The sequence below is a fragment of the Vibrio pomeroyi genome (genome assembly GCA_041879425.1).
Classification (GTDB): domain Bacteria; phylum Pseudomonadota; class Gammaproteobacteria; order Enterobacterales; family Vibrionaceae; genus Vibrio; species Vibrio pomeroyi_A.
This window is the reverse complement of the sequence record CP090854.1, coordinates 115,343-173,013: the sequence shown is the minus strand read 5'-3', so window position 1 is coordinate 173,013 and position 57,671 is coordinate 115,343. Positions and strand designations below refer to the sequence as shown.

Genomic DNA, 57,671 nt, shown 5'->3' with positions numbered 1-57,671 from the left:
GCATCCGTTGCCTTCCACCTAAACAATCAAATGAACGCCGGTGAAAATCCAAAACTATTTGCAGGCAGCGAAACCTTTAAACGTGATTTTGTTTATGTTGGTGATGTGGCAGCGGTAAACCTCTGGTTTTTAGAAAGTGGCGTTTCTGGCATTTTTAATCTAGGTACCGGTAATGCAGAGTCTTTTGAAGAAGTAGCAAAAGCCGTAGTCAAATTTCACGGCAAGGGAGAAATTGAAACCATCCCATTCCCAGAGCACCTAAAAGGCGCTTATCAAGAGTTCACTCAGGCTGACTTAACTAAACTACGTAATACAGGTTGTGATATTCAGTTTAAATCTGTCGCCGACGGTGTTGCTGAATACATGAAGCTTGTTAACGCATAATAAGTTATCAAATATTGGATTTAATGACGGAGTCTCTTGGTAGAACCGTCATTATAAAAATATGATCATTTCCTGAGTAACGAGCCCATAGTTCGCTCCCTTAATAAAACTGTAGTGTATTGATGACCACACAACGCAATGACTTTGACCCAAAAGCATACAACCCTGAGTTTGAATGGGGCTTTTTAGCACCGAAGTACTGGGGCACCTGGATCGCAGTACTGCTATCTTCGTTAGTTAGCTTTTTGCCTAATAGTATTCGTTTACTTATAGCTAAATTTATGGCTAGACAGGCCGTGAAAATCAAAAATAAAGCCAACCGTCGAGCGCGTGTAAACCTTGAGATGTGTTTCCCTGAGCAATCAATCGAAGAGCGTGAAGAAGTCCTTTATCAGTCATACGTTACATCTATCTCATTTTTGATGGGCTTTGCATCTCTCACACTCAAAAATAAAGATTGGTTAGAGAGCAATACTTCAATTAATGGCCTGAGCAACCTAACCGATATTACATACAGTGGCGACAATGTTATCTTGTTAGTACCACATACATGGGCTATCGACATCCCGGCAGTATTACTCGCGTCACGTAATCTACCAGTATCTGCAATGGCGAAAGCTCAGAAAAACAAGCTCAGTGACTGGCTGATGCATCGACAGCGCGTACAATACGGCGGTCGAGTTTATGACCGTAGCGGCGGTATAAAACCTTTCATCAAATCAGTGAGAGATGGCTACTTGGGTTATTACCTACCAGATGAAGATCTTGGCCGTGAACACAGTGTCTTCGTTGACTTTTTCGCGACTCAAAAAGCGACAATTTCTGGTCTCGGTCGACTATCTAAGCTCAGCAAGGCTAAAATTGTTCCACTATTCGCCCAATACGACAGTAATACTGGCCAGTATACTCTAGATTTCTACCCTGCCTTACCCTTCCCGACAGGAAGCGAAGAGCAAGATGCCCGCATGATGAATCAATGTATTGAAGATTATGTGAGTAAAAAACCTGAGCAATATATGTGGATCTTAAGACTGCTCAAGACTCGTCCTGAGAGCAATATAAATCCTTATAATAGTTAGCATACAAAGCGATGATAATTAAAAAAAATCATATATATACTGTTTTATTAGTATTACCATATTTTTTCTCTGTTACTGGTATGATGATATTAGGTGATGGTGATAAAAAATTAATCCCATTTATTTTGGTTAGTATTATAGTCAGTATTATTTTATTCAAAAAAACCATTATAGTACAAAATTTACGTCATCCTTTCATATGGATGTTGTGTACCTTATGTCTATATTCAATATTCAGCTATTATTATCATGGCGCAAGTTCTAGAGAACTTAGAGCATTAATTGGTATAACATTATTTCTATTATTTTTCCCTAACGAGTTACTGCAAAAGAAAACAATTCGTTGTATCCTTTTAACTGGTGGCTTGTTTATATGTGCCAATAGTCTTTATTTTAACGTATATGTCGGTATTGAACGTGATGCTGGGTACATTAACCCAATTCCTTATGCTACCGCTTCTGCTTTACTCTTTATCGCTGCTTTCTCTCTAGCAATAGAAAACTCAACATTTAAGAATAAGTTAATTAACACTTTCACAACGCTACTCTACCTGCCCCCTATTCTTTTGAGCGAAGCTCGAGGGGTTTGGCTAGCTTTATTGTTAAGCATTTCTCTCATAATATTTTTCAGGTGCGTGACAAACAAGCCATCTAAATATCAAGTTTTATTTTTCACAACTATAACTGCTATTTTACTTTCAGCTAGTTTGATTTTATTTAAGGACAAAATAAGCCAGAGATACAACCATACCGTTTATGAAATTAATAATATAAAATCTGGGAATTATGACACGTCTATTGGATGGAGGCTTCAGTTATGGAAGTTAGCACCAGAGTTTTATACGCAAAGCCCTATAATAGGCCAAGGTCATGGCGAAAGCTATAATAAAATATTAAAAGAGAAACTAGATAATAATACTATATCTCATTTTATTTATTATTATGCATCTAGCCATTATCATAATCAAATTATTGACAAGTTAGTTAAATCAGGAATAGTAGGACTATTGTTACTTAGCGGATTACTCGTTTTTCCACTACTAGCTTTAAATCATTTATTGATTTATGAAAAATTTATTGTTATTGGAGCAACATCTCTTTTCTTCTTTGCCGGTTTGACCGATGTTCCTTTTAACCACCCACAACCTTTAATACTGTATTTATTACTCTTAATCCCTATTTGCTCAAGATGTAAGAGAGTTACCAATGACTAAAATCTTTGTCATAAATTTAGAATCTTCCACAGAAAGAAAAGATAACATTAGTCGTCAACTAGATGAATTATCTCTTCCTTTTGAGCTTTTTTCTGCCGTAGATGGCAGAACATCTCCCCCTCACCCGTTGCTCAACCGTTATAATGATGATTTAAGCCAAACATACCGAGCAAAAACACTAAGCGCTGGTCAGTTAGGGTGTTATGCAAGCCATTATTTATTATGGCAAAAGTGCATTGAAATAAATCAGCCAATAATTGTAATCGAAGATGATGCACTTTTATTTAAAGAGAAGTTTCTTAATTTTATACAGGATATTCATGAAGTTCCTAAGCATATAGAATGTGTTCGGTTATTTAACAATAAGCGCCGTAAATTTAGTTCTTATTCTATCTTTGAGTGTAGCTCAACTAGCATACATAAGTTTACTAAAGGTCATATGAGTGCTACAGGTTATTTTCTAACGCCCTTAGGCGCAAAGAAACTACTTAATAATTCAAATGAATGGTATATGGCCGTCGATATTTACATGGATCGATTCTGGAAACATGGTGTTGAATGCTATGGAACTGAAGAGCCTTGTTTAACTAATGATCCTAAGTTCGACTCAGACATTGGCTATGCTAAGCGCACCACTACCCGAAGTTTTATTAAGAAGTGTAAGCGTGAATGGTTCAATTTAAGCGAAACTATTCAACGTCATTTTCATAACGTAAAGTTCAATTTTACGAGAAAAAAATCATGATACCTGTACATAAAGATATTTATGTCTGCTCAACGGTAAGACACTTATTACTTAGCCTGTATAAGGCGCAAGATGAGCCAAATCCGTCGACTATAATTTATTTCTACGATTTTCAAGGCGTTAATCCAAAAGAAATTGACATCACTCAATTACCAAGCAATATAAATTTAGTCTTGATGAATCGAGAGTCGCTAGTAAATCATATTAAAAATATCGGACATATTGGTAGATGTATATTATTTTTCTCTATGCGAGGGTGGGTAATACCTAGCTTCTTGAAAACCATATTGATAAACGCAATTTTAGAAAACAACAAAGATCTAGATTTAAGTGAGCCTATAAATAGACTTTTCTTATTCAATGACAATAATAAAATGTCTAGATTATTTAGACTACTAACAAATTCATACTCTATAATTGAAGATGGAATGGGAAATTATGTTGAGCATAAAATAGACAGCAAGGCAAAGAAAGCCGTTCGTTTCTTATCTAACCAAACACCTAACTTTCATGTGTTTGGTGAAAGAAAGCAATGTGAAAATATCTATGTCATCCATCCAGAAAGACTTCCAACTTCAGTTAAACACAAAGGAAAAAAATTACTTCTATCGAAAGATAAAGGAAACATATCATGTATTCAGCGATGCTTTAAGTTTGAAAGTACTCACAATTTAAACAAAAAGACACTGATCATCGCAACACAACCAATATTCAACAAATTAAGAGGCAAGCTTGCCGATAATAATTTCTTTTATAAAGTTTATGATTTAATAATATCCGAAAGTAGAGCTCAGGGGTTCGAACCAATATTAAAGCTTCACCCAAAAGAAGACCAACTAGACTACTCAATACTCAAAGAAGAAGGTGTAACCTTCTTATCAAACAAATTGCCATTGGAACTCTATTTACTATCTAGCATTGATAAGGTAAATATAATATCTATTAATTCATCTGCTGGCATTGGTATGGAAGATTATTGTTGTATCTATAAGTTAATCCCCGACAGTGACGTTCATAATTTCGTGAAAATATTAGTTGAATTGGAACATGATGAAAATAGCCTCAAAAAATTAATATCTTTAAGGCTATCTAACATCAATTGACGTATTTAAATTAGTAAATTCAAGGATAAGGGAGTTCCTGAATTTATCTTAATTAGAGCTTTTTTTCCTAGAACGTCTTCATAGTATTTTGGTGCCAAGCCAAAACCAGGTCTGATACTCCTAATGTTTTCAGGGGTCAACAATTCACCTTTCGCTATGTCTTTTACCACATATAAAGAGCGACGAAACTTAACATTACCTTTTTCAGCTTCTGTTCTTTCGTAGTTGACTTGTCCCATTGCTTGCCAAGCCGTTTTAGTATCTTTACAAAGCTCAGCAAGCTCATGAGGTTCAAGAGAAAAACTATCATCGGCACCACCACCATTTCGATCCATCGTGACATGCTTTTCTATCAAACACGCACCTAGAGTCACTGAGGCAACCGCAGTAGCATTGTCAATCGTGTGATCAGAAAGGCCTGACAAGACTTCGAATCGTTGTGATATATCGGCAATAGTTTTTAAATTGTATTGTTCAGCTGGTGCTGGATATCCACTTACACAGTGCAGTACAACTAATTCAGTACACCCATTGTCTCTTGCTGTTTTTACTGCTTCTGCAATCTCTTCCTCGTTGGCCATTCCGGTTGAAATAATCATCGGCTTACCGGTTTGAGCTACACGCTTAATCAAGGGTAAATCAACCACTTCAAAAGACGCAATTTTGTAAGCAGGTGCGTCAAGTTCCTCTAATAGGTCTACAGCTGTGAAGTCAAAAGGTGAGCTAAAGATTGTAACACCTAATTCTTTTGCTTTTTCAAACAAAGGCTTATGCCATTCCCAAGGCATATGCGCTTCTTTATACAACTCATACAGAGTTTGCCCATCCCATAAGCCGCCATGAATTTGAAACTCTTCCGAGTCACTATCCATAGTGATAGTTTCATGGGTATAGGTTTGAAGTTTAATCGCATCAGCACCTGCTTTTTTTGCTTCTTCCATAATCTGAAAAGCACGATTTATATCGCCATTATGGTTAGCAGAAAGTTCAGCAATAATATATGGAGGACAATTAGGACCAATTTCTCGATTATCGATGTATATGTTTTTATTCATTCTCTTCGTATACTCTCAATTTATCTTTCATAAGGTTTCTAATACCTTTCCACTCATCTGAAAAGATACCCAAATGTACTACATCGTGATATTCAGTCCCATTGAAGAAAGCATCTCGATGAGTACCTTCAACTTTAAAGCCAAATTTGGAGTGTAATTTCACCACTGGTTGATTAAAGCCTAAAACCTCACAGCGTAATTTGTGCAAATCTAATTCAGTAAATGCATGCTCTAGAGCTCGATATTCCATTAAAGATCCTGTACCTCTTACAGCATTGGGCGACGCATAAAATGCCCAAGAAGCGATTCCAGGGATTCGGTTTATATCAGTAAACCCAACAACACCTGATGGCTCTCCATTTAACTCTGCTAGAAAATATTCTTTTGAACTATCCTTGCACATGCTAGAAAACCATGACTTATGCTCATCCATAGTGATTTCATGAGAGGTGTACATATTTTTTCTAACATCTGGAGAGTTTCTCCAAGCAAGAATTTCTTCTAAATCATTTTCTTCAACTAGCCTAAATTTAATCACTCTTTGTTTCACGACAAAAGCTCTCCATTGTTTGAGCGACCTTATTCGCACCGAAGCCATCAACTTCAAAATCACTAAAAGGTTTGATGTAATCCCACCTTTCACATAAACGCGCTAGCTCAAGTGCATAAGTATCGGTACTCGTCGTTATACCTTCACCTAAGTATTCAACAAACCCTAAATCTGACAAGTGATTTGAAAGTATGACTTGATTCTCTGCTACGGAAACTATCGAGGCAGGAACTCTAAGACAAAACCGCTCCCAGTTACTTACTCCTGATGCGCCAATTGCATATTTGCTATTACTTAAAGATAAATCAAAACTTTCTAAATTTTTGTATATAGAAACATTGCTCTTTTGATTAAGCTTCATCAAAGCATCAAAACGAGGGTTGATTCTCCCCGTGATCAAAATAGTATTAAACGGGAGCCTCTTAAACTCATTTGCTGCAAGAATAAACTTCTCGCACTCATTTGTAGGATCTGTTCCACCAAAAAAGACTAAGAGTTGATTAGATATTGAATCTCGGGGCGAATCCCGCAATGTTGAAAAGCTCTCTCTTAAAAGAGCATATTCAGGACCAAGGAGCTTGGTAGCAGAACAATTCGAATATCTTTTTGAAATGTTCGGCCATAGGTTTTGGTCGAGAATGATATCACTACAGTGTTCACGGTTAAGGTCATCAATCGATAAAATAGCGCATGACAGCTTACCAATAACGATACTTTCCCATTCATGGTCCAGCGCATAGTGATCCACAATCACCCACTCGGAATAATCAACTTTAGATAGAAAGTCATTTGCATCTTCTTCAACGCTACGTTGAAGCCAAGCTTTATAATCAGCGCTATGGGAGGGAGTCATTTGTAGGCAAGAGGGAGTCAACTCTAATACGTCAAAACCTCTATCACGGATATATGTAATCATGTCCCCTGGTTGAGGTAGACATGCAAAATAGATTGAATAGCCCTGTCTTTTTAATGCATCCGCAAGAACTAAACAGCGCATGACGTGACCACTACTAATATGCAGTGAAGCATCCACTCTTATAACAACTTTCATTACCAAGCCGTCCAACCACCATCGGCAGCGATATCGGCTCCATTCACGAATGAACTAGCAGAGCTCGCTAAAAACACAACTGGGCCTTTCAACTCTGAAGCCATACCTACTCTTTGTAGAGGAACCTTATCAGCTAAAGACTGAACAAAATCAGGGTCGTTATTGTTCAGGTTAGGAAAAGGACCTGGTGATATTGAGTTAAAACGAATGCCCTCTTTGCCGAATTCACAAGCTCCATATTTAGTCCATTGAATCAAAGCCGCTTTTGCCACTCCATAAAATGGCGGATTTGAACCTTCGGGCGCACTGTAAAGACTTAAGTTTGGACTCACTTTACCGTACATCGATGCGATGTTAATAACAGATGCGTCACCGCACTCTTTAACAGCAGACCTTAAACAAGGTAACGCTCTCTGAAATAAATGATGCGCCGATTCGATGGTAATGGCGTAGGCCGATGTGTACTGCTCACTTGTCGAGGTCTCAATGGTTCCTCCAGTTCCAGCATACGCATTATTGATGATAACGTGCAACGGTCCTGAGTATCTCTCAAAGAAGGCATCGACTTGTTTGTGAACGGTAACGTCAAATACAGCAGCTTCAGCACTGAATCCTTTTAACGTTAACTGATTCACGAGCTCTTGCGCTTTTACCTCTGAACGAGAGTTGACTAAAACATGAGCGCCAGATTCAGCCAAACCAAAGCATATTTCTTTTCCTAAGTAACCCACTGCACCTGTAATCAACACAGACTTGCCTTCAAGGCTAAATAAACTATCTTTCATCTGTTCAACTCCACATAGCTGGATTTAGTGTTTTCTGCTCAAGTTTAAACGGTACTTTTAACGAAGCGTCAAATGCCACAGAGGGAGCATCAAAGCTGATCGCTGTGATGTTGTTTTCTAATTGCTCTCGACTTTCACACCCAAGAACAAGTGCATCAATCCAACTTTGGGAACAAGCATGCCTTATACATAACTCATAGATAGATGAGCAGTTATGTTGCGCAGCAGTATCAGTAAGCCACTGAATCACTTCTTGGTAATTTTCGACATGAGCATTGAGCCAACTGGTGGGGTTATCCGACAATAACAACCCTTGTAAAAAAACACTTCTTACGTGAATAGTTAAGTTACGCTTTGTCTTTTCAGCTAAGATTTTGTCTATCGAGGACTTCCACCTTTCATCCAATATATTAAATGGGAGTTGGATAAAAGATATTGAAGTGTTAGCGAGCGCGGCCTCTAACTCCATTGGATTCTGAACCGAAACACCTATCTCTTGAACTGTACCGAGCGCTTGTTGATGTAACAATTCTTCCAGAATCATTCCATCCCACAATGTCATGTGTTCAGCTCGATGCAACATCAATACATCAAGAGTGTTAGTTCCTAAAGCATGGCAAGAGCTGATGATTGAGTTGCGCACGGAAAGCCGCACCAAATCCAAGTTTGAATCTTTATTTGATGAAGAAAGAGGATCTAACTTAGTAATCACTTTACAACGGCCAGACCACCCTTGCTTGAGCCACTCTCCAATGACTTTTTCACTGACACCATAAGCTCTAGCGGTATCTATATAATAAACACCCGAACGAACGGCTTGCGATAACAGACTATGGGCATCTTCGGTGGTAGGTTGCCCAATACTATTGTTCACACCGTAATTGAGCCCTAATTGCGCCCCCCCTAATACAAGTTTGGCGACTCTTGAGTCCGCCCTCGCCTTAGGGCTTAGCTTCATACATAGCTCTAAAGCTGGTATCGCAACTGGGTCAACTATATTTTCAAAGACTTTAGCGACTTGCAGGTAATCATCCAAGCTATCTATAGTGCAGCGAAAACCCGTCAAATCCTCTTTAGTTCGAGGATTCATGTAATAGGCCCCCTCAAACTTTCGTCGAATATAAGGGGTCACATGTTCACAATCAAAATCAGAAGCCGTCGCTCTTAAAGCCTCTCTAAGGTACGCCAAGCGCGTAACTTCCGCTGCAAGTCCATAAGGTAAATTAGATTGTTCCCCATTTGCACATATGTAGTCGAGACCATTAGCAATAAACTGAGCAATAACATCTTCGATAAACTCGGCGTCTGGAAACACATTATCAGCCGTCAAGCGCACCACTATTGTATCTTCAGGATAACCTTGAAACGCCTCTACGAACCGACTTAACACATTATTTAAATCACCACGAAAACAATCTACGGAGTGTTGAGTAAGTACTGAAGCCAAGTAGTCATCCGTTGACTCGTTCGACGTTAAAACGCAAACATCAAAATTCTTATCGCGCCCAGCTCTTTTAGCAGCCAAGACAGAAATAGGCATACCACCAATTGGCAATAGTACTTTTCCAGGCAACCGACTAGAGTTAGTTCGGGCTTGAATAGCAACGACTATTCTCGCTTCGCTCATGACAGCAGAACCTTTTCTAAGACAATTTTCACTTGATCCTGCTGTTCAGTCGTCATCATATGAAACATTGGAAGCGAAATAGCCTCTCTATAATAGCTTTCAGACTCTGGATAATCACCTTCAGAAAAGCCCATAGATTGATAGTACGGCTGTGTATACACAGGAATATAATGCAGATTTACACCGATTCCATTTTCACGCAAAGCATCAAATACTTGCTTGTGGGTTAATGATATTTCATCGACTTTCAGGCGTATGACGAACAGATGAAGGCCAGAATAGGTATCTTCAAGCTGGTGAGGGAGCACAATAGGTAACGTCGATAGTATTTCATTGTAGCGTTTTGATAAAACATGACGGGCTGAAACAAAATCGTCAAGACGTTGCATCTGGCTCACGCCCAACGCCGCTTGCAGCTCTGTCATGCGATAATTGAAGCCAAGATCTACCTGTTGGTAATACCAACCACCATGAGACTCACCTCGCATCAACTCCGAATCTCGCGTAATACCATGACTACGCAATAGTGCCATCTTGTCAGCCAGCTCTTTACTGTTTGTAAGAGCGGCACCACCTTCGGCAGTTGTCACGATTTTTACTGGGTGGAAACTAAACACCGTAATGTCTGAATATTCGCAATTCCCTATCGGCTGACCTTTATAACGGCCACCAATCGCATGTGACGCATCTTCAATGACTTTAAAGCCATACTCTTTTGCCAGCTTACCAATGGCAGCCATATCACAAGGCTGTCCGCACAAATGCACTGGTACAACGACCTTTGGCAGCTTGCCTTCGGATTTTGCTTTAATTAGCTTCTCTTCAAGACGTTTAGGACACATGTTGTACGTATCTGAGTCAATGTCGACAAAGTCGACTTTTGCACCACAGTACAAACCACAGTTTGCAGATGCGACAAAAGTGACCGGAGATGTCCACAACCAGTCACCTTGCCCCAAACCTAACGCGAGACAAGCAATGTGCAATGCCGAAGTGGCACTGTTAACTGCCAATGCATGGCTCACGCCAGTATGTTCAACCAACGCACTCTCGAACGCAGGAACCTGAGGCCCCTGTGTTAGAAAATCTGACTTTAAAACGTCCAACACACCGTCAATATCTTGCTGATTGATATCTTGTTTACCGTAAGGAATCACTTTTCATCTCACACTGTAAAATTTGGATCAACGTGCTCTTTAATTAATTCACGTAAGCCTGCAATCGTTTCCCACTCTGTATTGGTGCCTGAGTTATACTTAAAACCAAATGGGACTTTTTCAGCTTTGTGATGATTCATATATTCATCTTCTGTATATGTAAAAGATACAGAAGGAAGGATCGCGTAATAACGACCTAGATCAATCGTATTAAGAGAATCGGTATCAGTGATCATTTCTTCATGAAGTTTTTCACCAGGGCGAATACCTACAACCTTAGTTGCCATACCTGGCGCAATAGCTTCAGCGATGTCTAGAATTTTATATGAAGGAATCTTAGGAATAAAGATCTCACCACCCAAATGATTTTCAAGCGCATACATAACCATATTGACACCATCTTGAAGAGAGATGTTAAAGCGGGTCATATCTTCATGAGTAATTGGCAGTACACCTTCTTCTTTCTTTTGCATGAAGAATGGAATAACAGAGCCACGAGATCCCATCACATTACCGTAACGAACTACACTAAAACGAATATCTTTCGAACCTTTAATATTATTCGCAGCAGCAAACAGCTTATCTGAAGCCAATTTTGTCGCCCCATATAGGTTAATTGGTGCGCACGCTTTATCGGTCGAAAGCGCCACAACATTATTCACACCACACTTTAAGGCTGCATTAATTACATTCTCTGCACCATCAATATTCGTTCTAATGCATTCTGTCGGATTATACTCAGCAGTATCGACCTGTTTAATTGCTGCTGCATGAATAATTACATCCACACCTTCACACGCCTGTATCATACGCTCACGATCACGAACATCACCGATAAAAAAACGTAATTGAGGAAAATCCTTATGTGGATATTGTTGCTTGATTTCAAACTGTTTTAGTTCATCACGAGAAAAGATAATGATCTTTTTTACATCTTGATATCGTTCAAGAATTGTTTTAATGAATTGCTTACCAAATGAACCAGTGCCACCGGTAATTAATATTGTTTTGTTATTTAGCATACTCAACTACTCTAATATATTTCTACTTCTCTAAGTTTTTAAACTTAGGTACTTGAATTCCAAATTGATATTTAGCTACTTTTAGCTGGCTAACAACTTCTCAAAAAATTCTAGATGCTTCTTCACTGTCACTCGAGAACTGAAGCTTTCATCTAAGCGCTTCTTAGCCGCTTCACTCATTGTTGTGCATTTGGCCTTGTCTTGCGCTAGTTTGTCCATCGCCTCACCTAACGCTTTAGCGTCACCAGTCGGGACAATATAACCAGTCTCACCATCTACAACGAGCTCAGGGGCTCCACCAGTAGTTGTCACCACAGAAGTTGTGCCATTAGCCATGGCTTCTACAATCGTACGCGGTAGCCCCTCTCCGCTGATCGATGGTTGAACTTGAAAGTCAGCCATACACATAATTGATGGGATGTCTGTACGGTGGCCAATATAATGAATTCTTTCACTCATTGGGCTCGATTTCATCTCATCAAAGTGAGGCTCATAGCCACTACCCGCTAAGATTAAATGGAAATTGGGTGCCGTAATGTATTTGGTCGCTTCAAGCAAAACGGAAATACCTTTACTTGGCCTTACGTGCGCTGCAGTAATCGCAACGACATCCTCTTCACTCAAACCAAATTCAGATCGCTCAGTTGGTGGTACCGTGTACCAATCCAATTCATGCCCTTTGTATATGGTAACAACGTTATCTTTGTTCTTCCAAACGCGCTTCACTACATCCTGTCGCACTGCTTCAGACACACACACAATGCCATCCACACGAGGATGAAGCTGAGTTAGGTAAGCGCTTGGGTCATGTCGATACAGCCCGCCAGTAGTTCCTCGATAAACAACCAACTTAACGTCAAAACCAATACACGCAAATGCTGCATTTGGGATGGTCTTAGAGTTAAAAGCATAGCAGATGTCGTAATTGTGCGTTCTTAACTCATGACGGATCTTTTTAATGGTATCAAAACAAATTTTACGTTTCGGATAGCCATCGACCACTCGGATGCCGTAATCTTCTAGCCTAGATACGTGCTCAGATTCTCCCTGAGTCATAATCGTCACTTGGTGCCCTTGACGAGCTAGCTCGATAAAAATCGCAGCTTCTGGACGCAAACTGTTCCATGCATGTAAGTAAGATGCACAAACTAAAATCTTCATCTATCGGTTCCTATTTAGCTTGGTCTGTTGAACGGTCTTCTGAGCGATTTTCAAGAATCCACAAACCGACATATTTATTGAAATTGACTTGAGCGTAAGTCATCGCCATGATGAAACCGACACTGCCATCCATAAAGCCACGACGGATTATATAAACTAAGAAGAACGTCCATATCGCTCTTAAGAGAGCGAGGAATAGGCCATGGGATCTCTTACCTTTACGGTGATATTTTTGAGAACCAAGCCAAGCGTATTGCGCCGCTTTATCTAAACCATGACCATAATCTCGGTGGGTATAATGGAGCAAGTAGCCTTTAAGGGTACCCGTCGTTCCTTGTTCCGGTACAACAGTTTCGTGCACTTCATCCAAGGTATATCTAGAGCCTTCTCTTTTGAAGAGCCTCAACACAGCACGAGCACTGCGGCCATGCTTAAGCGTTGTGCCATAGAGCGTTACTCCCCAAGGAAGTTTGTAAGCAGTATGTTTGATTTGATCTTGTTTTAATAATTCAACAAGAGCCTTGCTCATTTCAGGGTCTAAAGCTTCATCCGCATCGATTGATAAAACCCAATCACATGTCGCTTTGTCTAACGCTCGTTGTTTTTGCTTACCAAAGCCCGGCCAGTCTGTGATAGTCACGTTATCTGTGTATTTTTGGCATATCTCAACGGTTGCGTCCGTTGATCCGCTGTCTAACACAATTAGCTCATCGGCAATATCAACTACAGATTTAAGGCAAGTTTCAATACGGTCTTCTTCATTCTTGGTAATAACAATGACAGACAGGGTATGTTTTCTCATTATTCAGCCCTAGAATTTCCAATAGTTTAATGATTTACGGATTTTAAAGTTACGAATCCAGTTTTTTGGCTTTTTATCCTGCCAGCCGCTTTCTAGTACATCCGTAATCGCACTCAAAACTCTAGCTGAGGATTGACCGTCCAAATATGGCGTTATTGATGGACCATAGTTAATGATAGCTTTGTCTCTTACTTCATCCGGTAGCATCGCTTGTTGGATTGCTGATTCTAACTGCTCCGCTTGGGTAATATTGATGAAGCTCGCTTGAGGATCTCGGTTATTTACCGTAACAACAGGCTTATTGAGCAACAAAAACTCTTGAAATATCGATGAGTTGTCACACACCATCACATCAGCACGATGCTGCATTTCAATCACTCGATCATTGTCGAAGAACAGAAGGTTATCGCCTTCCAACGCCTGGTATTTTTCTCGTGTATCTTGCTTCATTTTAGGATGCAGTGTGACTAACCATTGCCACTGACTCAGTTTGCTTAGGCGTTTAAGCTCTTCATAAACCAATTCAGCACAAGATAAGCTTGGCGAAAAAGTGGAAGCGAATAGAATTTGAGGTCTATCAAAATGACTCTCACTAGCTTGGTAATTAAACAAGCTATCTAGCTTCAACCATCCGGTCTCTTTGACTTGAAAATAGCCACGCTGCTTAGCTAACGGTTCCAACGAGTTGGTTCTTTCATGACCTTCTGTGCAATACAAGTCAAATAGACCACGCTCAGGATATAAGTTCCCTCGTTTACTCTCATTCAAACCGTGAAACACTTGCACCTTCAGCCCTGGAATAAAAGCAGGAACGCGATCTCCGGGTACTAAAACAGCAGAAGGATTATAGGCAACAGCTTCCGCCAAAGACACATGCTGTTCTTGCTCTAATAAAAGATGTTCAGAAGCATCCTCACCAACGAGCAACCATTTTACGTCATGGCCAAGTTGCTTCGCGTAGTTATAAAATGGACGAAGGATAGCAAATGAGTAGTTTTGCTCAACATAGAGCAAGAAACGATAGGATTGAGCGGTTTGCATAAGCGATGAGATAGAGTTCACCATTTCCGTTTGAAAGTGCACTAAGCATTTAATTATAACGCTCTTTACTTTCGAGATTGAAGAAAATACTCTTCTGATTACTTATTTTACCCTCTGGTGTCACTGTTCTTATGCTTATACGACTTATATACACTCTTATATTGTCATTGGCCTCTCCACTACTCCTCTATGGGCTTTATAAGAGCAAACCCGGAAAGCCAAGTTTCGGTAAGCGCTGGAAAGAACATTTCGGTATCACGCCGCAAGTTCAAGGTAAAAGCCCTATCTGGATTCATGCGGTGTCGATGGGTGAATCTATTGCTGCGATCCCTATTATCAAACAGCTGAAGCAGCGAGATCCAAATCAAGCAATCATTGTTACCACAACGACCAGCACAGGTGCTGAGCAAATAGAAAAGCTTGGTGATTTGGTCGAGCATCGCTACATGCCGATTGATTTTTCTTGGTGTGTACGAGGCTTCTTGAAAACTGTTCAGCCTAAACAGATGCTAATCATGGAAACAGAATTATGGCCAAACACACTGCACTGCGTCGCGAAAGCTGGGATTCCTATTTCAGTACTCAACGCTCGCCTATCTGAGCGCTCGTGCCAGCGCTATGCTAAATTCCAATCCGTTTTTAACCTTCTAGCGAAAAACCTTTATCAAGTACTCTGCCAACACCCTAGTGATGCAAAACGCTTCGTAAGGCTAGGATTAGATAAAGCATCAGTGCATGTGACGGGCTCAATCAAGTTTGATATTGAAATCTCTTCTGAACAAGTAGAAAAAGGTAAAGCTTTGAGGGAGCAAGTCGGCTTTCATCGTGATGTCTGGATTGCTGCGAGCACTCACCAAGGTGAAGATGAAATTGTTTTAGATGCCCATAGGCAACTTCTTAAAGACAACCCTAGTGCGCTACTGATGATCGTGCCTCGCCACCCAGAGCGATTTAACCAAGTGTCTGAGCTAGCTCAACAGCACGACTTCAACACGATCACTCGAACGAGTCAGCAGCCAATAACGTCTGATGCTGAAGTCTATATAGCTGATACAATGGGAGAAATGTTAGTACTACTCGGCGGCGCTGATGTGTGCTTTATGGGAGGAAGCCTTGTGGGCGATAAGGTAGGTGGCCACAATCTTCTAGAACCTGCAGCACTACAGTTACCTTTACTCAATGGCCCTAGCTATTTTAACTTCAGCGAGATCACAGACAAACTACTTGAAGCTCAAGCCGTCACTATTTGTCAAAACAGTAATGAAATTGCAGGCCAGCTAAGAGAGCTATTCACTCAGCCTGACTTGCGTAAAAACAGAGGCTTAGCGGCTTATCAAGTGATTGAGCAAAACCGAGGTGCATTGCTCAATACACTCATAAAAATAGAAAGCTGTTAACTGTATATATCATTCAAAACTTGATACTTTTGTGAAAATCGACGTCTAATTATTTGTCGGTTTTCATCAGTAGCTTTAGGTTTATTCTCAAAGCTCAGTGGTATTTCAGCCAAAGTGTTGTAGCCGTTAACTGAGATTCCTTCGGACTCTGTCATCTCAATGAAATTAGGGGTTTCAACTTTCACATGGATTGCACCATTACCACCAGAAATAAAGCTCCTAGCCGTGCTCATGCTCCCTCTTCCTTGTAAGATAATATCGGAGCAAGACATGATCAATGCATTGTAATTAATATTGTTTGTTGGTGTTACATAGCTGATATCAACTACACATTTCATCTTAAACAAGGCCAAAAATGCATCGATAATGATCCTAGAAAACACTCTTTTAGGTTTAACGAAAACTAACAATTTATGTTGATTTAAAACTCCAGCTATACCTAAATGATAGATAATTGACAAAATTTCAAGCACAGAAAAAGTGTCAGCTTTTGCGCCTATTAATATCTTATTTTCTGGTCGAGTTTCTTCTATGTACTTAGATTGCATACATTCAAATTCATCCCACAGCTCACTGGGCATCGATTTAAAAGCATCCCTTGCGTCATAAAAATTGAGTTCTCTTCGCTTCAGAATTTTTTCAAGTGAGGGACGGAAGTAGGGTTCTGGCGCAATAAAGTTAATAACTTTGCTCAGGACAAATAAGCAGTCTTCATTAATCTGATTATTTCTCGTTTGAATTAAACTGCCTTTCTTTTCGATTGTTTTGAGCCAACGGGCTACTTCATCATCTGTCAGGTGAACATATAGTTTGTCGGTAAACTCATCTGAGCATTCCAGAAGGCTCTTCAAAAAAGGGGCATTACTTAACCCTAAGCTAATCGAGGTTACTGTTTTACAACTAGCAAGAGCAGCTAAGTCTACCGCTCGATAGTTTAATAACTTTACATTCGTACCTTTTAAATGAGTATCCTGAACATTTTCAGACAAAGATATTAGAATGATATCTTCTTCTCTAATCGAGCACTTTCTAACAAGTACATCAATATATAATTTAGTAAAAACATGATTTTCAAAACCAACGATGATGTTTTTATTTAAGAACATTTACATAACTCCCAACATGTATCCATCATTTAAGTATCCCCAAGCCGACTCTTGCCATTGAATCTGGCGCTTGTTCACTTCTTTTAGGAATGAGCGCTTTAAGCGATTCAAGTTGCCTTCTTTCCAATCATCACCCGCTTGCTGACCACACTTGTCAAAGTCAATAATCCACACCTTTTTTGAATCATCAAGCAGGATATTATGAATGTTGAGATCAGTGTGATTAACCCCAGCATCGTGCATTTTACGTATTTCTTGGCCAATTTTTTGATAGGTATCCGCACCTATCGGGTTAGCAACCAATACATCAACCAGATCTTTCGCATTGGGAATTCGTTCCGACATCAGATCTGCACGATAAAATAGTCCGCTTTTCATCGCCCGAGCCGCAATAGGCCTAGGTACATTAACGCCAGCATTAGCTAATAGATTAAGAACATTAAGTTCCATCGCGCAACGCGTACTTTCCCAATCTGAAAATCGGTACTGGTCTTCAATGAGTTTGCCAAATAGCCCACCACGGCGATAGTGACGCAACGCAGCTTGCAGTCCATCAAGCTGAATAAACCAGGTGGTACCGCGCCCCTGTGCACTCCCTGAAATAGCCTCACGTTGCTGCCAGTATTCTGCCTCAAAGATCTGAACCATCTCACCCTCCGGCACTTGCGCCAGAAGCTCAGAGTCATACCAAATTGTTTGGTTCTTAGTGTTAATCTTTTCCATCTATGAGGCCTTTGGGTCGCTTTTCGTCATTGCTATTTTACAACTAATGAGAGTATCTGCATAATTCTGATGTTATTCACTTTTTCGGACTCTTTATGTCACTGTTCTCAACTGCACCTCAATCTCTTTGCATACTTCGCCTATCCGCGATTGGCGATGTTTGTCATGCTATTTCTGTGGTTCAAGCCATCCAGAAGCAGTGGCCTGAAACGAAAATTACTTGGATAACCGGAAAAATAGAAGCCATGCTGATCGGCGACCTGCCGGGTATTGAAGTCGTTGTTTTCGATAAGAAACAAGGCTTCAAAGGGATGCGTGAATTATGGCGCCAACTGTCAGATCGAAAATTTGATGCACTGCTACACATGCAAGCTGCACTCAGAGCCAGCGTACTTTCCTGGGGAATAAAGGCAAAGTGTAAGGTGGGCTTTGGCAAAAACCGTACTCGTGAAATGCAATCACTCTTTACTAATCGCCATCTGCCTATTTCAGATAAGTTTCATGTATTAGATAACTTTGCCGAGTTTGCTCGCTACATTGGTGTGCCCTTCGATAAACCCCAATGGGATATTCCTTTAACACCGGAAGACGAACAACTAGCCATCGACACCATGGCTGGAAAACAAACCTTAGTTATCTCCCCTGCAGCAAGCAAAGATTCACGTAACTGGTTAACTGATCGATATGCCGCTATTGCCGATTATGCAGTAGAAAAAGGGATGCAAGTGATACTGTGTGGCTCTCCTGCTCCACGAGAAGTAAACCTTGGTAAAGACATCGAAACGCTATGCCAATCTCATGTCATCAACTTAATTGGCAAAACTAACCTAAAGCAACTCACCGCTGTACTCAAGCATGCGACCGTGGTAATCGCACCAGATACCGGCCCAGCACATCTAGCGACGACACAATCAACACCTGTTATCGGGTTATACGCACACAGCGATCCGCGAAGAACAGGGCCCTACAATGACCTTGATATCGTAGTCAGTGTGTACCAACAACACGTAGAGGCGCAACAAGGGAAACCGGTTAAAGACCTTCCATGGGGCACTCGAGCAAAAGGCGATGATTTAATGAAAGACATCACGCTCGACATGGTACAGCAGAAACTAGACAAAGCTATAAACTCTATTAAAACACCAAGCAAGGACAGCTAATATGACTACACACGTTATCTACCCAGGCACTTTCGATCCGGTAACCAATGGTCACCTCGATATTATCGTCCGTGCTGCAAGCATGTTTGATCATATCACCGTCGGTGTCGCCGCGAGCCCAAGTAAAAAAACCATGTTTAAGTTAGATGAACGAGTAGAGCTGTTGCGTGATGCAGTGTCTCACCTACCTAACGTATCTGTTGAAGGCTTTTCTGGTTTGCTTGTCGACTTTGCCAAAGAGCAGAGAGCTAACGTATTGGTACGTGGCCTAAGAACAACTATGGATTTTGAGTACGAGTTCGGTCTCACCAGCATGTATCGCAAACTCCTACCCGGACTTGAAAGCGTGTTTCTAACCCCTTCAGAAGAGTATGCTTTCCTCTCTTCAACGATTGTTCGTGAAGTCGCGATTCACGGCGGAGATATAAGTCAGTTTGTGCCACAAAAAGTCGCAGATGAAATTAAACGAAAAACATTAAAATAAACCTCCCTTCAAAAAAATAGCGCCCATTGAGCGCTATTTTTTAATTACTGTAATTGGGGTTTACAGTGAGTAGTAAGCTTTATACCAATCCGCGAATGCTTTTGCGCCTTCTTGGATCTTCACTTGAGGCTTGTAGCCAACTGCTTCAAACAGATCCTCAGTATCGGCGTAAGTTGCGTATACATCGCCAGGTTGCATTGGCATGAAGTTCTTCTTCGCTTCAACACCAAGTGCACTTTCAAGCGCTTCGATGTAATCCATCAATTTAACTGGGCTACCATGGCCGATGTTGAACACACGGTATGGTGCAGAGCTAGTTGCTGGCGAGCCTTGCTCAACCGTCCAATCTGGCTGTTTTTCTGGAATGCGGTCTTGCACACGAATAATACCTTCAACAATATCATCGATATAAGTGAAGTCGCGCATCATGTCGCCATTGTTATAGATGTCGATCTCTTTGCCCGCTACGATTAAGTTCGCAAACTTAAACATCGCCATATCAGGGCGACTCCAAGGACCATAAACCGTAAAGAAGCGCAAGCCTGTCGTCGGTACGTCATATAGATGCGAGTAAGTGTGTGCCATCAACTCATTCGACTTCTTAGTCGCAGCATACAATGAGATAGGGTGGTCAACGCTGTCTGCCGTGTGGAATGGCATTTTCTGGTTCAGGCCATATACCGAGCTAGATGAGGCATAAACTAAGTGTTCGACCTTGTTATGGCGACAACCTTCCAAAATAGCCAAATGACCAACAAGGTTACTATCAGCATATGCCATCGGGTTATCGATTGAGTAACGAACGCCAGCTTGCGCCGCTAAATGGATAACGCGGTCAAATTTTTGCTGTACAAAAAGCTCAGCGATACCTTCTCTATCCGCAAGGTCAAGCTCGATAAAGGTAAGGTTTTCATGTTCGATACGTTTAAGGCGGTCATGTTTCAGAGAGACTTCGTAGTAGTCATTTAGGTTATCGATACCAATAACCTCATGCCCTGCTGCACATAGCCGCTCTGACACTGCAGAGCCAATAAAACCAGCAACGCCAGTTACTAAATATTTCATTCTACTATTCTCAATTCGTATAATTATTGCAATTGTAGCTACTAGACCGTATATCTACTAGCTTAAAAAAGTGAACATAAGTTCAGTTTTTCTATACTTGGCATTGAGAGCAAAAAAACGTATTCCTTTGCCCTATTTTTTGCTCTTCAAGCTTCTCACCACAACTCGGGCACTCTTCACCCGCTTTTCCGTACACTTGCAGCTCTTGTGCAAAGTATCCGGGCTTGCCATCTGCTTGTGCGAAGTCTTTAAGCGTAGTGCCGCCTTGTTTGATAGCGGTAGCAAGCACTTGCTTGATCTCTTTGGTTAACAAGACCCATTCTTCTTTTGTTACTTTGCTTGCGGGGCGCAAAGGATGGATTCGTGAAGAAAATAGCGCTTCGTTAGCGTAGATATTCCCGACACCCACAACAACTTTGTTGTCCATGATGAACTGCTTGACGGCAACTTTTCGCTTTCCGGCCTTCTCGGCTATGTATTCGGCGTTAAAGTCGTCAGTTAGCGGCTCAGGACCAGATCCCAGCAAGACAGGATGAATTTCATCAGGCGCCGACCATAACCACGCTCCAAAGCGACGAGGGTCGTTATAGCGCAGCACCTTACCATTAGTGAGCTTGAGATCCACGTGATCATGTTTTGCTGCAGGGAAATCCGCATCTAATACGCGCAGTGAGCCAGACATACCAAGATGCACAATGGCAGTGCCGGTATCGGTTTCAATCAACAAGTACTTGGCACGACGCGAGATGGAACGAATCACCTGCCCTTCTAACAACTTAAGCTCTTGCGGGATATCCCAACGCAACTTAGGCGTACGAAAGGTAAGAGTCTTGATGGTCTCGCCGACTAAATGAGGCGAGATCCCCATGCGGCTCACTTCGACTTCGGGTAATTCAGGCATAGTTTAGTCGTCCGATTTTGAGGAATTTTCTGAGCTAAGACTTGGAAACAAGTAACTCTCTTCAATAGACACCGCCAGCCACTGATCATTCCAGTTTTTTAACAACCAAAACTCAGGAAGTTGGTAATAGGTGATACGTTGTGGCTCTTCTTGGTCGTGATACCAAACTTCAACAGTGTGTGGTGTATTTAACCGAGGCGTAAGGTCCGTGTAGGTTTGTGAGTCGACCTCGGTACCTACAAGCTGTTGCCAACGTTGTGACAGGTCTTGTGCACTCGTAGTTTGTTTTGGCACTGGATCTTTCATTTGATAAACCCACTGACCATCTTCTTGTACGATTGACCACTTAGTAAAGTGCAACGCTTGAAGTTCTAATTCAGGATTTAATAGATAAGGGTAAGGACTGCTTACATTAAGCTCTGATTTGGGCTCAGGTTCAATGAGATAAGCTTTGATCAATGTTGGAAGGTTTAACACGCCAATAAAAGCGATCACGCTCAACATGAGTATGTTGTTCCACCTACGTCCACGATATCTCATCTGATTATGCTCATCTAACCTATTGAGCAATCAGTATATCGTGAAAGTGGCAATACTTTCCATGCTGCACGGTTTTCTATCGATTAGGCGTAATATCAAGCAAGAACAGTTGAATGACTCAAATTTTGGATATAAAAAAACCCAGCGATTAAGCTGGGTTTTTCAATTCTTTCTTCTACTGAAGAAGAGCAAAAAAAGCATCAATTACTTGATTTTCGCTTCTTTGTACATAACGTGTTGGCGAACTACTGGATCAAACTTTTTGATCTCAAATTTGCCTGGCATGTTACGCTTGTTCTTATCAGTTGTGTAGAAGTGACCAGTACCTGCAGAAGATACTAGACGAATTTTCTCACGAATGCCTTTAGCCATTGCTTAATTCCTCTTAAACGTTTTCGCCACGTGCACGGATATCAACAAGAACAGCATCGATGCCTTTCTTATCAATGATACGCATGCCTTTAGCAGTTAGACGTAGTTTAACAAAACGTTTTTCGCTCTCTACCCAGAAACGATGAGTTTGTAGGTTCGGCAGAAAACGGCGCTTAGTAGCATTGCGTGCGTGTGAACGGTTGTTACCCGTTACTGGACGCTTACCAGTTACTTGGCATACTCGGGACATGAATGTCTTCTCCAATCGTTTCAGCTCGATATCAACCTTGGTGGCCGAACCTCTCTATCAATTAAAATAGAAGGTAAAAACCGTTATGGAAAATCCATACAAGGCTATCAAAGGTCGCGCATTATACTAACTTGACACGCATTGCTCAAGACCCGAACAGATCCTTTTTACGGATTTCGTGATCTTTTTTTGTGCAGCGCAGCTTGCTTGAGTAATCAGAGCTGATTTTAGGTCTAAAAATGTGGGCGGAATAATAGCAGATTTAACGTAACTAACAACCTAAAATGTGATTCAAATCCATCCACGCTCTGCAAAAGAGACAACTTCGCCATCTCCAACGACAAAATGGTCGAGAATTCGGATGTCCACCAGCGCTAATGCATCAGTTAAACGGCGTGTGATTCGTCTATCTGCTTGGCTTGGCTCTGCGACACCCGAAGGATGGTTATGCGCTAAGATTAATGCCGCCGCATTATGATGGAGTGCGCGTTTGACGACTTCTCTCGGGTAAACCGAAGCGGCATCGATGGTTCCTTCAAACATTACCTCATCTTTTATTACTCTATTTTGGTTATCTAGGAACAATATATAGAAGGCTTCTCGTTGGCGATCGCGCAACATGCTCGAGAGGTAAAGCTTGGTATGGCCTGGACTGGTTAAGGCATCACCTCGAGATAAAGTTTCCGCGAGATAGCGTTGCGTCATTTCTAACACAGCCTGCAGTTGAACGTATTTAGCCTGACCCATCCCTTTATGAGCACAGAAGTCGGCTTCTGTTGCTGAAAAAAGATGGCGAAGCGAGCCAAAATCTTTAATTAACTTGTCCGCCAACTCTAAAACGTTCATTCCTTGTGTACCCGTTCTAAGAAATATAGCTAAGAGCTCAGCATCACTTAACGAATCTGGTCCTCGATTCAATAACTTTTCTCTTGGCATCGATTCAGCGGGCATTTTATTTATCGGCATATAAAAGCTAATCATTGTTCATGAACACGATCCATCAGCTTAATGAGCTTTCGCTCGAAGATCCTTTGATGGAGATAAAAGGCAGCGAGTCACTAACAAAATCGTGTAATTGATAAGTTTGATAACACCAACTTGATGAGCGTCAACTCTGTTCGAGTTCTGCTTCTAGGCACTCATCCTTTGTTCTGATATCGTAAGTCGCAGAAAAATTAAGGAACAGAATCATGCAAACACAGGTTAATCCACTGAGTAACGCTGACCAACAAGGCCTAGCAGGGAAAAAAATTCTTCTTGGTATTAGTGGTGGTATCGCTGCTTATAAATGTGCCGAGCTGACTCGCCGCCTAATTGAGCGTGGGGCGCAGGTACAAGTCGTCATGACAAATGCTGCTAAGGAGTTCATCACTCCCCTTACCATGCAGGCAGTCTCGGGAAGGCCTGTGTCTGATAGTTTGCTTGATCCTGCTGCTGAAGCTTCAATGGGACATATCGAGCTAGCAAAGTGGGCTGATTTAGTATTACTAGCACCGGCAACCGCTGACTTGATTGCTCGCATGACTGCTGGCATGGGTAACGACCTACTGACAACTCTGGTTTTAGCAACCGATGCGCCAGTTGCGGTATCTCCAGCAATGAACCAGCAAATGTACAGCCACCCAGCTACCCAAGAGAACATCGCAACTCTAAAACGCCGTGGTTGTGAAATCTGGGGCCCAGCGGCAGGCGAGCAGGCGTGTGGTGATGTTGGTATGGGGCGCATGCTAGAGCCTATGCAGCTCGTGCATCGCTGTGAAGACTTCTTCCAACCTAAGCCGCTCACAGGCCGTTCTGTCCTGATTACTGCTGGCCCGACTCGTGAAGCGATCGACCCTGTACGTTACATTACTAATCACAGCTCAGGAAAAATGGGCTATGCATTAGCTGAGGCAGCCGCAAAGCAAGGTGCAACGGTGACTCTAGTCAGTGGCCCTGTATCACTTGCGACACCAAGCAAAGTAACTCGTGTTGATGTAGATAGCGCACAACAGATGTTTGATGCCGTTACAGCTCACGCTGCTCAACACGATATTTTCATCAGCTGCGCCGCGGTTGCCGATTATCGTCCTGAGACCATCGCAGACCAAAAGCTTAAGAAGATCGATGGCAAAGATGACATGTCTATTCACATGGTTAAGAACCCAGACATTGTCGCTTCTGTCGCCTCAATGACTGAAGGTCGCCCATTTACTGTCGGCTTCGCTGCAGAAACTCAAGATATTGAGAAATACGCTCGCGGAAAACTGGAACGAAAAAACCTCGATATGATTTGTGCCAACGATGTGTCTGTCGAAGGCCAAGGCTTCAATAGCAGCAGTAACGAACTGCACCTTTATTGGAAAGGTGGCGATAAATCTCTGCCGCTGGATAGTAAAGACACCCTCGGTTTCCAGATCCTCGATCAGATCCAACAACTTATTGTCGAATAAATACACTATTTAGCTCTGACAATCTGCTGACACCTCTCGATTCTGTTGACCTAGGTCTTACAAAACTAGGAAACAGAATTGAATGGTGTTTATAATCCTTCTTCACTCAATCCTCATCTTTAGGAAAGGAAGTAAATAGATGGCTGGTACTCGAAAATCAAACCGTCGTGAAGAAATCCTGCAAGCTCTCGCTCAAATGTTGGAATCGACCGAAGGTGCTTCTCGTATCACAACGGTAAAGTTGGCCAAGCAAGTAGGTGTTTCTGAAGCTGCGTTATACCGCCACTTCCCAAGCAAAGCTCGCATGTTTGAAGGCCTGATCGAGTTCATTGAAGAAGCGTTGATGTCTCGAATCAACCGTATTCTGGATGAAGAGAAAGACACACTAGAGCGCATACGCTTAGTGCTACAACTGATCTTAGTTTTCTCAGAACGTAACCCAGGCCTGACTCGAATTTTGTCTGGTCATGCTCTAATGTTTGAAAATGAACGCCTACGCGACCGCATCAATCAACTTTTCGAACGCATTGAGACGCAACTTCGCCAGATCCTGCGTGAAAGAAAGCTTCGTGAAGGGAAATCATTCCCGGTTGATGAGAAAATCTTAGCCGCTCAACTGCTAGGTCAGGTTGAAGGCAGCTTGAATCGCTTTGTTCGCTCAGACTTCAAATATCAACCGACAGAAAACTTTGATGCTTATTGGGCTCTACTCAGCGCTCAGATTAAGTAGCAATCAAATTAAGTAGCAATCAAATCTTAAGTGATGGTTATGACGACGAAAACTTCTCCGACAAGCAGCACTGCACAACACGTTATTACTAAACCGCCTTTTACTCTGGCACTACTCCACCCTAAATATTGGGGTGTTTGGTTCGGCTTCGGGTTATTGGCGCTTATCGTTAACGTTCTACCTTACCGCCTCTTACTGCTGTTAGGTCGCTCGTTAGGCTCTCTTGGTGCTCGTTATGGTAAAAAGCGCGTGGCAGTCGCAACACGTAACCTAGGGCTTGCCTTCCCAGATAAACCAGCAGATGAAGTCTCGGCTATGGTGAATGAGAACTTTAAGAACACTGGTATGGCACTGATCGAAACTGGGATTACTTGGTTTTGGCCTACGTGGCGCTTCAAGCGCATCCTAGTGGACAAAGACACTCAAATGCTGCGTACGCACAAAGCCAACGGCAAAGGTGTTCTTCTGTGCTGTGTACATGCCTTGAACCTAGAGATCACGGCACGAGCAATGGCTGTTCTTGGTATTTCAGGTTTAGGTGTTTATCGCCCGCACAACAATCCGGCTTATGAATTTATTCAATACCGTGGTCGTACTCAAAACGGCAACCGTCTGATTCACCGAAAAGACGTGAAACGTATGATTCGAATTCTGCGTCAGGGGGAGATCCTTTTCTATCTGCCGGATCATGACTACGGTCGTAACAAATCAGTGTTTGTGCCTTTCTTCGCGGTAGAAGATGCTTGTACGACAACAGGCACCAGCATTCTTGCGTACACTAGCCGATGTGCACTTGTTCCGGGTTCAGGTTTTAGAAATGCCGATGGCAAGTATGAAATCATGGCCGATGAGTCGATCGAAGATAACTATCCGCAAAAAGATGAGAAAGCGGCGGCGGCTTACATGAATAGCTATCTTGAGAAGATCATCTTAAGAGCACCTGAGCAATGGATGTGGCTACACAAGCGCTTCAAAACTATGGAAGATCCAGAAGTTGAACGCGGCATTCGTTATAAATAGAGCGCCTACCTTTAGATAAGAAAGCAGCTCACTTCGATAGAACAGTAAAAGGCCCGAAAGAGTTATCTCTCTCGGGCCTTTTTGATTTTTCGATTCTAAACTTAGAACACTAAACCGTTAGGTTAGACGCTTCAGGAATTAGATTCCGTATTGAGCGCGGTACGCTTTTACTGCGTCTAGATGTGCTGCATCAGTGCCTTTCTCTTCAAGGAAAGTCACAAGGTCAGTCAGGCTAACGATTGAGATAATTGCACAACCGAAATCGCGTTCAACTTCTTGAATTGCAGACAGCTCACCTTTGCCTTTCTCTTGACGGTCGATAGCAACAAGAACACCCGCTAGATCCGCGCCGTTCGCTTGGATGATTTCCATCGACTCACGAATCGCAGTGCCTGCAGTGATCACATCGTCCACCAGCATGATACGTCCTTCCAATGCACTACCCACTAGGTTGCCACCTTCACCGTGGTCTTTCGCTTCTTTACGGTTAAAGCAGTAAGGCGTATCTACATCGTAATGATCTGCCAGTGCAACCGCTGTTGTCGTCGCGATTGGGATACCTTTGTATGCAGGACCAAATAGTACATCGAACTCAATACCTGAATTAGCCAATGCCGCTGCGTAGAAGCGACCTAAACGTGCTAGGTCACGACCTGTATTAAACAATCCAGCATTGAAGAAGTAAGGGCTCTTACGGCCAGACTTTAAAGTAAACTCACCAAACTTAAGTACTTCTTTCTCTAGTGCAAATTCAATAAATTCACGTTGATATGCTTTCATGCTCATCCTCTATGTTTACTCAATAAAACTTAACTTACTCTCTGTATTACTCTTCGAGTTTTACAGACAAAAAAATAGCCCCCAAATGGGAGCTATTAAAAAGAATTAGTCGGCCAACGCAGCTTTCTGCGCTTCAACAATATCGGCAATGCCCTTATTTGCCAGGGCTAAAAGCTGCATCAGCTCTTCGTGGCTGAACGGTTCGCCTTCTGCGGTGCCTTGAATCTCAATCATCTTACCGTCTTCCGTCATTACAACGTTCATGTCGGTATCGGCTGCTGAGTCTTCAACGTACTCAAGGTCACACAGTGCTTGTGCACCAACGATGCCCACTGAAACAGCCGCTACGTGGCCTTTCATTGGGTTCTTTTTCAGTTTGCCGCTTGCTAGTAGGCTGTTGATAGCATCAGCCATTGCTACGCTTGCACCTGAGATAGAAGCAGTACGTGTACCGCCATCTGCTTGGATAACATCACAATCGACAGTGATCATGATTTCACCCATTACTTTCAGGTCAACAACAGCACGTAGGCTGCGCGCGATCAGACGTTGGATTTCCATCGTACGACCACCTTGCTTACCGCTCGCCGCTTCACGGCGGTTACGAGTGTGCGTTGCACGTGGCAGCATGCCGTATTCAGCTGTAACCCAACCCTTACCTTGACCTTTCAACCAACGCGGTACGTTTTCTTCTACCGTCGCATTACATAGAACTTTAGTGTTGCCGAACTCAACTAATACAGAACCCTCAGCATAAGCTGTGTAGTTTCGAGTAATTTTAATTGGACGAATTTGATCTACAGCGCGGTCATTTGGACGCATTGGTATCTACCTTATTAACAGTCTGAAGTGATTTACTATCGAAAGAGTGCATCACCTAAGAAAGGGGTGAGACAGTTTTGATTGGGGCAAGATTATATAGCAGTTTATCTTTCAAATCTATTTGCCGTTCAAAGCTATTTATCATGAAAGGCTATTTATAGTGAAAATCAATCGACTTCGGGTGTAACTCGTATCGTGATACTATGCGTGCGCGTTATTTTCAGAATGATAAAAGACAGGAAAATTCGATGATTTATAGTATGACCGCGTACGCACGCAAAGAAGTAAAAGGCGATTGGGGTACAGCAGTATGGGAAATCCGTAGTGTAAACCAACGCTACCTAGAAACTTACTTCCGTATGCCTGAACAGTTCCGTGGTTTAGAGCCAATCCTACGTGAGCGTTTCCGTAAGCGCCTAGCTCGCGGCAAAGTTGAATGTAACCTACGCTTCGAAGCAAACCCAGCTGCTAAAGGCGAGCTAAGCATTAACGAAGGTTTAGCACAGCAAGTAATTAACGCTGCTAACCAAGTAATGACCATGACTGGCGAAGAGAGCCGTCTGAACCCATTCCAAGTGATGAACTGGCCTGGTGTAATGGAAACTCCAGAGCAAGACATGGATGCCATCAACAAAGACCTGCTAGACGCATTCAACGATGCGATTGCAGAGTTCATTGACGCTCGTGCTCGTGAAGGTGAAAACATGAAGGCGCTAATCGTACAGCGCCTAGATGCGATCACTGAAGAAGTAGTGAAAGTTCGTGCACGCATGCCTGAGATCCTAGAATGGCAACGTGAGCGTCTACTTAACAAATTTGAAGAAGCGAAGATTGAGCTTGAAGGTTCTCGCGTTGAGCAAGAGCTTATCCTACTGGCTCAGAAGTCAGACGTAGCCGAAGAGCTAGACCGTCTAGATTCTCACGTGAAAGAAGCCAATGCAGTATTGAAGAAAGGCGGCGCATGTGGCCGTAAGCTAGACTTTATGATGCAAGAGTTCAACCGTGAATCAAACACGCTAGCATCTAAGTCTATCAGCACAGACATCACAGCTTCTGGTGTAGAGCTGAAAGTTCTTATCGAACAGATGCGTGAGCAGATCCAAAACATTGAATAACAGTCTGTTAATAGCAGTCTTGATTCACTAAAAATGAGCTCCTAGTTTTAGGGGCTTTTTTTATGGATACAACAATGACAATCGCGGTAAGTCAGTGAGCAAGCAATTACGCAGGAGATTGTTTAGAGCAAAGGATAGATACAGCTATAGATAGAACCGAGCGGGTGTAACAAAGGGGATTTAAGCGTTTTTCGAAGAGGGTGTTACGGTGGAAATGAGGGGTATAGGCTTGAGAGAAAGTGACGCAAATTGCTGTTGCAACCTGCGTCGACTTAAAATCTTATAGAGCTACAACGTTTGCAGCTTGAAGACCTTTTTGGCCTTGCTCTACTTCGAAAGACACTTGTTGGCCTTCTTTAAGAGTTTTGAAACCTTCAGAAGCGATAGCACGGAAGTGTACGAATACGTCAGCGCCGCCGTTGTCTTGAGTTAGGAAACCGAAACCTTTCTCTTCGTTAAACCATTTTACTACGCCGTTTACTTTGTTAGACATGATGTGTCCCTTATATAAAAATAAAAAATTAATCGCCAAGAAGTGCGATGCGCTGAAAGCTTGAATTATTTAATGTATCTATGAAGCTAAGGGAAACACTGAGAATAACAATGAAGCAATACTAAGGGTTTTACTTTACAACTGGATGTTTCATTTAATAACCCTGAAAACAGAGCGAGGACATTCTTGGTGATCCTAGCTAGGTTGTAAAGCGTTATTTAAAGAAAACGACGTTTTTTCGCTCAAGCTCCCCTTATTAAAAACCCAGCGCTATCGCTGGGCTTCATTTATAAAGTCTTAATCTTCAAAGTTTTACTCATCTGGCTGCTTGGTTCGTAGATCCACATACGGCCAGTAATGGTGTCCAACACGAATTAATAGTGTTGCTGCGGCCAAAATAAATGCCGCTAAAGATAACCAAACTATCAATACTGCATCGAGTTCTTTCATGCCTAATGTGATGTAACGAGCAATTGCCATCATCGCGATGTAGATAGGATACCTAACCGGGATCTTACCATTAACTACAAACTGCTGAACCATGGCCAACACTTCAAGATAGATAAACATCAGCAGAATATCGGTCAGTTGCACTCGGCGTTCAGCAAAGACATGCATGAACTCTTCGACCATCGCGAACAGTGTCGCCAGTGTGATCGCCACCAGCAGCACCGCTTCCATAATATGGAATACTTTTAAAAACGGCTTACTAAAAGATTTAGGTAAGTGAGAAGGCATAGTCACTCTTCAAAAAATAATTAATCCAGTCTCTACAATAGCATGCATCAATATAAGTCGCGTACTCTCAAAGCATCGACTTTAGGATAACGCCACCAGTTACACGTCTAGAAACGGCAAATACAAAAATGGCCCTACATTCGCTGTAGAGCCATTTATTGGTCTTTTACTTAACGCCTGTTCTTAACGAACGCTACCTACCGAGCTGCCTTATAGCAGAATCAGATAAGTTAAGAACACCACACACAGTCCGTAGATTAGTGGGTGAACTTCTTTGCGCTTGCCCGCGACAACCATAGTGAATGCGTAGCTGATGAAGCCCATCGCCATACCGTTTGCTGGTGAGAAGCTTAATACTGTGAACATGATAGTGAAGAAGGCTGCAATGCGTGACTCTTTCTTTTCCCAGTTGATCTGACCAAGACGACCTACCATGTAGATGCCCACTACTACCATCGCAGGCGCAACCATAGCTGCCGAGAAGATAGAGAAGATTGGGTATAGGAATAGCGAGATTAAGAACAAACCTGCAACCATCACTGCCGCTAAGCCCGTCTTCGCACCTTGAGAAGAGGCAATACCCGACTCAGAGAAAGCGGTGATCGATGTCGTACCAAGAATCGAACCAATCACCGTACCACCCGCATCCGCCACTAAAGCTGACTTCGCGTTTGGCACCTTGCCATCTTTATCGATGATACCCGCATCGCGGCCAACACCAACAATCGTGCTCAAGCCATCGAAGAAATCGACAATCAGGAAGATAAGCACAATGAACAATAGGTCGAACATTTTCTCAGGTGTGAAAGCAGAGAAATCAAAGATAGCACCGAAACTGCCAGCCATGCTCGGTGGCATCGCAATTAGCTGTTCTGGGATTGGCGCGTTTGATGTACCCATAAATACGTCAGCAAGAATGGTCAACACGATAGCTGAAACGAACGAGATGAATGTCGCCAACTTAATGTCACGAACCATACAGCCAAGTGCGATGAAGATACTCACATAAGCGATGATCACTTTTGGATCGGAAATGTCACCTAAGCCAACCAATACGAATGGGTTAGAAACGATGATGCCTGCATTCTTAAGACCCAAGAAAGCGATGAACAAACCGAGAGAAACCGTAATCGCCAACTTCAAATCTTCCGGAATCGACTCAATCATCGATTTACGAATGTTGGTTAACGAGAACGCGAGGTAAAGGATGCCCGAAAGGAAGATACCAAATAGCGCTTCATTCCAAAGCACGGCTACCGAACCACTCAGCAACAAACCTTTGAAGAATCCGTTCATGCTCATGCCTGGCGCAAGCATTACTGGGTAGTTACCCCAAATACCCATGATTAGGGTTGCGATTGCCGCAGACAGAGCCGTCGCAGTAAACACGGCACCTTTATCCATGCCTGGAATATCACCCAAAATCGCTGGGTTAACCGCCAGAATGTAGCTCATTGCCAAGAAAGTAATGAAACCCGCGTACAGCTCAGTGCCAATCGTGGTTTTTCTTTCAGTGATTTTAAACATCGAATCAAGCGAGCCAGAGGTGTTCTGGGCTTTCAGGGTGGAATCGGTACTCACAACAAAACCTTTGCAATAAATTAAGAATTTGGTGATTCAAATGCTGTGAGAATAGAGAGGTCTCTACACTAAAAACTGTAGTCACCAAGGTAGGCTCGGTAGTAGAAACATCTAGTCTAGCAGGGTCTGTTGGCCCTTCGAGATGATTTTTGCAGCGAGTTGTTGGGGATTTCTACAAGGCAGAGACTTTGAAGTGTAGCTAGCCTACATAAGAAGTCGATAACGCAGTAGAAATCACCAACAAACGCTGCCCGAAGGGTTCGGCTAAAATCGTTTTATGCTTTGTTAAGGAGTCTTTACTTAGAATACTAGGCTACAAACTCCTTGCCGCGCCTAAAACGGATTTTTTCTCGAACAAAACTCCATCGCGAAAGGTCAACAGACCCTAGATATATACAGCATTTAATCGTTTGCGCGGATTGTAAGGATTGAGATTAAAACTTCAACAAATTTTGTCCAGATCACATAAAAAAGTACCGATGGCCAGTCATTACATTTCTACAAAGATCATCGAGAAGATCATTCGCTAATAAATAACGATCAAGCCAGTTGTTCTCAATCATCTAAATATGCTACTCTTCGCCTCCATTTTTCTGACCTAATTTTCACCAGTTGCCGCTCTATACGCGCAATTACCGGAACGTAATTAAGGTCAGTGCTATCTTTTATAGTGTAGGTTTATCGCCTTCACTCAATCCAACCAACAGTGGAAATATACAGATGGGCAAAGGTACTCTTTACATCGTATCTGCACCTAGTGGCGCAGGTAAGTCGAGCTTGATCTCAGCAATGCTAGAAACCAATCCAACCTACGCAATGAAGGTATCTGTTTCACACACCACTCGCGGTATGCGCCCTGGTGAAGAAAATGGTGTTCACTACCACTTCGTAGAGAAACACCACTTCGAAGACCTGATCAATAAAGGTGAGTTCCTAGAGTACGCTGAAGTATTCGGCAACTACTACGGTACTTCACGCGTTTGGATTGAAGAAAACCTAGACCGCGGTATCGATGTATTCCTAGATATCGACTGGCAAGGTGCTCGTCAGATCCGTGAACAGATGCCTCAAGCGAAGAGTGTATTCATTCTTCCACCATCAAATGGTGAGCTAGAGCGTCGTCTAAACGTTCGTGGTCAAGACAGCGACGAAGTTATTGCGAAACGCATGAGCGAAGCAAAGTCTGAAATTTCTCACTACAGTGAGTATGATTATGTGATCGTGAATGATGACTTTGATGCAGCCCTAATGGACTTCAGAGCAATCATTCGTGCGGAGCGTTTGAAAGAAGATAAGCAAGCAGCTAAATACAGCGGCATGCTTACAGCACTACTGGCGGAATAATCTCTGATACCAATCGTAGTAAACAACTGGTCATTCTAGCTTGTGAAAAAGCCTGATAACGTCGTTAGAATTTTTGATTGTAGGGTCACTACTTATCGAAAAATTCTTCCTTGTTCTCAAACTTTTTTCCGGCGCTATCTCTGAGCACTTATTTACTGTGATTGGTATAACTGGATTTTCCATTGAGATAAGTATACGGTGATCTAGAAAGTCTCTAGTTAAACTTGTATACTTTCTCGTCATCAAAAATTTATTAGTTAATTACTATTTGGAGTCCTCATGGCACGCGTAACTGTTCAAGACGCTGTTGAAAAAGTTGGCAACCGTTTCGACCTAGTTCTTATTGCGGCTCGCCGCGCACGTCAAATGCAAACTGGCGGTAAAGATTCACTAGTGCCTGAAGAAAACGATAAGCCAACGGTTATCGCTCTTCGCGAAATCGAAGAAGGTCTTATCACTAAAGACGTACTAGATGCTCGTGAACGTCAAGAGCAACAAGAGCAAGAAGCGGCTGAACTTGCAGCAGTAAGCAGCATCGCTCACACTCGTTAAGAACGTCATTCGAACTAATTAACCTTCCGGGCCTTTAATTTGTATCTATTCGATAGCCTCAAAGACGTTGCCCAAGAATACCTAACAGAGCCTCAAATTGAGGCTCTGCGTCAATCTTATGTGGTAGCGAGAGACGCCCATGAAGGGCAAACCCGCTCAAGCGGTGAACCATACATTATCCACCCTGTAGCTGTTTCAAGAATCCTGGCAGAAATGCGTCTGGATATCGAAACCCTGCAAGCTGCTCTACTTCATGACGTGATTGAAGACTGTGATGTCACTAAAGAAGATCTAGAGGAAAAATTTGGCAATACCGTTGCTGAATTGGTTGATGGTGTATCTAAGCTGGATAAGCTTAAATTTCGTGATCGCAAAGAAGCGCAAGCAGAGAACTTCCGTAAGATGGTTCTCGCCATGGTGCAAGACATCCGCGTTATCTTGATCAAATTAGCTGACCGTACTCACAACATGCGCACGCTTGGGGCACTTCGTCCTGACAAAAAGCGTCGTATTGCTCGTGAAACCCTAGAGATCTATTCTCCGCTAGCTCACCGTCTTGGTATTCATAACATCAAGACCGAACTAGAAGAGCTGGGCTTCGAAGCCCTCTACCCTAACCGTTATCGCGTACTTAAAAACGTAGTGAAAGCTGCGCGTGGTAACCGTAAGGAAATGATCCAACGTATCCACAGCGAAATCGAAGGCCGCCTTGAAGAAGTCGGTTTACCTGCTCGCGTACTTGGTCGTGAAAAGAACCTGTTCTCCATCTACAACAAGATGAAAACCAAAGAGCAGCGCTTCCACACCATTATGGACATCTACGCTTTTCGCGTAGTGGTTGATACCCCAGATACTTGTTATCGCGTACTTGGTCAGGCCCACAGCCTGTACAAGCCTCGTCCTGGCCGCATGAAAGATTACATCGCGGTACCAAAAGCTAACGGCTACCAATCTCTGCATACATCAATGATCGGCCCTCACGGGGTGCCAGTTGAGGTTCAGATCCGTACTGAAGATATGGATCAAATGGCAGACAAAGGTGTCGCGGCGCACTGGTCTTACAAAGGCAATGGCTCACGCAGCAGTAATGGCACAACCGCACAGGTTAAAGCACAACGTTGGATGCAGAGCTTACTTGAGCTACAACAAAGCGCAGGTAACTCATTCGAATTCATTGAAAACGTTAAGTCTGATCTGTTCCCAGATGAGATCTTCGTGTTCACGCCGAAGGGTCGCATTGTCGAACTTCCTGCAGGCGCAACAGCGGTCGATTTTGCTTACGCGGTGCATACCGATGTCGGCAACATGTGTGTAGGTGCTCGTGTAGACATGAACCCTTACCCACTCAGCAAATCGCTGAAAAACGGTCAAACCATTGAAATCATCAGTGCTCCGGGCGCACGTCCGAATGCAGCATGGCTCAACTACGTAGTGACATCTCGTGCGCGTACTAAGATCCGTCAGGTTCTGAAAACGATGCGCCGTGAAGAGTCTATTACGCTAGGTCGTCGTCTACTGAATCACGCACTTGGTGAACACTCTATTGCCGATATCGGCCAAGAGAACCTTGAGCATGTGTTGTCAGATTTACGCCTAGATAACGTTGAAGATTTGCTGGCATCAATTGGTCTTGGTGAGCTGATGAGTATCGTTATTGCTCGTCGCCTACTTGGTGATGCTGACGAACTGACTGAAGTGGAAAACAACAGCGACACGCCAAGGAAGAAGCTTCCGATCCGTGGTGCTGAAGGTCTACTACTAACGTTCGCTAACTGTTGTCACCCGATTCCAGATGATCACATCATTGCCCATGTATCTCCAGGTCGTGGCCTTGTGGTTCACCGTGAAACGTGTCCAAACGTTCGTGGTTACCAAAAAGAACCAGACAAATACATGGCGGTTGAATGGTCTGACGATTACGACCAAGAGTTCACAGCTGAACTTCAGGTTGATCTGCAGAACCACCAAGGTGCACTGGCTGAGTTAACTAACGTTATCTCAAAAACAGGCTCTAACATTCACGGTATTTCTACCGAAGAACGTGATGGACGCTTGTACACAGTGACAATCTTGCTGACCACTAAAGATCGTGTTCACCTTGCGAGTATTATGAAGAAGCTACGTGTGATGCCACACGCGCTGAAAGTAAGACGTCGTAAGAACTAACGCTCGAATTTGTTAGCAGATTTGCTAAGAATTTAAATCCCCTTAATGCTTTATCGCTTAAGGGGATTTTTTATGTCTGTAATCCTAGAATTTCCCTGGCTTCATTCCATTCCTGCCTGTACAAAAATCCAGTAAAATGCTTGAATAGATTATCTCTCTTACGTTTATGAGCCTTGTTATGTCACAGCTTTTATCTGCTATCCCTCTCAACTCTTTATCTGGAGTCGGCGCTAAAGTCGCAGAGAAACTGGAAAAGGTTGGGCTTAACAACGTACAAGACCTGCTGTTTCACCTCCCTTTACGCTACGAAGATCGAACACGCATCTACCCAATCGTAAAACTACATGCCGGCCTTTGGGCTGCGGTACAAGGCAAGGTAATGCATGTCGATACCATTTTCGGTAAACGTAAGATGTTGGCGGTAAAGATCAGCGATGGTAACGGCACCATTACTCTTCGCTTTTTCAACTTTACCGCAGGTATGAAGAACAACTTTGCCGAAGGCAAACAAGTCCATGCCTATGGCGAGATCAAGCGCGGCAATATGGGGCTTGAGATCGTCCATCCTGATTACAAATTCTTTGCGCCAAGACAGCAGCCAGACGTTGAAGCGAACCTAACACCGGTGTACCCAACCACTGAAGGACTAAGACAAGTCACGCTGCGCAACCTGACTGACCAAGCGTTAGATCTGATCGACAAAGCAGCAGTAAACGAGCTGCTGCCCTCTGGCTTATACGACCACCAAATCACCCTAGCACAAGCACTGCATACTATTCATAGACCACCTCCCGGCATCGACCTAGAGCTGTTTGATGAAGGTAAACACCCTGCACAGCTGCGTTTGATTATGGAAGAGTTACTGGCTCAAAACCTGTCGATGCTGTCGGTTCGCAGCAAAGGTCAGCAAGACAAAGCGATGCCTTTTCCTCCAGTAAATACTCTGAAAGATAAATTGCTGGCTCAGCTGCCGTTTTCTCCAACCAATGCTCAAGCACGAGTGACGAAAGAGATCGAAGCTGACTTAGAAAAACCACACCCTATGATGCGCTTAGTACAAGGGGATGTAGGTTCAGGTAAAACCTTGGTTGCTGCATTGGCGGCGGTTCGAGCCTTAGAACATGGTCAACAAGTCGCTTTGATGGCCCCAACGGAACTATTAGCAGAGCAGCACGCAATCAACTTTGCCAACTGGTTTGAAGCAATGGGCATTCAAGTGGGTTGGCTTGCAGGCAAACTCAAAGGCAAAGCTCGTGAGACTGAACTGGCGCGCATTGCCAGTGGCGAAGCACAAATGGTTGTCGGTACTCATGCTCTCTTCCAAGAGCATGTCGAGTTCAAAAACCTTGGCTTAGTCATCATTGATGAGCAGCACCGATTTGGTGTCCACCAGCGATTAGAACTGCGTGAGAAAGGTGCTAAGCAGGGCTACTACCCTCACCAGTTGGTGATGACAGCAACGCCAATTCCACGAACATTGGCAATGACGGCCTACGCCGATCTCGAAACCTCAATCATTGATGAATTACCGCCGGGCCGAACGCCCATTCAAACCGTGGCAATTCCAGATACCAAGCGTGATGACATTGTTGAGCGCGTGCGTAATGCGTGTCTCAATGAGGGTAAGCAAGCCTATTGGGTGTGTACTCTTATTGATGAGTCAGAAGTATTGGAAGCGCAAGCTGCTGCGGACACCGCAGAAGAGCTACAACGCAAACTGCCAGATGTAAAAATTGGTTTAGTACATGGCCGAATGAAACCTGCCGAGAAACAAGCGGTGATGCAGGAGTTCAAAGAGAACAAACTTCACCTATTGGTTGCGACTACGGTGATTGAAGTCGGTGTGGATGTTCCGAATTCGAGCTTAATGATCATCGAGAACCCAGAACGTCTTGGCCTAGCACAACTGCACCAATTACGCGGCCGTGTTGGTCGTGGCTCAGTCGCCAGTCATTGTGTATTGCTCTATCACTCTCCACTGTCTAAAACCGCTCAGAAGCGCTTAGGGGTGCTGCGTGAAAGTAACGATGGCTTTGTGATAGCACAGCGTGATTTAGAGATCCGTGGCCCCGGTGAACTGCTTGGAACTAAACAGACTGGCTTAGCTGATTTTAAGATTGCCGACTTAGTTCGTGACCAACGCTTAATCCCTGAAGTGCAGCGTATCGCGCGTCATATTCACGATAGCTACCCAGACAATGCCAAGGCGATCATCAATCGCTGGTTGGGTGAACGTGATGTCTATTCTAAGGCGTAATTAGCCTGCCTATTCCAGCTTAAAATGTAAAAAGGCTTCCACAAGGAAGCCTTTTTAGTGCGCGTTACTTTCACAAGCAAGAGCGAGATTCCCTACTCGTTCGTTCCTCACAATATGGAATGACGAAAGGTTGCGGATAGGTATCGTCCGACTCAGATTTTACCACCAGTCTTACTCAACCTCTTTCTCTGGCGTTAGTTCTACATAGTAAGAAAGAGCTTCAAGGTTAAGCACACCGTTTGCGCTTAATGAACCTGAATACTTATCACACCGTCATCCTAGAGAGGGAAGAATGACCGAATCGGGGATCTATATTCAACTCCCCAACTACTCAATAAAACCTAAGGCTTTACTGGGAAACTGATCTGCGCTTTCAAGCCACCTTCACTGCGGTTATTCACTACGACCGCACCTTGATGTTGGCTGACAATACGTTTCACGATCGCCAAGCCTAAACCTGTCCCTTCACTGCCACGGGCTGTATCACCACGAGTAAACGGTTCAAACAACTTACCGATCTGGTCTTGTGGGATGCCTGGGCCGTTATCTTCTACCGTGACCCAAGCCAATTTGTTATCCGCTGTCATGCCCGTCGATACCTTCACCCAACCATTACCGTAACGCAGCGCGTTCACCACCAAGTTACTCACCGCACGCTTCATCGCGATCGGGTTACCAAGTGCAGGTTTCATGGTTTCCGGAATATCGGTTTCTATCTGAACCTCATAGCCGCCTTCTGAGCTCGACACCTCACGCGCAATATCATCCACGAATACCGCTTGGAACGACTCACGATCGACTGGCTTTAGGTAGTCCATAAACTGGCTGATGATCTCGTTACACTCTTCAGTATCACTGATGATCCCTTCCGCTAAGTAACCATCTTCTGGCGACATCATCTCCGTCGCTAAGCGGATACGCGTCAACGGGGTACGTAAATCATGACTGATACCGGCCATCAAGAGAGCCCTATCTTCTTCCAGCTCTTGGATGCCTTTCGACATCTGGTTGAAGGCTCGAGTCACCGAGCGAATCTCTTGTGCACCTTGCACTGGCAATGGAGGTGGAATATCACCGCGCCCGACACCTTGCGCGGCTTTCTCTAGCGCAATCAACGGGCGGTTTTGCAATCGGATAAACAACCAGCCACCAGCGACGATCAACATCGCCATGATCAAGCTGTTACGAAACAGTGGCGCGAAATCTTCTTCTTGCAGTTCAGATAAAGGAATACGAATCAGAGAGTTAGGCAACTGATCGATATCCATCCAAAGTACATAACTCTCTTTGCCGAGAATCAAGCGCACTTCGGTTTCAGAACCGAGCTCTTTGGTCATCTCCTCACTCATCAGGTCAATCGCTACTGCATGGTAATACTCGCCCGCGGCTTCGCTGTCCTTGGCATGAACGGTTACCCCTAGCTGCTCAAGTACACGCTGGCGCAGCGGTGCATCAATTTCGATATCACTGCCTTGGTCCAACACCAGGTTTAACTCATGTGCCAAGATCTTATTAAACTGCTGCAAACTCGGCATCAAAGCGTAGTTAAACACGGCGTAGTAAGAAAAGATTTGGCTAGCAACCAATAGCGTTAAGAAAAGCACTATCGACTGAGTAAAGGAGCTACGTATGCGCATAGAAAACCTAAAGTGAAAGGTGGAGAAACAGAGACATAATAGAAACTATAACTCTAAACCATTGTGCTGAATAGAAAACGGGCCATCACATATTAATGAGATGGCCCGTAAATAGAGAATTCTGAATGACAGAATCGATAAAGCTGCTGCAGAGCTTATTAAGCTGACTTACACAGCCTTACCATCTGGAACGAACACGTAACCCAAGCCCCACACCGTTTGGATGTAGCGAGGTTTGCTTGGATCTTCTTCCACTAGACGACGCAGACGTGAAATCTGAACATCGATAGAACGTTCCATCGCAGAGTACTCTCGGCCACGAGCCATGTTCATCAGTTTATCGCGAGACATTGGCTCACGCGCGTTAGTCACTAGCGACTTAAGTACCGCAAACTCGCCTGAAGTAAGCGGCATTGGCTCTTCACCGCGGAACATTTCACGCGTACCTAGGTTCAGGCGGAACTCACCAAACTCAACCACAGACTCCTCTGTACTTGGTGCGCCCGGCGCTTCAATAACTTGGCGACGCAGTACCGCTTTGATACGAGCAAGCAGTTCACGTGGGTTGAATGGTTTCGGTAGATAATCATCGGCACCCACTTCCAAACCCACAATACGATCCACTTCGTCACCCTTTGCCGTCAGCATCAGGATAGGTAGCGAGTTATTTGCGTTTCTTAGACGACGACAGATCGAAAGACCATCTTCGCCCGGCAACATTAAGTCCAATACCATCAAGTGAAAGTTTTCACGGGTTAACAGGCGGTCCATCTGCTCACTGTTTGCCACGCTACGCACTTGAAAGCCTTGCTCTGACAGATAGCGCTCTAACAAAGCACGTAAACGAGCATCGTCATCGACCACTAAAATTTTGTAGTTTTCTTGCATGTAATGGTTCCACCTATTAAAGCTCAAACCTAAGGTTAAGCATTCTTGGTAAATGTGTATTGGTATAAGACATTAAAAATGTAACATTCTTGGAGAAAAAGTCGCCTAAAGAATTGTTAACGTATGTTGCCTTTCTATATATTCTATCTTAGAACATCATTTCATTAAGTCAGATTTATGAAAACAAACCTAATCACTCGTGAGGGTTATGAAAGACTCACAAAAGAGCTTAACTTTTTGTGGCGTGAAGATCGTCCAGAGGTCACCAAGAAAGTGACTTGGGCTGCAAGCCTTGGCGATCGCAGCGAAAATGCCGATTATCAGTACAACAAAAAACGCCTTCGAGAGATCGACCGCCGCGTTCGCTATCTAAGAAAACGTCTTGATCAAGTAAAGGTTGTGGATTACTCACCACAACAAGAAGGCAAGGTGTTCTTCGGAGCTTGGGTCGAGATCGAAAACGACGACGGCGACACAAAGACATTCCGTATTGTTGGCCCTGATGAGATCTATGGTGGCGTGAAAAACTACGTGTCTATTGATTCGCCGATGGCGCGTGCGCTGCTTAAGAAAGAAGTGGATGACGAATTTACGGTAAGAACCCCAGAAGGCGAAAAAGAGTGGTTCGTTAACTCGATTCGCTACGCTGAAAGCTAACTTCTATCAAATTGGTAGGTAGTGACAGACGCCTCGCCTGACATTACAAACGCCAGATAAAAGAAAACCCCGCAAGGCTTTCGCCTAGCGGGGTTAAGTCTCTATCGCAGCAATCCGGCTACTGTTTATCTCTTCGAGATAAGGTGCTCCCTGCATCTTTCCTTGATAGTGGCTAAATCCTTTAACCAATTTCCTTTTTGTTCATCGCCATCCTAGCGGTGTCCATTCTAGCCTGTCATCCTGACTGGCGAATCTCATCCAGAGATTATCACTTCCTTGCTGACCACTCATCCTAAGTAATCAAATCTTCATCCTGAAGATACCTAGTCCATTAGGCTTTTTCCTGTTCCTGCCAACTCCCTGTCGACAAGTTAAATATTACGGGAAATGGCGCTGTTTCCTAGATAGTCCCAAAAAACATTTCAGGTGAGAAATATGCCCTCAAACACTCAACATAATAAAATCAGCAACTTAAGTTGATTTCAAGACGATTTCATCGGTTTAAAGTGACTTAGTCGCACATCACTTGTAAGAGATCTCGCACAAAGTGGGTATCACAAACGGAAATTCGACTTCTGACAGGATAATTACACAGCCAAAGCTAGAAAAAGCGTACGCTCACCCCCATGTATTTATCACGATATTAAATAAGAGATTCATCGGATGAGCCAAGCTATCTGTCGACTGATTGCTGAAGAACTGAATGTTCGTTCAGAGCAAGTCACCGCCGCAGTAAACCTAATTGACGACGGTAACACCGTTCCCTTTATTGCCCGCTACCGTAAAGAGGTCACGGGTGGCTTAGACGATACCCAACTACGTAACCTTGATAGTCGCCTTTCTTACCTTCGCGAACTTGATGATCGTCGCCAAACAATTCTTAAGTCGATTCAAGAGCAAGGGAAACTCACGCCAGAACTCGAGCGTGATATCACTCAGGCTGACAGCAAGACTCGCCTAGAAGATTTATACCTGCCATACAAACCAAAGCGCCGCACCAAAGGTCAGATCGCAATTGAAGCAGGCCTAGAGCCACTTGCCGATATGCTATGGGCTGAACCACAGCACGATCCTGAAACCGAAGCGGCCAACTTTGTTAGCAACGACAAAGGCATTGCCGATACCAAAGCAGCACTCGATGGCGCACGTGCGATCATTATGGAGCGCATTGCAGAAGACGCTAACCTGCTGGAAAAGATTCGCCAACACCTAAACCGTAATGCTGAGCTTGGTGCTCGTGTTGTCGCTGGCAAAGAGAACGAAGGTGAGAAGTTCAAAGACTACTTCGAGCACAACGAAGCTCTGAGCAAAGTACCGTCTCACCGTGCACTTGCAATGCTACGTGGCCGCAATGAAGGCTTCCTAACACTGGCGATGAACGCAGACCCTGAACAAGAAGAAGGTGTACGAGGTTCTTACTGTGAGAACATCATCTCTGATCACTACGGCATTACCCTAAGCAGCGCACCAGCAGATGCATGGCGTAAGCAAGTGATCAGCTGGGCATGGCGCATCAAGGTTTCGATGCACATGGAAACCGAATTGATGGGCTCAATGAAAGAGCGTGCTGAGATCGAAGCGATTGAAGTATTCGCGACCAACCTTAAAGACCTGCTAATGGCTGCACCTGCTGGCCCTCGTGCCACCTTAGGCTTGGATCCGGGCTTACGTACCGGTTCAAAAATCGCTGTTGTGGATTCAACAGGTAAGGTTCTAGCTACAGAAACAATTTACCCCCACCCACCACAGAAGCAATACGACAAATCAGCACACATTGTTGAGCAGATGGTTCGTCAGTTCAACGTTGACCTGATTGCGATTGGTAACGGTACGGCTTCACGCGAAACCGACAGCTTTGTGGCCGATCTGATTAAACGTGGCAATCTAAAAGCACAAAAAATTATTGTTAGCGAAGCAGGTGCATCGGTTTATTCAGCATCTGAGTTAGCGGCGAAAGAATTCCCGAACATGGACGTATCGATCCGTGGTGCGGTTTCAATCGCTCGTCGTCTACAGGACCCATTGGCAGAGCTTGTGAAGATTGACCCTAAATCGATCGGTGTAGGCCAATACCAACATGACGTTAGCCAAACCATGCTTGCCAAGCGCCTAGATGCGATTGTCGAAGACTGTGTAAACGCCGTAGGTGTTGATGTGAATACCGCGTCTGCCGCGCTACTGACTCGCGTAGCAGGCCTTTCTAGCACCATCGCTCAGAACATCGTGGATTTCCGTGATGAGAATGGTCGCTTCGAAGCTCGTACTACGCTGAAGAAAGTCGCTCGCTTGGGGCCAAAAGCCTTTGAACAGTGTGCTGGTTTCCTGCGTATTATGGATGGTAAGAACCCGTTAGATGCATCATCGGTTCACCCAGAAGCTTACCCTGTGGTGAAAACCATCGCTGAGAAAAACCAGAAAGACATCAAATCTCTGGTGGGTAACACCGACTTCTTACGTGGTTTGCACGCGGTTGATTACACCAATGAAAGCTTTGGTGTTCCAACGGTCACCGACATCATCAAAGAGTTAGATAAACCGGGACGCGACCCTCGCCCTGAGTTCAAGACTGCAACCTTTGCTGATGGCGTAAACAGTGTTTCAGATCTAGAACCGGGCATGATTCTAGAAGGTGTGGTATCGAACGTGGCTAACTTTGGTGCCTTCGTTGATATTGGTGTTCACCAAGATGGCCTAGTGCACATTTCAGCGCTCACCGATCGCTTTGTCTCTGACCCACGTGAAGTGGTTAAAGCGGGTGACATCGTGAAAGTGAAAGTGATGGAAGTGGATGTTCAGCGTAAACGTATTGCACTAAGCATGCGTACGAAGGACGAACCGGGACAAGACAACCGAGCTCAACGTTCAAGTGCACCTCGCACGCAAAACCGCTCGCATCAAAATTCACAAGGTGGACAACGCCGTCGTGAAGAGCCACAACAAAATGCCGCAATGGGTGGCGCATTTGCCGCTGCTTTTGCTAAAGCGAAAAAGTAATCCGTTAACTCGTCTGCAAAACGGATTAGCTTAAAAAAAGAAAACCTGCATCCCTTAGGGTATGCAGGTTTTTTTATTATGTGTTCAAAAAAGACATCGAAGTTTAGTCGAATCATGAATCTGCGATTCATAGCACGACTAACATCTCTGATGGAGCATGAGGCGCAACAGCATGACCATAATGATACTTTATGACCTTACGTCGTTTCTCCATCTGTCCTTCCTGAATCGCCGCATCTAAAACATGCTTTGGCAGGCGGAAACGCATGGTATAGCCTTTGCCTTGATCAGCACTGTATGTTTTCAGTGCCAATAAGCTGAACAGCCTGTCAAAAGGGTCTTGTGGCTCTTCTTGGCTAACCGAATTGGCCTCTGACTCGTTCTCCATTTCATAACCTGGATGGTCTGAAGGATCCCAAGCCGACTGCTGCCTTCGTTTATCGTCTGATTTGACCTTACGCTCTGCATTGGTTCTCGCCAATGCTACTGCGGGAGCAACAGGCTCTCGGACTCTATTATCACGCGCAACTTGCTCTGTTTGCACATTAACGGACGGGGCGATTAGTGGCACACTCACTGCAGTTGCAGGTGACACAATCATCGCGAACTCTCCTCAAGAATCGCCCATCACTATTGCCATAACACTGTTGTACCGAGAACGCACAACAGGTATAGCCCAACTTACCGCAATCAGCTCTGGAGAGAGTTAGGTCTGAGTATCATGCAACACGTTGGTTAGGTTATATATCGACCAAGCTGGATATATATTTAGCAATTATTTTTGTGCGAAGCTGACCAACTCACTGCAAAAGGCATCCGCTTCAGTCATAAAGGGGGCATGTGAAGACTGAGTGAAAATGTATTGCTCAGTATGAGGCAGAGTATTGCCCAAGTCTTTGGCGACCTTGATTGGCACGAGCCCATCTAATCGACCATACAAGCGAAGCATAGGCACTGAGATCTCAGGTAGCTGTTCACGCAGGTCAACATCAGACAGCATCTTTAAACCAGCTAATAACGAATCAGGATTAGGCAGTGGACGAGACAGCACCGCTTGCTTGAGCTGTTTGACATCTTGTCTTGCTGACGGGCTGCCCATGGCTTGTAATGCCATAAAGCGTTCGATGGTGGTTTGGAAATCTTCCACCAGCTGTTCGGTGAATGCGGTTAATACGTTGGGCTGAATACCTCGCCATAATACAGGCTCTTTTTCGGCAGCAAATTTAGGCGAACTCGCAACCGTCACCAGTTTGTTCACGTAATCTGAATGATGGAGCGCCATGTGTGTCGCGACCAAACCACCGAGTGACCAACCGACCCAAATCGCCTGCTTTGGTGCTTCGGCCAACAGTTGTTGAGCTATCTCTTCAAGATCTTGAGCATGACAATGAGAACTGTGTCCGTACCCTGGTAAATCGACAACGTGTACTCGGAAATCAGCCTCTAACGCATTCACGGTTTGCTGCCATACCGCACCGTTCATTCCCCAACCATGGACCAATACCAAATCGGGACCTTGCCCTGAAACATGCCAATACAACGCGTCACTCATTCTCAATATTCCCTACTTTTTCCATCAGCGATAATGCGCGCTTTTCAGTATGGTGAGCAAAAGAAACACCATAACCCAAAAGCATCGCGAGCTATGTTATCCGATTGGCTACAAAAACACACACCACGTCTGGTCACACCTCAATGTCACCTGTGTAAGCTAGATAAATGTCCTAGTGATACACATCCTCGATGGTGCAATTCTTGTCTCAAACTCTTTGAGCCAGTACCTCGCTGCCAACGATGTGGCTTAAAAACCGTCACCACTGTTGAGCAGTGTGGTGAGTGTTTATCAAAGCCACCACCTTGGCATCGCCTCTATTGTGTCGGCGATTACACCTTTCCAACCGCTGGTTATATTCAACAAATGAAGTACGCGGATAAGTTCTGGTTTGCTCGCGACTTGTCGAAACTATTAGCGTCACGGATTGAAGAGCCCGCGTCGTTACTCACGAGTGTCCCACTGCATTGGCAAAGGTACATTTATCGTGGCTTTAATCAGAGTCAGTTATTGGCGCGTTACACTGCTCACGAGCTCAACATCAAAAATGCCGTTTTATTTAGACGAACCCGCTCAACCACTTCGCAACAAGGGCTCACTAAGTCGGCAAGAAAAAGTAATCTGAAAGGCGCTTTCGTTCTGAAAAATTTAAACTTCTCAGCGACGGATTATTCGCACATCGCGATAATTGATGATGTTGTAACCACAGGCAGTACTGTGTATCAATTATGCCAATTACTACTTGAAGTAGGGGTGAAAAGGATTGATATTTACTGCATCTGCCGCACTCCTGAGCCCTCTGGATAACTGGTGTGAGTCGCTACTTGTACAGCAATCCAACAAAAAAGGGCTGAATTACAAATCTGACAGGAGTAGAATGGCGCTAATAGCCTACAAATTTACTCAGGTATTCGTCGTGTCAAATATTACTATTACAGAAACAGCTCAAACTCATTTTGCCAATCTGCTGTCACAGCAGCCTGAAGGTACAAACATTCGTGTGTTCGTGGTAAACCCAGGTACACAAAACGCTGAGTGTGGTGTTTCTTACTGCCCAACAGATGCGATTGAAGCATCTGACACAGAGCTTAAGTTCGAAGCTTTCTCTGCATACGTAGATGAGCTAAGCCTACCGTTCCTAGATGAAGCTGAAATCGACTTCGTTACAGACAAAATGGGCTCTCAACTAACACTTAAAGCACCTAACGCTAAGATGCGTAAAGTATCAGACGATGCGCCGCTTCTAGAACGTGTTGAATACGCAATTCAAACACAAGTTAACCCACAACTTGCTGGTCACGGCGGTCATGTTAGCTTGGTAGAAATCACTGAAGACGGTGCTGCTATCGTAGCATTCGGCGGTGGTTGTAACGGTTGTTCTATGGTTGATGTGACTCTAAAAGAAGGCATCGAGAAAGAACTTCTTCAACAATTCGAAGGTGAACTGACTGCTGTTCGTGATGCAACTGAGCACGATCGTGGTGAGCACTCTTACTACTAATCACTGATTTAGTGTTAGTCGTTATTTGAAAGGTTGATGCGCAAGCATCAACCTTTTTTGTTTTCGGGCTGAGCATACACACTCTAATCCAGGCTTCCTATGCTCTTGTATTCCTTATGCTCCTTACTCATATTCTCGCCTCGTTACCATCTTGAGTAAGGTATTCAAGTGATCGCAATCGGTTCCTGCTTCAATAATTCTCGGATATGAAAACTCGGATCTAGGAACTCAACGTCATTTCCCCTATATTAGAATGACTTTATAAGAAAGAATTCCAATGAGCTAAGGAGCGAGCGCAATGACAAAAAGGACCAAGCCAGAAATTTTGGCTCAGCAAACTGTCGCTCAATCAAAACTATTCTCTATCGAGTCTCTCGACTTACGCTTTTCAAACGGTGAAGAGCGCACTTACGAACGCATGAAGCCCAGCGGGCGCAACGCAGTAATGATGGTTCCGATTACTGAACAGGGCGATATTCTATTAGTGCGTGAATACGCAGCGGGTACTGAACGCTATGAGCTCGGCTTTCCGAAAGGACTGATTGATCCAGGCGAACACCCGAGTGAAGCCGCAGTTCGTGAACTCAAAGAAGAGATTGGCTTTGGTGCCAACAAACTCACTCCACTAAAGGAAGTGATCCTCGCTCCCTCTTACTTTTCTAGCAAAATGACGCTGTTTATCGCAGAAGACCTCTACCCAGAGAAGCTAGAAGGTGATGAACCTGAACCACTGGACATTGTGCGCTGGCCACTTGCTCAAGCCGAAGAGCTATTAACGCATCTCGACTTCTGTGAGGCTCGCAGTATTACCGCCCTACTATTGACCCTTCGATCACTCAATAATAATTAAAGCCAAAGCGCACTCGAAGAGTAAGAGAATATTTATGCCAACAACAAAAGATTTGTCTCATCTCCTACCCTCTGTGATTGAGGTTGCTCGCTCTGCAGGCCAACTCATCTTAGAGATCTACGAAAAGAAAGATTACGAAGAGTTCACCAAGAGTGACGACACACCAGTCACCAGTGCCGATCTGGCAGCGCATAAGCTGATCTCGAAAAAGCTCAGTGAGCTAACCCCAGATATCCCGGTGTTATCTGAAGAAGCCGCTGACATTAGCCTAGAAAAGCGCGCGCAATGGGATCGTTACTGGTTAGTTGACCCATTAGATGGAACACAGGAGTTCATCGCAAGAAGTGGTGATTTCGCGACAATTATCGCCCTAATCGAACATAACAAACCGGTAATGGGTGTGGTGTATGCGCCTGTTTCTGGTGTGAGCTATTACGCTTACAGTGGCAAAGGGGCTTGGAAGATCCCAGACCTTAATGACAGCGTTAAAATTAAAACGCACCGTCACGAGCTGCCAAACCAATCCATCGCAATGGCGATAAGCCGCCGCCAAGACATAAACCGTATCACAAGCCGCATGAGCTCGGCTTGGAACTATGACTTGGTGCCTCTTGGCTCTGCCGCACTCAAAGCCTGTTTAGTCGCGGAAGGCGCTGTGGATTGTTATCTGCGCCTCGGACCTACTGGCGAGTGGGATACCGCAGCAACCCAGTGCATTGTTGAGGAAGCTGGCGGTCGTATCTTGAGTACTCAACTAGAACCGCTCTCTTACAACGAAAGAGAGACCCTTGAGAACCCGAACTTCATCGTGCTTGGTGACGCGGACTTACCTTGGGCAGAGATCTTACAGGGTAAAGACTAAAGCCACTTAGTCTCATAACAATCTGATTATCCAAATAAAATGGGCACCTCAATGAGGTGCCCATTTTTTATATCTTGCTCTCGGATAACTAGCGGATACGAGATCAAAAGAAGCTATCTGACTAAAAACGCCCTTGATAGCTAAACTGGTACTTACCTTGGCTATCTGGGTTGCTTAGCCACTTAAGCTGACTCTGCATGGCTGGCGGGAATTCTGCGCCCGGTTTAAACCATGCCGCTGAGGTGTAGCTTTGATTTGGCGTAACGCTCGCCGAAAACTCGCTATCCACTTGGTCACTCTTCTGAGTACCTTTGGCAGCAATAGTATTGTCTTCACAAGTTATGTCGGCAATTACAGGACCTAGGTCTAATGAACCCACCGGAGAGTCAACGGCAGCACCAGACCAAGCAAGCGTACCTTCGCCCGATTGGCACCAAGGCTGAGTATGAACCGCATGTTTGATCGTCAGTTCTACTTGTCCACCAATCGAAACCGGCACTGGAATGGTTGGGGCATATTTCATCACATTAGCAGCGGGCATTGATGCCACTAAGTTTTCCGCATACGCACCATTCATGCTGTACCCAACACGCCCTTTTCCTGACAAGTTCATGTCGCTATTACGACCAAAACGAACCGCTAGCTCAGCTTTGGCTTGGAACAGTTTAGAGAACTGGAAGTCCCACTGTACTGAACCGTAATTAACACGCTGCCACACGACGTTATTGGCGCGACCTTGCCAAACAGTCCCTTCAACGCCTTCAATGTTCAAACCACGAACAACAGGTGCATGCTTAAGAGCAAACGAGGCCGGTAAGTGCAGCAACAAGCTAACCGAGAAAAAGACAATAAAGATGCCACCAAAGAGCAAACCTAACTTCAAAGATAAACCGCGTTTCACATTAACCTCGTTTAAACTGTAGTCGGTTGACGTCAATAACCCCGGGGCTATCAGAACGATCAATGTCCATGAACTCAACCTCAACACCCTGCTTTTCTTTCAGGTATGTTAGCCAATCTACGAACTGATTAAAGGGTACAGGTTTCACCCATACTTGCAGCATCTCGCCACGTGGTTGCACGCGAATCAACTCAATCTTAAAACGACGCATAGAAGCAGGCACAGATTGATTCAAAGGCTGACTAGCACTGATGCCACCACTGCCTCGTAGTTCAACCACTTCATTGGCTTTATTGGTTACCCAAGCCAGCAGTTGCTTCTCACTCTGAATTCGGCTTTGCGCGAGTTCAGCTCGCTGACTGAGTGGTTGTATTAGCCCCCAATAAACCACACCTACCACCAATAAAATTGAGCAGCCGACAACTAATCGCTGCTCCCTTTGACTTATTGAAGTCCACCACGCTTGGAGTGGCTCAATCATATTTCTCATCACTGAACTCCTTACGCAGGTTACTGACGGGGTTTAAGAGTAAAGCTGCCAAACACAGCATCACCATTACGATTCAATGGCCCTTGCTCAACGGTAAACTTCTCTTCGAGCTTCACTCTCGCGGTCTCAAAATGTTGGAAGTCAGAGCTTTTAGCCTGTAGTCGAACCTCAGAACGGTTGCCATCGTAGCGAATACTTTCGACTTCAATCGATTTCACCTGCCCTAAAGTCTCTGGCAACAAGGCTAGCCATCCCAGTAAGGAATCACCATCGCCTGAACCGCCATACTTCTTGGCTTCATCGTTCATCTGACGCTTAAGGTAGCTCACAGTTGGAATACGCTGTTTACCTGGCAATACCGTTCTAAAGATGCGCTCACTTTCCATTCTGTAAGCTTCGGCTTGCGCTTCATACTGTTGAACCTTCAACACTTGTTGAGTCACAATCACGGCCACCAGCAAACAAGCCGCAATCGCCACTTTCTGCCAAACGCGCCAATATTTACTGAATGAAGATTTGGTTTTAAAGGTGCCAGTCAGTAAATTTACGCTGCTTGTGATCGCTTGTTGACTCAGTAAAGACATCACCAACTCAGCAGGCTTAGCTTGCCACTCCACTCCACTTTGCTGCTGAACGTCGTCGCTCGGCATTGAGGTGTAACTGAAGATCGTCGCAGGCTTTTCTTCGTCATCAACGACAACCCAATCACTTTGCAAAAACATTGGGAGCCATGCTTCACTGATTGATACTGCTTGATAGTTGCCTTGGCGCAATAGCCAATGCTGGTCTATCTGCAACGCACTGATGCCTTGCTCTTCCAAAGGAACAGCTAGCGTGTCTGGTAATACCTTACGGAAGACAATATTAGCTTCGCGGAACTGCTCTAACGCTTGTTTTAGCCATTCACGTTCAACACCACACACGGTCGCATGAGTGGCGTCTTTATCTAAAATAGTCAGGTGTAAGTCTTCGATATCTTGTGCGACTTCGTCTTCTAACAAAAACGGCAGCATAGAATCGAACTGGCGAGCAGCACCTTTCGGGATCTCAACACGCTTAATTAAGCATTCATTTCCCGGCAATAAAGCGATACAGCTGCGCTTTTCAGCGTAAGGCGTTAACTCATCAAGCTGTTCCCAGCTAGACAGTTCGCCACTTGCTATCACTTCTTGTTGGCTTGTCGACCAAACTAACCACTGCACAGGGCTTTGTGGTTCGCTACTCAGTCGAACGGTCAGAAACTCGCTCACTGATTCCTCCAAAACGACGGCGTACTACCGTCACTGTTTCTCGATTACTACTATAGAAAAGCGTCCGTATACGTACACGTGACTGCTCAACTAATACCTCTGCATCTAGCTCAAAATAGGCGCTATCTACAGTTAAATATGCTTTGGCTTTTTTGCTAACTTCGCTACTGACACCAGCAATGGCAGACTCTTGCATAAAAGCATCCACCGTATCCCAACCATCAAATGGACGTTTGTCTATCAGCTGTTTCGCATCCGATTCACTTAAGCCCGGAGCAAACATCGCTTCCAATAGAGGCGCTTGTTTTTCCGTTAATGTATTCACGTTCAAGCGGAAATCATCGCTCGGTAGAGCACAAACAAATGGGCGAACCTTATTCATCACCTCACCCGTGACTTGATAAACAGCTCGTAGCTCTGATTCGTCAGCCATTAGGCCATTAGCTGCCAAATAAGATGGCTTCATCGCCTCATAGGTACTGTCTTCCACGCCAGCTGAAGAGGTCGCTCGAGTATCGCTATCAACAAACTCCCAGCTTGAATGCGCGATAACCTCAGCCTGATAAGGCTCGACGTCTTGGTTTTCCAATAAGGTCTGCCAAACTGTCACTAAATAAGGTGTCTGGTTGCTTGAAGTCGTCGCAACGCCAGCTAGCGCATTGAGATTAAAACACGCCTGAGCATCAACGATGCGTCCCTTAACTTGGCCATAATCGAGTGGGTACACTTGTTCTTCTAACGCCCACGGTTGGCTTAAGTTTACGGTATCACTGTCTTTGTAGCTTTGCCTAATACCATCTTGCACAAGCGCTTCTACGCCAATGCTGTACCAATAGGCCTGTTGGTAGTTAAGCTGGTTACCAACGCGTTTAAACTGAGTAAACAGACGCTCAGACATACTGCCAGCAATGGTTGCCATGATCGCCAGTAGCATCAAAATAATGATCAGCGCGACACCACGTTGTTTGCGGCCAAAAGCCGAACTTGTCGCTACAAGTTTGTTAGGTCGATGAGTCATTATTCCCCTCACTACCACCTGAAGAGTCACTGCTTGAAGAATCATCAGCCTGATCTAGGGTCCCACCGGGAGTAAGATAAACACGTTCTATCTCACCATAATCTTTCAGTGTCAGCTTGAGTCTCACCGCTTTAGGCAGTGATTTGTCGGTTTGCCACTCTTTGCCCCAGCGACTCCCATCATAAAACTCGATTTCAAAGCCTTCTACATCATCAAGCAGCGGAGTAATCACTCCTTCTTGGCCTGCAGGGGTATCTGGATAACGCCACCATACACGCTCAAGCGTTTCTTCTTTGATGCGGTAGCCAACCTTGGTGACTTCTCCGCGAGGAAACTGCTGTTGTGGGTTATGCCAACCAAGGCGAGTAAACATGATGCCAACACTGTCGGAATCCAGTAGATACTCTTTCATTAGTATCAGCTTAGATGATGCTTCTTCACCATTGGTACGAAATTGTCGTACTGCCATCTGGCGAAAATCATTATCTAAAATGACCAAACTACGTTGCAGTTGATTCAAACGGGCACTGCGCTCGATTGATAGCTCGTTACTTCGTTGAACTTGATTTACGACCTGATAAGCCGCCATGCTCAATGTGGCAAAGATAGCGATCGAGACCAAGACTTCAATTAAGGTAAAGCCTCTCCCTTTTGAAGATAGACCTTGTTTACGAGGCACACGTTTATTAAAGGACACGCTCTTAGTTGACCACACGCTTTTAGTTAACCACATAGCTTCGCACCGTAACGACTGGGGACGCTTGCTTACTGGTTGCAGCACTCACATCAAACGCCTTTAATAAATCATCGCTGGTATCAATCGGTGTCACCTTCCAGAACCACTCTCTTCCCGCTAGCTCTTGCGTACCCTGCGTTTTTTTGAGTTTCTCAGGATGCAGCATCACCAAGGCCATTTGATTATCGACAACCATAGCGGCGAAGGTTTTTTCTTCGAGATAACTGAGTGTGTTGATGTGCTGGGTTACAGCACGAATCACACTGATCGCTGCGGTAGCGAAAATAGCGAGTGCAACCAACACCTCAAGCAAAGTCATTCCTCGAGAACCAAGTGCCATTCTTCGAGAACCAAGGGGCATACCACGAGAGCGATAAGGAGAACGGTTATTCCTCTTCATCTTCTTCTCCTGGTTCAAGTAATCGAATGACACCATTGTCTAACACGCGAATACGCCAACCATCTTGTACTGTGTCACCCGTATTTGGGTAGAAAGAGAGCGTAAAAGGTGTTGTTTCAGCACTCGACAAGATGTAGATCTGCGGTGGCTTCGGCTTCTTTTCCTCTTCAAGATCAGCAAACATATCTTCATCAAATAAGCTTCCCGGATTAAAAAGGCGATCGTCGTCTTCCCAAGCGCCACCGCCGAGAGTCAGCGTCAGTGCAAGGTCTTCTGGTAATTCAGTGGAAGAAGGGATCTTTTCGAACTCAGTTTCTTGCCAACCATCAGACTTCAAAGTCATCAGAACGTAAGTCGATTTCTTTTCATCAACACGAACGCCAAAATCCAAGCCACTTAAAATAGCTTCTTCATTGAGTAGCTGAACTCGTTGATAAAAACTTTGAGCGTATTTTTTGGCAACATCTTTACTATTGGTAGGAATGGTCGCTATCACCGCGACCGCCGTTACTGACAGTAATACCAGCACCAAAAGAATCTCAATCAAGGTGAAACCTGGCTGTGTTTGCTTAGTTTTCACCTTTAGACTCCATCTGTTTACGTCCTACCATCAATAACGAATCAAACAACAATAACGCATCAAGCAACAAGCCGAGGCTTATTGAAAGTCTTGCATGTTCCAGTTGCCAATATCCGCAGCAATACCTTCACCACCTTCTTGGCCATCAGCACCAAGCGTAAAGATATCGATAGTGCCATTATCACCAGGGCTTAGGTATTGGTACTCGTTACCCCATGGGTCGTTTGGTAGACGCTTGATGTAGCCACCGTCACGGTAGTTACGAGGCTCTGGGCTGCTTGGCTTAGAAACCAATGCATCAAGACCTTGATCCGTTGTTGGGTAAACGCTGTTGTCCAGTTTGTACATATCTAGCGCGTTCTCCAGCGCCACGATATCAGTGATGGCTTTTTGTTGGTCAGCCTTCTCTTTGTTACCCAATAGGTTAGGTACAACAAAGCTCGCCAATACGCCAAGGATAACCACAACAACCATCACTTCTAATAGGGTAAAGCCTGATTGTTTCTTCATTTTATTTTTCATTATTTTCTCCAAATTACAGACCGCGAGTTGAAGGTAATGATGTCCTTCTTCTCGATAATCCAAAAACTAACGTCTGATGAGCAATACGTTAACCGCTCATTAAATTGTTCATTTCAAGCATCGGCATCAGAGTCGCCATCACAATGAACAGCACTAAGCCTGCCATCAAAGCGATAAGGGCTGGGGTAAATATGCCTAGGGCGATATTCACGGTCGACTCAAAGCTTTGGTCTTGGTTATCTGCTGCTCTTGTCAGCATCTGTTCCAATTGACCACTCTGCTCACCACTGGCAATCATATGCAGCATCATAGGTGGGAAGAGTTTGGTTTGATCCAAGGCTTTACGCAGGCTCGCCCCTTCTCTGACACTATCCGATGCCCGTAATACTTGTTGCTTCACATGGTGATTCGACATCACGTCAACCGCGACCTTCATCCCTTCAAGGATAGGAATCGCACTCGAGGTACAGATTGAGAGTGTGCGTGCAAAGCGAGAGGTATTGATGCCTTTTGCTATCTTGCCGATCAGCGGAATGCTCAATAATTTGCGGTCCCAACTCATGCGAACGCCCGGCTTTTTCAGCGCGGTCTTAACCAGAACAATCACAGCAATGATTAACAACAGTAATTGGATGCCCCAATTCTGGATAAATTCACTCGATGCTAATAAAAATTGTGTCGATTGAGGTAGCTCTTGGCCCATTTGGATGATCGGCTCTACGATCTTAGGCACTACGGTCGCAAGTAAGAAAGAAACAATCGTCACCGCAAACACCACCAGCACCACTGGGTAGATCATCGCTTGTAGGAGTTTAGAGCGCATCTTCTGACGGTTTTCTGCGTAATCGGCCAATCGCTCCAATACCGCATCCAAGTGCCCCGACTTCTCACCTGCCGCCACCATGGCTCTAAACAGTTCATCGAAGATATGCGGGTAATCAGACAGGCTGTCGGCTAGCGAGTAGCCCTCGGTAACCTTAGAGCGAACCGCCAATAGCATGGTTCGAATACGTGGCTTTTCAGATTGCTCAGCAACGGCCTTCAAGCACTCTTCTAGCGGCATACCCGATTGGACAAGCGTTGATATTTGACGTGTAATCAAGGCAAGATCAGGCGTGCTGATGCCACGCTTAAAGCTGGTCGAAGGCTGTGAACCCTTCGCTGTTTTCGCTTTAGCTTCGGTCATCTCGACCGGCATCAAGCCCTGCTCTTTTAAACGCTGGCGAGCCTGACGAGCGTTATCCGCCTCAATCGAGCCCTTTTTGCTTTTACCTTTAGCATCCAGCGCTTTGTATTCAAATGCCGCCATACTAGACTTCCTTGGTCACGCGCATCACTTCTTCTAGGGAAGTTACCCCTTTCAGAACTTTGCTCAAGCCATCCTCTCGAATACTTGGTGTTGTGCCACGAATTGCTTTCTCAATTGCTTGTTCGCCCGCCTCGCTGTGAATCAGCTCTTGAACCGACTCATCAACCATCAGAAGCTCATGAATACCAGTACGGCCTCGGTAACCTTTATGGCTACAGTGCTCACACCCTTTGGCATGGTAAAGCGTTAGGCTATCTTTCTTCTTCAGTCCAAACAGCTTCTTCTGCTCTTTGTCCGCTTCGTAAGGTTCTTTACAGTCGTTACACAAGGTACGAACTAGGCGCTGTGCCAGAACACCAAGCAGTGAAGAAGAGATAAGGAATGGTTCGATGCCCATATCACGTAGACGCGTAATGGCACCTACCGCGGTATTGGTATGGAGAGTCGACATCACCAAGTGACCCGTCAAAGAGGCTTGAACGGCAATTTCTGCGGTCTCTAAATCACGGATCTCACCAATCATCACAACATCCGGGTCTTGACGAAGAATGGCACGTAAACCACGAGCAAAGGTCATATCAACCTTAGGGTTCACTTGTGTTTGACCAATGCCATCGATATCGAATTCGATTGGGTCTTCAACGGTAAGGATGTTGCGTTCGTTACTGTTTAGCTCTTGCAAGCCTGCGTACAAGGTCGTGGATTTACCCGAACCTGTAG

The 57,671-nt window shown here is 44.3% G+C and carries 59 protein-coding genes (2 of these 59 running past the window's edge); 22 read left to right on the top strand and 37 right to left on the bottom strand.

Features of this window, described 5'->3' with window-relative positions; translation table 11 throughout:
* The 5 genes from rfaD to L0992_00765 form a co-directional block, all read left to right on the top strand.
* Positions 1-384 carry the final stretch of an ADP-glyceromanno-heptose 6-epimerase gene (gene rfaD / locus L0992_00785; GenBank protein XGB67303.1) on the top strand. The gene continues 558 nt to the left of window position 1, outside the view, so only the last 384 of its 942 coding nucleotides appear in the window; the start codon falls outside the window, past its left edge; its stop codon occupies positions 382-384.
* A gap of 122 nt (positions 385-506) precedes the next feature.
* Complete coding sequence (gene lpxM / locus L0992_00780; GenBank protein XGB67302.1) at positions 507-1,463, top strand: lauroyl-Kdo(2)-lipid IV(A) myristoyltransferase; 957 nt, start codon at positions 507-509, stop codon at positions 1,461-1,463.
* An 11-nt stretch (positions 1,464-1,474) separates the two neighbouring features.
* The gene (locus L0992_00775) at positions 1,475-2,677 is read left to right on the top strand and encodes an O-antigen ligase family protein (GenBank protein ID XGB67301.1); all 1,203 of its coding nucleotides are present in this window, start codon (positions 1,475-1,477) and stop codon (positions 2,675-2,677) included.
* Positions 2,670-3,422: a glycosyltransferase family 25 protein gene (locus L0992_00770; GenBank protein XGB67300.1), complete on the top strand. Its 753-nt coding sequence runs from the start codon at positions 2,670-2,672 to the stop codon at positions 3,420-3,422. Before L0992_00775 ends, L0992_00770 begins: the two co-directional genes overlap by 8 nt.
* Positions 3,419-4,525, top strand: coding sequence for a glycosyltransferase family 52 (locus L0992_00765; GenBank protein ID XGB67299.1), 1,107 nt, complete (start codon positions 3,419-3,421; stop codon positions 4,523-4,525). Before L0992_00770 ends, L0992_00765 begins: the two co-directional genes overlap by 4 nt.
* Positions 4,526-4,530: 5 nt before the next feature.
* Here L0992_00765 and pseI read toward each other — a convergent pair whose 3' ends face one another.
* The 10 genes from pseI to L0992_00715 form a co-directional block, all read right to left on the bottom strand.
* Complete coding sequence (gene pseI, locus L0992_00760) at positions 4,531-5,580, bottom strand: pseudaminic acid synthase (GenBank protein ID XGB67298.1); 1,050 nt, start codon at positions 5,578-5,580, stop codon at positions 4,531-4,533.
* A complete protein-coding gene (gene pseH / locus L0992_00755; protein ID XGB67297.1) occupies positions 5,573-6,130 on the bottom strand; it encodes a UDP-4-amino-4,6-dideoxy-N-acetyl-beta-L-altrosamine N-acetyltransferase in 558 nt (185 codons plus the stop codon). The genes pseI and pseH overlap by 8 nt, the downstream gene beginning before the upstream one ends.
* Entirely contained in the window at positions 6,111-7,181 is a 1,071-nt protein-coding gene (gene pseG / locus L0992_00750; GenBank protein ID XGB67296.1) for a UDP-2,4-diacetamido-2,4,6-trideoxy-beta-L-altropyranose hydrolase, read from the bottom strand. Before pseG ends, pseH begins: the two co-directional genes overlap by 20 nt.
* Positions 7,181-7,966 carry an SDR family oxidoreductase gene (locus L0992_00745; protein XGB67295.1) on the bottom strand — a complete coding sequence of 262 codons (786 nt, stop codon included), beginning with the start codon at positions 7,964-7,966 and terminating at the stop codon, positions 7,181-7,183. Before L0992_00745 ends, pseG begins: the two co-directional genes overlap by 1 nt.
* Before the next feature lie 4 nt (positions 7,967-7,970).
* A complete protein-coding gene (locus L0992_00740) occupies positions 7,971-9,593 on the bottom strand; it encodes an aldo/keto reductase (protein XGB67294.1) in 1,623 nt (540 codons plus the stop codon).
* Positions 9,590-10,750: a UDP-4-amino-4,6-dideoxy-N-acetyl-beta-L-altrosamine transaminase gene (gene pseC, locus L0992_00735; GenBank protein ID XGB67293.1), complete on the bottom strand. Its 1,161-nt coding sequence runs from the start codon at positions 10,748-10,750 to the stop codon at positions 9,590-9,592. The genes L0992_00740 and pseC overlap by 4 nt, the downstream gene beginning before the upstream one ends.
* Before the next feature lie 8 nt (positions 10,751-10,758).
* Positions 10,759-11,772 (bottom strand): UDP-N-acetylglucosamine 4,6-dehydratase (inverting), encoded by a 1,014-nt coding sequence (gene pseB / locus L0992_00730; GenBank protein XGB67292.1) that lies wholly within the window; start codon positions 11,770-11,772, stop codon positions 10,759-10,761.
* Positions 11,773-11,853: 81 nt separating this feature from the next.
* Positions 11,854-12,933, bottom strand: a complete 1,080-nt coding sequence (locus tag L0992_00725; protein XGB67291.1) for a glycosyltransferase family 4 protein — start codon at positions 12,931-12,933, stop codon at positions 11,854-11,856.
* A gap of 10 nt (positions 12,934-12,943) precedes the next feature.
* Positions 12,944-13,735: a glycosyltransferase family 2 protein gene (locus L0992_00720; GenBank protein XGB67290.1), complete on the bottom strand. Its 792-nt coding sequence runs from the start codon at positions 13,733-13,735 to the stop codon at positions 12,944-12,946.
* A 9-nt stretch (positions 13,736-13,744) separates the two neighbouring features.
* Positions 13,745-14,776, bottom strand: a complete 1,032-nt coding sequence (locus L0992_00715; GenBank protein XGB68659.1) for a UDP-N-acetylglucosamine 2-epimerase — start codon at positions 14,774-14,776, stop codon at positions 13,745-13,747.
* Positions 14,777-14,907: 131 nt separating this feature from the next.
* On the opposite strand from L0992_00715, the gene waaA reads away from it, so the two are divergent.
* Positions 14,908-16,173 (top strand): lipid IV(A) 3-deoxy-D-manno-octulosonic acid transferase, encoded by a 1,266-nt coding sequence (waaA, locus tag L0992_00710; GenBank protein ID XGB67289.1) that lies wholly within the window; start codon positions 14,908-14,910, stop codon positions 16,171-16,173.
* Here waaA and L0992_00705 read toward each other — a convergent pair.
* The gene (locus L0992_00705) at positions 16,170-17,279 is read right to left on the bottom strand and encodes a hypothetical protein (GenBank protein XGB67288.1); all 1,110 of its coding nucleotides are present in this window, start codon (positions 17,277-17,279) and stop codon (positions 16,170-16,172) included. The genes waaA and L0992_00705 overlap by 4 nt on opposite strands.
* Complete coding sequence (locus L0992_00700; protein XGB67287.1) at positions 17,280-18,002, bottom strand: 3-deoxy-D-manno-octulosonic acid kinase; 723 nt, start codon at positions 18,000-18,002, stop codon at positions 17,280-17,282. It lies immediately after the preceding gene.
* 95 nt (positions 18,003-18,097) lie between these two features.
* Here L0992_00700 and L0992_00695 point away from each other — a divergent pair, with 95 nt between their 5' ends.
* Together L0992_00695 and coaD are read left to right on the top strand one after the other, a co-directional pair.
* The gene (locus tag L0992_00695; GenBank protein XGB67286.1) at positions 18,098-19,162 is read left to right on the top strand and encodes a glycosyltransferase family 9 protein; all 1,065 of its coding nucleotides are present in this window, start codon (positions 18,098-18,100) and stop codon (positions 19,160-19,162) included.
* Position 19,163: 1 nt separating this feature from the next.
* Entirely contained in the window at positions 19,164-19,646 is a 483-nt protein-coding gene (gene coaD, locus L0992_00690; GenBank protein XGB67285.1) for a pantetheine-phosphate adenylyltransferase, read from the top strand.
* A gap of 60 nt (positions 19,647-19,706) precedes the next feature.
* On the opposite strand, the gene L0992_00685 is transcribed toward coaD, so the two are convergent.
* From L0992_00685 to radC, 6 genes are all read right to left on the bottom strand, one after another.
* On the bottom strand, positions 19,707-20,711 hold the full coding sequence (locus L0992_00685) for an NAD-dependent epimerase (protein ID XGB67284.1): 1,005 nt from the start codon (positions 20,709-20,711) through the stop codon (positions 19,707-19,709).
* 91 nt (positions 20,712-20,802) lie between these two features.
* Positions 20,803-21,612, bottom strand: coding sequence for a bifunctional DNA-formamidopyrimidine glycosylase/DNA-(apurinic or apyrimidinic site) lyase (gene mutM / locus L0992_00680; protein ID XGB67283.1), 810 nt, complete (start codon positions 21,610-21,612; stop codon positions 20,803-20,805).
* A gap of 3 nt (positions 21,613-21,615) precedes the next feature.
* A complete protein-coding gene (locus L0992_00675) occupies positions 21,616-22,152 on the bottom strand; it encodes a hypothetical protein (protein XGB67282.1) in 537 nt (178 codons plus the stop codon).
* 204 nt (positions 22,153-22,356) lie between these two features.
* The gene (gene rpmG / locus L0992_00670; protein ID XGB67281.1) at positions 22,357-22,524 is read right to left on the bottom strand and encodes a 50S ribosomal protein L33; all 168 of its coding nucleotides are present in this window, start codon (positions 22,522-22,524) and stop codon (positions 22,357-22,359) included.
* Between the two features lie 13 nt (positions 22,525-22,537).
* Positions 22,538-22,774 carry a 50S ribosomal protein L28 gene (gene rpmB / locus L0992_00665; protein XGB67280.1) on the bottom strand — a complete coding sequence of 79 codons (237 nt, stop codon included), beginning with the start codon at positions 22,772-22,774 and terminating at the stop codon, positions 22,538-22,540.
* A 291-nt stretch (positions 22,775-23,065) separates the two neighbouring features.
* Positions 23,066-23,740, bottom strand: a complete 675-nt coding sequence (gene radC, locus L0992_00660) for a DNA repair protein RadC (protein ID XGB67279.1) — start codon at positions 23,738-23,740, stop codon at positions 23,066-23,068.
* A 224-nt stretch (positions 23,741-23,964) separates the two neighbouring features.
* Here radC and coaBC point away from each other — a divergent pair, with 224 nt between their 5' ends.
* The 3 genes from coaBC (at position 23,965) to lpxL (ending at position 26,956) form a co-directional block, all read left to right on the top strand.
* Entirely contained in the window at positions 23,965-25,206 is a 1,242-nt protein-coding gene (coaBC, locus tag L0992_00655) for a bifunctional phosphopantothenoylcysteine decarboxylase/phosphopantothenate--cysteine ligase CoaBC (protein XGB67278.1), read from the top strand.
* 139 nt (positions 25,207-25,345) lie between these two features.
* The gene (gene slmA, locus L0992_00650; protein XGB67277.1) at positions 25,346-25,936 is read left to right on the top strand and encodes a nucleoid occlusion factor SlmA; all 591 of its coding nucleotides are present in this window, start codon (positions 25,346-25,348) and stop codon (positions 25,934-25,936) included.
* A gap of 39 nt (positions 25,937-25,975) precedes the next feature.
* Positions 25,976-26,956: an LpxL/LpxP family Kdo(2)-lipid IV(A) lauroyl/palmitoleoyl acyltransferase gene (gene lpxL, locus L0992_00645; GenBank protein XGB67276.1), complete on the top strand. Its 981-nt coding sequence runs from the start codon at positions 25,976-25,978 to the stop codon at positions 26,954-26,956.
* 138 nt (positions 26,957-27,094) lie between these two features.
* Here the strand turns inward: lpxL and pyrE are convergent, their stop codons facing one another.
* A complete protein-coding gene (pyrE, locus tag L0992_00640) occupies positions 27,095-27,736 on the bottom strand; it encodes an orotate phosphoribosyltransferase (protein ID XGB67275.1) in 642 nt (213 codons plus the stop codon).
* 105 nt (positions 27,737-27,841) lie between these two features.
* Positions 27,842-28,558 carry a ribonuclease PH gene (gene rph, locus L0992_00635; GenBank protein XGB67274.1) on the bottom strand — a complete coding sequence of 239 codons (717 nt, stop codon included), beginning with the start codon at positions 28,556-28,558 and terminating at the stop codon, positions 27,842-27,844.
* 248 nt (positions 28,559-28,806) lie between these two features.
* Between rph and L0992_00630 the strand changes: the two genes are divergently transcribed.
* Positions 28,807-29,673: a YicC family protein gene (locus tag L0992_00630; GenBank protein XGB67273.1), complete on the top strand. Its 867-nt coding sequence runs from the start codon at positions 28,807-28,809 to the stop codon at positions 29,671-29,673.
* A 280-nt stretch (positions 29,674-29,953) separates the two neighbouring features.
* Here the strand turns inward: L0992_00630 and L0992_00625 are convergent, their stop codons facing one another.
* The 3 genes from L0992_00625 to L0992_00615 all read right to left on the bottom strand — a co-directional run bounded on the left by L0992_00625 (position 29,954) and on the right by L0992_00615 (position 32,485).
* Positions 29,954-30,166, bottom strand: a complete 213-nt coding sequence (locus tag L0992_00625; GenBank protein ID XGB67272.1) for a cold-shock protein — start codon at positions 30,164-30,166, stop codon at positions 29,954-29,956.
* 312 nt (positions 30,167-30,478) lie between these two features.
* Positions 30,479-30,904, bottom strand: coding sequence for a phosphate-starvation-inducible PsiE family protein (locus tag L0992_00620; GenBank protein XGB67271.1), 426 nt, complete (start codon positions 30,902-30,904; stop codon positions 30,479-30,481).
* A gap of 210 nt (positions 30,905-31,114) precedes the next feature.
* On the bottom strand, positions 31,115-32,485 hold the full coding sequence (locus L0992_00615) for an NCS2 family permease (GenBank protein XGB67270.1): 1,371 nt from the start codon (positions 32,483-32,485) through the stop codon (positions 31,115-31,117).
* Positions 32,486-33,205: 720 nt separating this feature from the next.
* Between L0992_00615 and gmk the strand changes: the two genes are divergently transcribed.
* The 4 genes from gmk to recG all read left to right on the top strand — a co-directional run bounded on the left by gmk (position 33,206) and on the right by recG (position 38,804).
* Positions 33,206-33,829 carry a guanylate kinase gene (gene gmk / locus L0992_00610; GenBank protein ID XGB67269.1) on the top strand — a complete coding sequence of 208 codons (624 nt, stop codon included), beginning with the start codon at positions 33,206-33,208 and terminating at the stop codon, positions 33,827-33,829.
* A gap of 279 nt (positions 33,830-34,108) precedes the next feature.
* Positions 34,109-34,381, top strand: coding sequence for a DNA-directed RNA polymerase subunit omega (gene rpoZ / locus L0992_00605; protein ID XGB67268.1), 273 nt, complete (start codon positions 34,109-34,111; stop codon positions 34,379-34,381).
* Between the two features lie 39 nt (positions 34,382-34,420).
* Complete coding sequence (spoT, locus tag L0992_00600) at positions 34,421-36,547, top strand: bifunctional GTP diphosphokinase/guanosine-3',5'-bis pyrophosphate 3'-pyrophosphohydrolase (protein XGB67267.1); 2,127 nt, start codon at positions 34,421-34,423, stop codon at positions 36,545-36,547.
* A gap of 178 nt (positions 36,548-36,725) precedes the next feature.
* Entirely contained in the window at positions 36,726-38,804 is a 2,079-nt protein-coding gene (recG, locus tag L0992_00595; protein ID XGB67266.1) for an ATP-dependent DNA helicase RecG, read from the top strand.
* Between the two features lie 341 nt (positions 38,805-39,145).
* Here recG and envZ read toward each other — a convergent pair whose 3' ends face one another.
* A complete protein-coding gene (gene envZ, locus L0992_00590) occupies positions 39,146-40,441 on the bottom strand; it encodes a two-component system sensor histidine kinase EnvZ (GenBank protein ID XGB67265.1) in 1,296 nt (431 codons plus the stop codon).
* 168 nt (positions 40,442-40,609) lie between these two features.
* Positions 40,610-41,329, bottom strand: coding sequence for a two-component system response regulator OmpR (gene ompR / locus L0992_00585; protein ID XGB67264.1), 720 nt, complete (start codon positions 41,327-41,329; stop codon positions 40,610-40,612).
* Between the two features lie 177 nt (positions 41,330-41,506).
* On the opposite strand from ompR, the gene greB reads away from it, so the two are divergent.
* Both greB and L0992_00575 read left to right on the top strand, forming a co-directional pair.
* Positions 41,507-41,986: a transcription elongation factor GreB gene (greB, locus tag L0992_00580; protein ID XGB67263.1), complete on the top strand. Its 480-nt coding sequence runs from the start codon at positions 41,507-41,509 to the stop codon at positions 41,984-41,986.
* Positions 41,987-42,649: 663 nt separating this feature from the next.
* Positions 42,650-44,980: an RNA-binding transcriptional accessory protein gene (locus L0992_00575; protein XGB67262.1), complete on the top strand. Its 2,331-nt coding sequence runs from the start codon at positions 42,650-42,652 to the stop codon at positions 44,978-44,980.
* A gap of 127 nt (positions 44,981-45,107) precedes the next feature.
* Here the strand turns inward: L0992_00575 and L0992_00570 are convergent, their stop codons facing one another.
* Both L0992_00570 and bioH read right to left on the bottom strand, forming a co-directional pair.
* Positions 45,108-45,581 carry an ATP-dependent Lon protease gene (locus L0992_00570; GenBank protein ID XGB67261.1) on the bottom strand — a complete coding sequence of 158 codons (474 nt, stop codon included), beginning with the start codon at positions 45,579-45,581 and terminating at the stop codon, positions 45,108-45,110.
* 174 nt (positions 45,582-45,755) lie between these two features.
* Entirely contained in the window at positions 45,756-46,532 is a 777-nt protein-coding gene (gene bioH, locus L0992_00565; GenBank protein XGB67260.1) for a pimeloyl-ACP methyl ester esterase BioH, read from the bottom strand.
* Between the two features lie 93 nt (positions 46,533-46,625).
* On the opposite strand from bioH, the gene L0992_00560 reads away from it, so the two are divergent.
* The 4 genes from L0992_00560 (at position 46,626) to cysQ (ending at position 49,745) form a co-directional block, all read left to right on the top strand.
* Positions 46,626-47,339: a ComF family protein gene (locus tag L0992_00560; protein XGB68658.1), complete on the top strand. Its 714-nt coding sequence runs from the start codon at positions 46,626-46,628 to the stop codon at positions 47,337-47,339.
* A 109-nt stretch (positions 47,340-47,448) separates the two neighbouring features.
* Positions 47,449-48,033, top strand: a complete 585-nt coding sequence (nfuA, locus tag L0992_00555) for a Fe-S biogenesis protein NfuA (protein XGB67259.1) — start codon at positions 47,449-47,451, stop codon at positions 48,031-48,033.
* Between the two features lie 298 nt (positions 48,034-48,331).
* Positions 48,332-48,883, top strand: coding sequence for an ADP compounds hydrolase NudE (nudE, locus tag L0992_00550; protein ID XGB67258.1), 552 nt, complete (start codon positions 48,332-48,334; stop codon positions 48,881-48,883).
* A 34-nt stretch (positions 48,884-48,917) separates the two neighbouring features.
* Positions 48,918-49,745, top strand: a complete 828-nt coding sequence (gene cysQ / locus L0992_00545; GenBank protein XGB67257.1) for a 3'(2'),5'-bisphosphate nucleotidase CysQ — start codon at positions 48,918-48,920, stop codon at positions 49,743-49,745.
* Between the two features lie 121 nt (positions 49,746-49,866).
* Here the strand turns inward: cysQ and L0992_00540 are convergent, their stop codons facing one another.
* The 10 genes from L0992_00540 to gspE all read right to left on the bottom strand — a co-directional run.
* Positions 49,867-50,646 (bottom strand): type II secretion system protein N, encoded by a 780-nt coding sequence (locus tag L0992_00540; GenBank protein XGB67256.1) that lies wholly within the window; start codon positions 50,644-50,646, stop codon positions 49,867-49,869.
* A gap of 1 nt (position 50,647) precedes the next feature.
* A complete protein-coding gene (locus tag L0992_00535) occupies positions 50,648-51,136 on the bottom strand; it encodes a type II secretion system protein M (protein ID XGB67255.1) in 489 nt (162 codons plus the stop codon).
* A gap of 20 nt (positions 51,137-51,156) precedes the next feature.
* Positions 51,157-52,386, bottom strand: coding sequence for a type II secretion system protein GspL (gene gspL / locus L0992_00530; protein XGB67254.1), 1,230 nt, complete (start codon positions 52,384-52,386; stop codon positions 51,157-51,159).
* Positions 52,355-53,404, bottom strand: a complete 1,050-nt coding sequence (gene gspK / locus L0992_00525) for a type II secretion system minor pseudopilin GspK (GenBank protein XGB67253.1) — start codon at positions 53,402-53,404, stop codon at positions 52,355-52,357. The genes gspL and gspK overlap by 32 nt, the downstream gene beginning before the upstream one ends.
* Positions 53,388-54,137, bottom strand: a complete 750-nt coding sequence (gspJ, locus tag L0992_00520) for a type II secretion system minor pseudopilin GspJ (GenBank protein XGB67252.1) — start codon at positions 54,135-54,137, stop codon at positions 53,388-53,390. Before gspJ ends, gspK begins: the two co-directional genes overlap by 17 nt.
* A complete protein-coding gene (gene gspI, locus L0992_00515) occupies positions 54,124-54,540 on the bottom strand; it encodes a type II secretion system minor pseudopilin GspI (protein ID XGB67251.1) in 417 nt (138 codons plus the stop codon). Before gspI ends, gspJ begins: the two co-directional genes overlap by 14 nt.
* Positions 54,527-55,120 (bottom strand): type II secretion system minor pseudopilin GspH, encoded by a 594-nt coding sequence (gene gspH, locus L0992_00510; GenBank protein ID XGB67250.1) that lies wholly within the window; start codon positions 55,118-55,120, stop codon positions 54,527-54,529. Before gspH ends, gspI begins: the two co-directional genes overlap by 14 nt.
* A 78-nt stretch (positions 55,121-55,198) precedes the next feature.
* Entirely contained in the window at positions 55,199-55,642 is a 444-nt protein-coding gene (gspG, locus tag L0992_00505) for a type II secretion system major pseudopilin GspG (protein XGB67249.1), read from the bottom strand.
* 88 nt (positions 55,643-55,730) lie between these two features.
* A complete protein-coding gene (gspF, locus tag L0992_00500) occupies positions 55,731-56,951 on the bottom strand; it encodes a type II secretion system inner membrane protein GspF (protein ID XGB67248.1) in 1,221 nt (406 codons plus the stop codon).
* Position 56,952: 1 nt separating this feature from the next.
* Positions 56,953-57,671, bottom strand: partial view of a type II secretion system ATPase GspE gene (gspE, locus tag L0992_00495; protein ID XGB67247.1) — the 3' end only. 784 nt of this gene lie beyond the right edge of the window; the window shows 719 of its 1,503 coding nt (coding positions 785-1,503); its start codon lies off the right edge, out of view; its stop codon occupies positions 56,953-56,955.

Bases quoted from the DNA above. Each gene is read 5' to 3' on its own strand.
- lpxM (XGB67302.1), top strand. From the start codon at position 507: ATGACCACACAACGCAATGACTTTGACCCAAAAGCATACAACCCTGAG.
- L0992_00775 (XGB67301.1), top strand. From the start codon at position 1,475: ATGATAATTAAAAAAAATCATATATATACTGTTTTATTAGTATTACCA.
- L0992_00770 (XGB67300.1), top strand. From the start codon at position 2,670: ATGACTAAAATCTTTGTCATAAATTTAGAATCTTCCACAGAAAGAAAA.
- L0992_00765 (XGB67299.1), top strand. From the start codon at position 3,419: ATGATACCTGTACATAAAGATATTTATGTCTGCTCAACGGTAAGACAC.
- pseI (XGB67298.1), bottom strand. From the start codon at position 5,580: ATGAATAAAAACATATACATCGATAATCGAGAAATTGGTCCTAATTGT.
- pseG (XGB67296.1), bottom strand. From the start codon at position 7,181: ATGAAAGTTGTTATAAGAGTGGATGCTTCACTGCATATTAGTAGTGGT.
- L0992_00745 (XGB67295.1), bottom strand. From the start codon at position 7,966: ATGAAAGATAGTTTATTTAGCCTTGAAGGCAAGTCTGTGTTGATTACA.
- L0992_00740 (XGB67294.1), bottom strand. From the start codon at position 9,593: ATGAGCGAAGCGAGAATAGTCGTTGCTATTCAAGCCCGAACTAACTCT.
- pseB (XGB67292.1), bottom strand. From the start codon at position 11,772: ATGCTAAATAACAAAACAATATTAATTACCGGTGGCACTGGTTCATTT.
- L0992_00725 (XGB67291.1), bottom strand. From the start codon at position 12,933: ATGAAGATTTTAGTTTGTGCATCTTACTTACATGCATGGAACAGTTTG.
- L0992_00720 (XGB67290.1), bottom strand. From the start codon at position 13,735: ATGAGAAAACATACCCTGTCTGTCATTGTTATTACCAAGAATGAAGAA.
- L0992_00715 (XGB68659.1), bottom strand. From the start codon at position 14,776: ATGCAAACCGCTCAATCCTATCGTTTCTTGCTCTATGTTGAGCAAAAC.
- waaA (XGB67289.1), top strand. From the start codon at position 14,908: ATGCTTATACGACTTATATACACTCTTATATTGTCATTGGCCTCTCCA.
- L0992_00705 (XGB67288.1), bottom strand. From the start codon at position 17,279: ATGTTCTTAAATAAAAACATCATCGTTGGTTTTGAAAATCATGTTTTT.
- L0992_00700 (XGB67287.1), bottom strand. From the start codon at position 18,002: ATGGAAAAGATTAACACTAAGAACCAAACAATTTGGTATGACTCTGAG.
- L0992_00695 (XGB67286.1), top strand. From the start codon at position 18,098: ATGTCACTGTTCTCAACTGCACCTCAATCTCTTTGCATACTTCGCCTA.
- coaD (XGB67285.1), top strand. From the start codon at position 19,164: ATGACTACACACGTTATCTACCCAGGCACTTTCGATCCGGTAACCAAT.
- L0992_00685 (XGB67284.1), bottom strand. From the start codon at position 20,711: ATGAAATATTTAGTAACTGGCGTTGCTGGTTTTATTGGCTCTGCAGTG.
- mutM (XGB67283.1), bottom strand. From the start codon at position 21,612: ATGCCTGAATTACCCGAAGTCGAAGTGAGCCGCATGGGGATCTCGCCT.
- L0992_00675 (XGB67282.1), bottom strand. From the start codon at position 22,152: ATGAGATATCGTGGACGTAGGTGGAACAACATACTCATGTTGAGCGTG.
- rpmG (XGB67281.1), bottom strand. From the start codon at position 22,524: ATGGCTAAAGGCATTCGTGAGAAAATTCGTCTAGTATCTTCTGCAGGT.
- rpmB (XGB67280.1), bottom strand. From the start codon at position 22,774: ATGTCCCGAGTATGCCAAGTAACTGGTAAGCGTCCAGTAACGGGTAAC.
- radC (XGB67279.1), bottom strand. From the start codon at position 23,740: ATGCCGATAAATAAAATGCCCGCTGAATCGATGCCAAGAGAAAAGTTA.
- coaBC (XGB67278.1), top strand. From the start codon at position 23,965: ATGCAAACACAGGTTAATCCACTGAGTAACGCTGACCAACAAGGCCTA.
- slmA (XGB67277.1), top strand. From the start codon at position 25,346: ATGGCTGGTACTCGAAAATCAAACCGTCGTGAAGAAATCCTGCAAGCT.
- lpxL (XGB67276.1), top strand. From the start codon at position 25,976: ATGACGACGAAAACTTCTCCGACAAGCAGCACTGCACAACACGTTATT.
- pyrE (XGB67275.1), bottom strand. From the start codon at position 27,736: ATGAAAGCATATCAACGTGAATTTATTGAATTTGCACTAGAGAAAGAA.
- rph (XGB67274.1), bottom strand. From the start codon at position 28,558: ATGCGTCCAAATGACCGCGCTGTAGATCAAATTCGTCCAATTAAAATT.
- L0992_00630 (XGB67273.1), top strand. From the start codon at position 28,807: ATGATTTATAGTATGACCGCGTACGCACGCAAAGAAGTAAAAGGCGAT.
- L0992_00625 (XGB67272.1), bottom strand. From the start codon at position 30,166: ATGTCTAACAAAGTAAACGGCGTAGTAAAATGGTTTAACGAAGAGAAA.
- L0992_00620 (XGB67271.1), bottom strand. From the start codon at position 30,904: ATGCCTTCTCACTTACCTAAATCTTTTAGTAAGCCGTTTTTAAAAGTA.
- gmk (XGB67269.1), top strand. From the start codon at position 33,206: ATGGGCAAAGGTACTCTTTACATCGTATCTGCACCTAGTGGCGCAGGT.
- rpoZ (XGB67268.1), top strand. From the start codon at position 34,109: ATGGCACGCGTAACTGTTCAAGACGCTGTTGAAAAAGTTGGCAACCGT.
- recG (XGB67266.1), top strand. From the start codon at position 36,726: ATGTCACAGCTTTTATCTGCTATCCCTCTCAACTCTTTATCTGGAGTC.
- envZ (XGB67265.1), bottom strand. From the start codon at position 40,441: ATGCGCATACGTAGCTCCTTTACTCAGTCGATAGTGCTTTTCTTAACG.
- ompR (XGB67264.1), bottom strand. From the start codon at position 41,329: ATGCAAGAAAACTACAAAATTTTAGTGGTCGATGACGATGCTCGTTTA.
- greB (XGB67263.1), top strand. From the start codon at position 41,507: ATGAAAACAAACCTAATCACTCGTGAGGGTTATGAAAGACTCACAAAA.
- L0992_00575 (XGB67262.1), top strand. From the start codon at position 42,650: ATGAGCCAAGCTATCTGTCGACTGATTGCTGAAGAACTGAATGTTCGT.
- L0992_00570 (XGB67261.1), bottom strand. From the start codon at position 45,581: ATGATTGTGTCACCTGCAACTGCAGTGAGTGTGCCACTAATCGCCCCG.
- bioH (XGB67260.1), bottom strand. From the start codon at position 46,532: ATGAGTGACGCGTTGTATTGGCATGTTTCAGGGCAAGGTCCCGATTTG.
- L0992_00560 (XGB68658.1), top strand. From the start codon at position 46,626: ATGTTATCCGATTGGCTACAAAAACACACACCACGTCTGGTCACACCT.
- nudE (XGB67258.1), top strand. From the start codon at position 48,332: ATGACAAAAAGGACCAAGCCAGAAATTTTGGCTCAGCAAACTGTCGCT.
- cysQ (XGB67257.1), top strand. From the start codon at position 48,918: ATGCCAACAACAAAAGATTTGTCTCATCTCCTACCCTCTGTGATTGAG.
- L0992_00535 (XGB67255.1), bottom strand. From the start codon at position 51,136: ATGAGAAATATGATTGAGCCACTCCAAGCGTGGTGGACTTCAATAAGT.
- gspK (XGB67253.1), bottom strand. From the start codon at position 53,404: ATGACTCATCGACCTAACAAACTTGTAGCGACAAGTTCGGCTTTTGGC.
- gspJ (XGB67252.1), bottom strand. From the start codon at position 54,137: ATGTGGTTAACTAAAAGCGTGTGGTCAACTAAGAGCGTGTCCTTTAAT.
- gspI (XGB67251.1), bottom strand. From the start codon at position 54,540: ATGAAGAGGAATAACCGTTCTCCTTATCGCTCTCGTGGTATGCCCCTT.
- gspG (XGB67249.1), bottom strand. From the start codon at position 55,642: ATGAAAAATAAAATGAAGAAACAATCAGGCTTTACCCTATTAGAAGTG.
- gspF (XGB67248.1), bottom strand. From the start codon at position 56,951: ATGGCGGCATTTGAATACAAAGCGCTGGATGCTAAAGGTAAAAGCAAA.